The organism is Marinovum sp. PR37, assembly GCF_028807375.1.
Classification (GTDB): domain Bacteria; phylum Pseudomonadota; class Alphaproteobacteria; order Rhodobacterales; family Rhodobacteraceae; genus Marinovum; species Marinovum algicola.
On record NZ_JARAML010000005.1, the window covers coordinates 1 to 55,036 of the forward strand.

Below are 55,036 nucleotides of genomic sequence, written 5' to 3' on the forward strand. Positions count from 1 at the left end.
AATCTACACACAAAAATATACCGAAAAAACAGACCAGCGCACGCAGGACTGTACTTCCTGGTATGGCCGGAGAGGCCCCTGACCTTCCCCCCGACCAACGGACGAGTCCAGCCGCCAACAGCCGCAGGCTCGAACCCCGCTCCGAAACCAAAGCCCGTCCCGCCCGAAAAGCGCATTCCCAGCCCGCCTTGACAGGGGGGCTCGCCTGACGGTTCATCGCGACGCCATGTCCCGGGCGATCTGTTCGGAGAGGGTGGTCAGCGCTGTTGCCTGTGCCGCGGCGATGGCGGCGGCGGTCTTGACCGGCAGGGCCACAACGATGTCGAACACCCGTGCCTTGTCGGAAAGCGGGGCCGGGACGATCTTGGGCGGCGCGTCGGGGTCGTCGAAATTCTCGATCGGATCCGGCGTCTCGGAGCCCATGAAATACTGCCCCGACATCCGGAAGGTATCGGATTGGGTGGCGATGAAGGTTTCGATGCGGATATCGATCACGCCCTTGGGCGGTTCGGGCAGGGGCCAGGGCTCGGGCGCCACCCGGGCAGAGGTCATGGTGTTGAGATTGCGCGAGATGATCAGCGTTGTGGCGCGCTCGGGCTCATCCGCCCAGAGTCCGAAATCGCTGGCCAGAACCTCGCCGCCCTCTCCCTGAACCGCGATTTTCTGATCGGCGGCATAGGTCGGCAGAGACACCGTTCGCACCAGCACCGTTCGCACCACCGAGTTCACCCGCAGTTTCGACGGCGCGGGCTCGAGCAGGTATTGCGGTTCGGTGTCGGCACAGGCGGTCAGGGCGGCCAGCGCCAGGGCGGAAAGGAATTTCGCGGCTGTCATGTCATCGACCTATAATCAGGGAATTCGGGTTGCGCTGAATGGTGCGCGCCAGGCTGCGCAGGGCGTCGGCGGCTTCGCTCACGTCGCGCAGGGTGGAGAGCGCACCGTTGATCAGCCTTGAATTGTCGCCGTAGGATTCGATTACCTTCTCGGTGCGGGTGGCAAGCGTCGTCAGCCGTGCGGTCAGCTTGGGCAGTTCGCCGGCGGCGGCCTCGACCGCATCGGCCGCGTTGGCGGCGGAGGCAAAGACGTTGTTGACGTTCTCGGTCGCGCCGCTTTCGCGCAGGCCGGCAACGATCAGGCGGACCTCTTCCAGCGTCGCCGTGGCCTCGTCGAGCGTATCGGTCAGCTCCGGCGTGATGGTGCGGAATTCTTCCAGGGTCGATGTAACCTCGGGCTGAAGCGCGCGCAGGTCGGCAAGCGTGGCATTGATGCCCGGCGCCACGGCGCGGATGTCGTCAGAAGCGACCAGCGCCGAAGCATTGTCGATCAGCCCCTGCACCGAAGCCAGGACCTCTTCGATCGGCAGGTTGTTGATCCGCTGAAACACGCCTTCGGCGGTGGCGTTCAGATCGCTGACCTCGGCCTCGATGGTGGGCAGTTGCGGAATGCCCATCTCGGTCATCACGATCTCGGCTTCCCCCTCTTCGTCGATCGGCAGCTCGATCAGGTCGACCACCAGATCGCTGGACAGCAGGCTGGCGGTGGCCAGCCGCACGCGCAGCCCCTCTTCGACATAGACGCTCAGCAGGTCCAGCGCTTCCTCGACGCCGTCCTCGTTCGACAGGCCGAGGCGGGACGGGATGATCGCCAGCATTGCGCGCATCCGCACGACCTTGCGGCCGTCACGTTCGCCGGCGACCATTGCCACATTGTCGACTTCGCCGACCGGCACGCCGCGAAAGCGCACCGTCGCGCCTTCGGCCAGCCCGCCCACGGTGCCATCGAACACCGCCAGCGCCCGCAGCCGCTCGGCGGTGGGATCGTTGAGCAGGCTCGAGCGCGCGGCGCTTTCGTCGGCATAAAGCGGGAATTCGGTGCCATCGGCCACCGCGTCGCCACCGGGGACGAAAGTGTCGAAACTGATCCCGCCCTGCACCAGCGAGGCCAGCGACGAGAAATTCAGCGAGACGCCGGAGGTGTCGAGCGAGACCGAGACCCCGGAGATATTCCAGAACCGCGTGTCGCTGGTGATGATCTCGTCATAAGGGGCGCGGACAAAGCCGGTGATGATCACCTGCTCGCCGCCTTCGGCCAGGTCGGGCGCTTCGACGGTACCGACCGGGATGCCCTTGTAGAGGATCGGCGCGCCGGCGATGATCGAATTGCTGTCGCGGGCGCTCAGCCGCACGCGGGTGCCGTCTTCGTCGGGATTGTTGATCGGGGCGTTTTCCAGCCCGTCAAATCGGGTGCGGGCGGCGCCGGCGGTGCTGTCCCACTGACCGACGATGTAGACGCCGGACAGGACGGTGTTGAGGCCGGTGATCCCCTGGGCCGAGATCTCGGGGCGCACCACCCAGAACTCCGCGTTCTCGTCGAGATAGGGCGCGAGATTGCGGTCGATCCGCACCGCGGCGATGACTTCGCCCAGATCGTCGGAAAAGCGCACATCCTCGACCAGCCCGACGGTCACGTCGCGATAGCGCAGCTCGGTCTTTTCGGCGGCAATGCCGGAGGCGCTGTCAAAGGCGATCTCGATCAGCACACCACGTTCGGCATAGGTCTGATAGGCGATGCCAAGCGAGACCGCGAGCGCGAGAATCGGCACCAGCCAGACCACCGAAAAGCGCGGGCCACGGGCGCGGCGCACCACCGGGTCGGCTGCTTTTGGCTCGGTCATTGCGGCTCCTCATCGGCATCCCAGATCAGCTTCGGGTCAAAGCTCTGGGCCGCCAGCATTGTAAACGCGACCGACAGCAGAAAGCTCACGGCGGCAATTCCGGGGTTGATGGTAGCGACCGAGCCCAGCTGGACAAGAGCCGAGAGGATCGCCACCACGAAAACGTCGATCATCGACCAGCGGCCGATGAATTCGACCACCTCATATAGCAGGTGGCGCTGATGTACACGGTCCGGCCGCGCCCGGCGCAGGCTGAGCGCGAGATACCCGATGGCGATGAACTTGCCGATCGGAATCACGATGCTGGCGAAGAACACGATAAAGGCCACGCCGTAAGAGCCGTAATGCAACAGCTCGATAGCGCCGCCGATGATGGTGCTTTCGGATTTGTCGAGCAGGGTCGAGGTGCGCAGCATCGGATAGGTATTGGCCGGGATGTAGATGACGATCCCGGCAAAGAGCCAGGCCCAGACCGTCTGAAGCGAGCGGCGGCTTTGATGGGGCAGGGTGTCGCCGCAGCGGGCGCATTCCTCGGCGCCCCGGCGGTCGACCCGCCCGCAGGTGACGCAGGCCACCAGCCCGGCTTGTCGTGCGGTTGTCATTGATCGGTGGCCTCGAGCGAATTCCAGATCGTGTGGCGGCACATGCTGGTGTCTTGCAGAACGGTAACCACCACAAAGCCTGACATGGCCCAGAAGGCGGGGCCGAGGTTGAGCGTCGCAAGCCCGCCGACCTTGACCAGCGCCACCGCGACGCCGACGATGAAGATCTCGGCCATGGACCAGGGTCGCAGCCGTTCGGCCAGTCGAAAGGCCGCCTTGGCATGGGCGTAAGGCTTCCGGTCGCGCATCAGCGGCAGCAGCGTGTAGATGATCGCCAGCAGCCGGAGGAAGGGGATCAGCACGATCAAGAGCGCCACCACCACCGCCAGCGGCACCATCAGCCCCGAGGAAAACACCTGAATCGCATCCAGAATCGAGGTGCGGTTGTGGATGCCGCCGGCCTGAAGATCGATGAAGGGAAAGAAGATCGCGGCGGTCATCAGCACGGCCGAGGTCATCGCCAGCGCCAGCACCCGGGCAAAGGCGTCCGAGCGCGGTGCGGCGATCACATGGCCGCAGCGGTGACAGAGCGCGATGGAGTTTTCGGGCACCTCGGGCTCGTTGTAGAGCGTGTCGCAGACCGGACAGGCATAAAGCGCGTTGCCCGCCGCTTTCTCGGGCCGCTCTTCGGTCTGCACCATGTCGTTTCGTTCCAACTTCCCGCTGCCCCGCGATCTGGCTGTCCATAACCAGTCGCGAACAGCCGAACAGAGAGTAGTGCGCCACCCGCGTGCTGTCCACTCTGCGCCGCGGCGGGGCGATCACTTTTGGGCGGGGCGGCGGGTGACCTTGCGGAATTTTGGCGCGGTGATCGGAGAGGGTGCAAGACCCTTGCCAAGCGGCTCAGGAACCCGAAGTTCGCGACGGCAAGGGCTCAGTCCGGGCGACCGCGGTTCGTCCAGTACATGACGCAGCAGGCGGCGAGCCCGAGCACGGCAAAGCCGGCGATCAGCGGGGTCACCGTGCCATTGATGCGGGCGCTGATCGCCGCTGCCAGGGGCAGCGACAGAAAGGTGGCGAGCGAGCCGACAAAGGCCGCGCCGAGGCCCGCCATATGGCCCAGCGGTTCCAGCGCCAGCGCGTTGAGATTGCCGAAGGTAATGCCGACGCAGAAAAACACCGAAAGCTGCCAGAGGATAAACAGAAGCATCGGGGGCTGACCGCCATAAATCGGCAGAAGCGCCCAGAAGCCAAAGGAAAGGCCGGTCAGCGCCACAAGCGCCAGCCCGGTGAGCCGGCGCATCCCGAGCCGCATCACCAGCGAGGCATTGACGATCGCCGCCGCCCCGAGCGCGGTGGAAGCCAGGGCGAAATAGGCGGCGAAGAGCTCTCCGACGCCGAAGACACCCTGAAAGATCTGCTGCGCGGCGCCGAGGTAGCCGACGAACATGCCGTACATCAGCCCGGCGGTCAGCGTATAGCCCAGCGCCACCCGGGTCCGCAGGATCTCGCGCAGGCCGGTGGCGATATCGCCCAGCCGAAACGCCCGCTTGTCCTCGGGGGCCAGGGTCTCTCTCTGCCGCAGGGCAAACCAGCCCACGACCGCCAGCGCCAGCACCACCAGCCCGGCAAAGGTCGACCGCCAGCCGCCCAGCAGGATCAGGCCCTGGCCCAGCGCCGGGGCGACAACCGGCACGATGATGAAGGCGGCCATGACGATCGACATGATCCGCGCCATCGCCCGGCCTTCGTATTCGTCGCGTACCATGGCGACAGTGACGATGCGCGGCGCAGCGGCGCCGAAGCCCTGAAGCACCCGCCCCGCCAGCATGATCGCCCAGCTCTCGGTGAAGGCCGAGACCAGGCAGCCGAGCACAAAGACGCCGTAGCCGGCATAGATCACCGGCTTGCGCCCGAAACTGTCGGCCAGCGGCCCGACGATGAGCTGGCCACCGGCCATGCCGAGAAAGAAGGCGCTGACGATGTAATGCCCGTCGGTGAGCTTGGGCGCGCCGAGATCGGCGCTGATCGCCTCGAGCGCGGGCAGCATGATGTCGGTGCCGAGCGCGCCGATCGAGATCAGCAGCGCAACCAGCGCGATATATTCGGCAAAGGCCGGTCGGGGCGGTGTCGGTCGGGTCATCGGGGGCTGCGGCCTTTGTCATCTGACGTCCGCCCTCTCCTAGACCCTGCGGCAGGGAAAGGCCAAGGCCTGTTCTCCCGTTCCCCGGGGCCCGCTTGCCGCGCTGTTGCCGGACAGCGGCGGCAGAGGGCGCCGGGGTCAGATCACGGCCATGGCTCCGATGGCGGCAAAGGCGTCCTCGGTGGTTTCCTTGCCGGCGCTCTTGGCACCGACCGCCCCAATCGAGCCCCAGACGGCGCCGCTTACCGCGGTGTTCACCAGCCCCTTGTCGAGCGGGTCGCCGTTGACCGCGTTCCTGGTCACGCTGACCGAGATGCCGATGGCCTCTTTCTTGGCGGTGTTGATCAGCACGCGCTTGCCGAACTCCTTGAACCCCGCCTTGTAGGCCGGCCCCGCCGTGCCGGCGGTTATCGCGGTCGAGACCGCACCCCAGAGCGCGCCGCTGACCACGTCGAACCCCGGCGTGACATTATGCGCCACGTCGTTGAGCGAGGTAGAAACCGCGCCGCTCACGGCGCCGCCAACCGCGCCGAACCCCGCCTTGATGCCATATTCGACGACGGTTTGCGTCGCCTTGCTGGCGGCCTGAACCGTCGCCGTGGCCCCGGCGCTGGTCGCCGCGGCGGTGCCCAGCGCGCCAAAGCCGAAGGAGATTGCCCCGGCCACCGCGCCGACGCCCATCGAGATGCCGTATTCCTTCCAGTCAAAGCTCTGGACGTTGAGCACCGAATAGATGATCGAACTGGCGCCGGCGCCATAAAAGAACCCTGCGGCCGCGGCCAGCGCCACCGCCGCCGGCGTCGCCAGCCCGCCGGTCACCACCTCGAGAACCCCCGCCACCACATCGATTGCCACGCCGATCAGAATCTCGACCGCGCCGATGATCACCCCGGCAATCGCCGAGAACAGGCTGCCGATCGAGAACCGGCCGTCCGGGTCGACATAAAGCACCGGGTTGTTGGCGGCATAGGTGTAGGGCGAATTGAACTGGCTCATCGGATCGGTATCGAGGAACCGGCCGATCTGGGCGCCGTAAAAGCGCGCCGGCGTGTCATAAAGCCCGAGATCGGCATCGAAGCGATGGCCGGTAAAGCGCAGGTTGGTGGCGTTCAGCGCCGGGCCGGAACTGCGCGAGACGGTGCCATAGGGCAGATAGTCGAAATCGGCCACCACCGCGTTCTTGTCATCGAGCAACCGGCGGACCGAGCCGAGATGGTCGCGCAGGATGTAGTAGACCTTGCCGTTGTGGCGCAGCAGGGCAAGTCCCTGCGGTCCGAAACCATAAAGCATCTCGTCGCGCGGCGCCTGTTCATAAAGCGGCACGTTGTCGGCGCCATAGGCATAGACGGTCTGCTCCACCGCGCCATTGTCGCGCGGCACGGTCTTGAGCACCCGCCGCCCGGTCGCGCCATAGCGATAGGTCACGTCATCGCCGCCCGCGACCCGCGCCGCCACCGGCCGCGAAATGCCGGGATCGTGGTCAAAGGCGATCTCGCGGCCGTTCTCGAACGGGGTGCCGACGGTCTTTGACGTCTTGGCCGCGCCGTTCTTTGTGTAGGTATAGCGCGCCACCTCGACGTCGCCGCCCCCGGTCACGTCGCGCAGGGTCTTGAGCCGCTGGGTCTGGGCGACATAGGTGAACGCGATCTCGCGCGTGCCGAGATTGGCGGCGCGCATATTGCCGTTGGCGTCGTAGCGCACCGGGCCGTCGGTGCCGAGGCTCCATTCCGGCTCGGCGGCGCAATCCGCCGTCTCGATCTCGCCCAGGCCATTGTAGGCATAGGCAAAGTCATGCGCCGGGGCGCCGCCCGCCGCCGGATACCCGGCCTTGGCGATGACCCCGTCGTAGTAACCCGCCCCCTTGTAGCCGCCGGCGGTATAGCTCAGCTCTTCGGTGAACAGCGCCGCCGTGGCGGTGCTGTCATGCAGCCGCGTCGGCCAGAGCGGCGGGTTGTAGGCATACTCGCGGTCGCTGGGCGTGCTGCCGTCGCCGCGGCGCTGCTCCGCCTCGGGGCGGCCATCGGCGCGATAGGCATAGCGGATCAGTTCCTCGTTGCCGGTCTCGCCCTGCGAGATCGTGCTGACCCGGCCCAGCGCATCGTACCGATAGCTCAGCCGCCAGCGTGTGCCCTCGATGTCGCGCGGATATTGCACCGCCAGCGGAGATCCCTGGGCGTCAAAGGCATAATCGGTCTGCCGGTCGCCGCTGACCCCGGTCACCGCCTGACGGATCTGCACGGTGTTGCCGAAGAGATCGTAGCGATAGCTGTCGCGGCTCGCCGATGTGCCCTCGTCGCTCTGGCTGGTCTCGACCTGCGTAAGCCGGCCGATGGCATTGGCCGCCGGATCGGTGCCGTCCCAATGCTGGCGCTTGCGCCAGGTGTCGGGCGTGGCGGGCCAGCCAGGGGCCTCGGTGGCCTTGGCGGTCAGGGTCTTGCGATCGAAACTGCCGGTCAGATAACCGTTCTCCAGCGGTCGGCCCAGCCGGTCATAGGTCCAGTAAAGATAGGTGCCACCGGCGGCGCCCTCGGGGTCTTCCATGAAGCGCAGATCACCGGCATCGGAATAGACGAACTGGCTGCTGCCGGTGCGGCCGATGGTCTTGGTCAGCGGCCGGCCGGCGAAATCGAAGCTCTGGGCGATCACCCAATCCTCGGGCAGGCTGTCGGCGGGCGGATCGAAGTAGTTGGGCTGGCGCCGTTCGACCGGGTTGCCGGCATCGTCGTAGATCACGAAGCTGGTGATCAGCTGCCCCTTGGTCCGCTCGGCCGATTGCACCACCACCTGGCCCAAGGTGGTCGAGATCGTGGTGGTCACATTGCCGTTGGGGTCGGTCACCGTCTCGCGCAGGTAGCCGGCGACCGGAAGGCCATGGCTGCCATCGTTGGCGCCATAGGCAACGCGACTGTCATGCGCGCCGATGGCAAAATCGGCGCCGGGCAGGCCGGAGGCCACGGTGCGCCCCAGGGGCGAGGCCTCGAAGACCTCGCGGGCATAAGGAAAACCGCCGTCGTCGGGATAGGCCTCGGCGACACGGCCGGTCATCTGGCCGCTGGTCCAGTCGAGCCTGGCCATGTCCGGCGTATAGGCCAGCAGCGGGGTCTTGTCCGAGGCCGCGATCCAGGCCGGCTTGGCCTTGACGGCGAGCCGGCCGTGGCTGTCGGCGAGGAACTGGCTCACGGTCATCCGCTCGTGTTCGAGCCCCTGCTGTTGCAGCGGAATGCCGGTGGTGTCGGTGTAGTTCACGGCCGCTGCCGGCGCATGGCCCAGCGCGAGGTCGGAGATCTCGACCTGGCTGTCGAAATGCAGGGTCAGCGCGCCGGTGATGGCGCTGTCGAAGACCTCGCTGAAGATCACCTTGCCGTCGATGCGAAAGACGAGGCTGCGCTTGTGAACCAGCAGCTGCCAGACCCCGCCCACCCGATGCACCGCGACCTTTGCCTCCTCCGCGTCGTCCAGCGGGGTGAGCACATAGCGATAGTCGGCGCCGGGCGGATGGATCTCCTGCACGCCGGTTTCGGGATGCCGGGCCACCCGCGCATCGCGGGGCAGGTGCAGGCCGCGCCGGGCAAAGGCGGTGACGATCTGCGGCGGGACGGTGGCGGGGGCGCCGCTGCGCAGGCTGGCCCGGGCCTCTTCGGGCAGCGCAAGCGTCATCACCCGGTCATGGCCGGTCAGGGGTTCGCCGCTGCGCGCCTTGGCGGTGCCGGGGCCGGTCAGGCTCCAGAGCCCGGTGGCGGGGTTCCAGTCGAGCTTGACGCTAGTGCCGACGCTGATCCCCAGCGCCCCGACCGGCGTTGTCACCGGCCGGAGTTGCGCGCCAAAGGCAAAGCCGCGCGCCGGATCGGCGGCGGTGGCGGTCAGCGTCGCCGGGCCCGTGGCGCCGGCATTGGTCAGCATACCGCCGGTCGATTGCCAGTCGCCGGCGGCACCCGGGGCCCAGGTTGCCCGCCAGGCGCCGCCGCAAGTAAAGGTCTCCATCCGCCCGCCCGACGCCGGGCGCAGCACCGCCTGGCTGTTCGGGTCGGCGGGGTCAAAGCTGCCCTCATGGCCGTCGCGCGACTGGTAATGCGTGGCAATCTCCGACAGTTCGTCGCGCGCATTGGTGCGCAGGACCACCCGGCCGAAGGGATCGTAGCGGCTGCGCGAGGTCACGCCGTTGGCCTCAATCTTGGCGTCGGGCAGCCAGAGCCGGGTGTCGAAACCGGTGGCCGACCAGGTGCAATCGCCCGGCGCGATACAGAGGTTGTCGACCAGAACCGGGGTCTCGGTATTGGCATTGGTCAGGCTGACGGTGATGTCGGATTTATCCGCCGTCAGGTCGAAACCGGCGGCAAGATAGAGCCAGTCGCCGCAAGGATCGGGGAAGGGGCTGCGCGCCGTCAGCGTGCCGTTGACGACAACGGTCAGCTCGGCCGCGCCGGCGCTGGTGTCGAAACCCTCGGGCCGCTTGACCCAGGTCGAGACGATCATCCGCCCCTTGCCCTGCGCGATCCAGTTGCGGCGCAGCGCCTCGGTGCCGATGGCCGCGCCGGGGTTAAGCCGGATGGCGCGGGTGCCGGTGTGAGCGTCGATCTCGCCCTGGGCCGATGGCGGCACGATCTCGGCGCCGCGGCCCAGGCTCCAGCCATCGGGCGCCTCATAGGGTTCGGCCCCCCAATAGCTGGCCCAGCCCGCGCTGCGGGCGGCGCCGGGGAAGCTGGCCACCAGATAGCGGCTTTCGCTGTCATAGACAAAGGACGAGGCGGCGCCGCGCGCGTCGATCTGTTCTTCGATCAGCAGGCTCTTAGCGCTGCGCGACAGGATCTCGGCCTCGCGCACCCAGCCGGCATTGGCGCCGCCGGAATAGTCGAAATCCGGGGTGTTGCCCTCGGCCTTCCATTGCCAGGACCCGCTCTTGGCCAGCCGTGACGGGGCAGCCCCGGCGGACCAGTCCTTCCAGGTCGTGGCCTTGCTTTCGATCACCGTGACCTTGCCGCTGGCATTGTCGGTGACCGCCCGATCCATCCGCGCGATGGCCGAAAGGTAGTGCCGCGCTTCGAAGGCCACCTTGTACTCCGGCACCTCGTGGGCAAAGACCAGCGACTTGGAGAGCCATTTCCGGTTGCCCCGGCTGTCGTGGTAATCCTGCCGCCGCGACCTTTCGAGCCCGCTTTCGCTGTCGAATTCGGCAAAGCTGGTGACGGTCACCGCATCGCGCGTGGTCCGGGTTTCGACCGGCTTGGCATAAGAGCCGAAAAGCTGCCGGCCGCCGGGGCCCTTGGTGAAAACCTGCCAATAATTGAGCTGCTCGGCCACCAGATCGCCCCGGGCATCAAAATCGCGCCGTGCAAGTTCGATCCCGTTGAGCGTCTGGTCATAGTTCAGGATCCAGCCGGTGGGATATTTCAGGCTGTCCTGTGGCGAAACGCCATTGGAATAATAGTATTCCGAGCGCCCGTCGGGCTGGTTGCGCGGCAGATCGTTGCCGGTGGTCTTGACCCCGGTGACAACCGAGACCTCGGGATATTGCGCCAGCCCGGTGCGGGTGTCGTAAGACACGATGGCGGTCGACGAATTTGCATAGATGAAGCTTTCGACAAAACCCTGATCGGGGTCGAAGGGGTTGGCGATGGCGGTCCAGGCCACCGGCGTGTCACGGGCAAAATCCTCGAGTACGCCATTGTCGAGGTTGATCAGGGTGAGCGATCCGGCCTGGTCGAAATCCTCGGCCGAGGGGTAGGTCACGAGAAAGCGCAGGCCGGCCAGGTTGCTGCCCGGCCCGGCGGCATCGGCCGGCACCGATACCTTCTGCGGCCCGCCCGGAAGCACCTGCACCGGACCGATATCGCCATTGCGGGTGGCGACGATATAGCTGTGGGCGCTGGCGTCGTCGCTGTCCTGAAAGGCGATGTAATTCGGCGCGCGGTTGGCGACGCTGGCCTCCGGCCCCAGCCCGGTGAGTTGTTGCGACAGGGCCCGCCAACTGCCGTCGGTTCGGTTGAAATAGACCGTTTCGCCAATGGTGAGATAGCTGCCGAAAACCGTCGCCGCGCTGCCCGATTGCACCACGTTGGGCTGTGGCTGCCAGGCGGCCGAGGCTGGCTGATTCGGATCGAAGCGCAGGATTTCCGCCGTCGTGCGCTGGGCGCCGTCGACCGTGACAAAGGCGGTGGCATCGATCTCCGAGGCGAAATTCGGGCGCTCGCCCGCCGCCAGCGTCAATGTCTTTTCGACCCAGTTCACATTGGCGCTGGCGCGCTGGTCGCCGCCTTCGTTGCGCAGGTTGATCAGGTTGTTGTTGAGATAGTTCTGCGAGGCCACGGTCTGAAAGACATTGTAGGCCGCGGTGCCATTGTCGACCGCTGCCGTCTCTTGCATTGTTTTCGGGCTGGCGCCGTTGATTGCGGCGAAGCGCTCGTCAAGCTGATGCACCGCCACCGCATAGTTGATCGCGCTGACCGAGGTGCTGGTGACATAGGTGGTGGCAAGATAGCTTGATTGCGCCACTACCGCCAAGAGCCGCTGGCCGTTCTCTTCGGCAATATCGACATTGGCGGTGTGCCAGCTGCCGCCCGGCTGCCAGCTTCGGTCGGCGGCGCGGTAGAAGGTTTCATAGCCGATGCGTCGGGTCTTGGCGTCCCAGGTGGCGGCGACGTAATAGGTGTCAAAGGCGGCGAGGGCGAAATTGCCATTGGCGGTGGCCTGCGATCCCGAGGGCCGGATCGGCGGCGCCGACCAGGCCTGCCGCTGCCAGTCCCAGGAAAAGCCCTGATAGACCCCGGCCGAGAAATCCAGATTGCCCGCGATCACGTAATCGCGGCCGGCGGCATAGACCGATCTGCCGCTCTTGCCCGCGCGCAGGTCGAGATAGCGAACGCCCTGCACATCTAGCGTCCAGGCGCCGAAAACCGCCGGATCGGGCCGGAACAGGCAAAGGACATCACGGTTGCCCTGGGTATCGCGGCCAGAGACCGCCAGATAGCCTTCCTGCGGGCTGGCCCAGAGGCTTTGCGGATCGATCTGGGCATTGCACAGCGCGGCCGGGGTGATATCGACACTCTGCCACCTGCCATTCCAGGTCGAGACCAGAAGCCGGAAGCCGTTGGCGCCGGTGAAACTGGTCAGCACGTAATCCGGCCCATGCCAGACGCCGGGCGTCGCCTGGCCCAGCGGGTTCTTCAGCGTCGTGCGCCGTGGCGCATCCAGCACCAGTTCCTTGTAGCCGACGCTGGCCTCGGCGCCGCCGGGATAGGTGATCTTGATCAGCGCGCCGGGATTCACCGCCGAGGTATCATTGTCATAGGCAAAGCGCATCGAGGGCAGCACCCGGCCCTCCGGGCTCCACTGGAACACCGAGGTCAGCACCCGTTTCCACATCAGGTCGCGCGCCGGATCGGTGGTCGCGGCGAGATTGATGAAATCATAGGTATAGGTCAGCCCGTGGATCTGCCGGCCCTGGGCGTTGAACACCTCGACCCGTTCCAGATACAACGTTTCGTAGACATCCTGATAGGCGTTTGGCGCGGGTTTGCCAGAGTTGGCGGCGTGATATTCGACGATCTGCTGCGGGCTGGGATTGCCGGCGCCGTATTTCTCGCCATAGACGAATTTCACCACCCGGCCGAGGCTGTCGGTGATCTGACTGACATAAGAGGCCTGGGTATAGGTCTTGCCGCCGCGGTCGCCCACCGCCACCTCGGTGGCGCGATATTCATAGCTGACGGCATCGCCCGCTACGGTCTCGATCCGGGCCAGATTCCAGGCGCGGGCATAGCGTTCCTGACCGTCGAGGCGGCTGGAGGAGCCGGTGAAATTGCCCCAGCGCACGCCCCATTGCACCGCGTTGGCCGCGCCCCGGCCGCCATAACTGTGCACGGTGCCGTCTTCCTTGACGATGCGCCAGCTTTCGTCGGCCGGATCATAGGTGATCTGCCAGAACTGGAACTGCCTGAGCTGATAGCTCTGCCGCCCGGCGCTGTCGGTGCCGGTGCAGATCATCGGGTTGGCGCTGCCGCCGGCGATCAGGAAATGCCGGTCAGACGCCGGGCTGCCATTGCCCGAGGTCTCCACCACGATGCGCTCGACCGGCATCTGCCAGCCAAGACCGAGAATGCCGGTGGGCGCGTCGAGGTTCCAGGTCTCGACATCGCGGGCGATATTCGAGGAATAGAGCGCCGAGACCTTCACATCGAGGCCCTTGCGCCCCTCGAGTGTCAGGAAATCGATCGGCAGCGAGAGCGTGCCGCGGAACTGGTTGACGCTGGTCTTGATGTCGCCCACCGCCGCGTCGTTGAACTCGAAAGAGCGGATGGCCGGCACATTGGCCTTGTCGGGGCTGGTTTCGGCAGGGGATTGGCGGGTCATGGGCGGCTCCGTCTCACGATGGGATATGGCTCAGGCGTGGGCCGCGACCGGGCGCAGCGCGCGGCGCAGGCGGGCCTCGTCAAGCGGCTCGGGATCGCCGGCGAGGGTCGCCAGGTGGCGGCCCTCGGCCGGGCGCATGCCGATGGTGTGCTGGCGATAGAAATCCTCGGGCACCTGCCAGACCTCGACCTGATCGGGATTTCCGCCATGGTCGCGGTGCACATAGAACAACGGGCTTTCCGCCGGGATCGCCACGCCGGCGGCCACCACGCGCGGCCGATCGGAAAAGTTGGGCGGCGAGCCGTGAAAGGTGCGGCTGTCCATCAACAGCACCTCGCCCGCGCGCATGGGCAGCGCCTGCATGAATTCGCCCTCGATCACCGGGATCAACTCGCGGTAGGGCAGGCCGGAAGGCTCGCGCCAGTTGGAATTGAGCAGATGCGACCCGGGGGCGAGGCTCAGGCAGCCGTTTTCCGGGGTGACGTCCTGCAAGGGCGCCCAGATCGACAGGGCGAGATGGCCGGGGCGGTTTTCGTCGACAAAGCTCAGATCCTGGTGCAGCCCGACGCTGGAGCTGTCGCTGTTGGCCGCCTTGGCGGCGACCGAGCCGACGATGATGCGGAATTCCTCGAGCACCGGCAGCACGCGCGCCCGCCAGATCTCGGCCAGCGCCGAATGCACGCCGGCCCGCATCGCCAGATCGTCATGCAGTACCGAAGCCATGAAGCCATCGTCATGCGCCTGGGCCACGCGGTCATAGACCGCGCGCAGGGCGGCAAGGTCGCCTTCGGTCAGGAGCGGCAGCACGACATAGCCGTCGCGGCGCAGCAGGTCTTCGGAATGCGGGTCCCTGAGGGCGCAGCGCGGACGGGTCATGGCGGTCTCCTTGATTGTCGGTCGGGTCATGTCTGAGGGTGCCGGGCCTTGCCGCGGCTTCGGGTCACAAGCGCGCCGCAGACCGCGCCGGGCAGGGCGCGGATCACCGCCTCGGCGCCGATGCGGCTGCGGCCGTCAGGCAGGCAGAGCACGGGCTGGCCCCGCCACTCCGCCGGCAGCTCGGGCAGGTCTTCGGCGGCGCGCAGTTCGAGCTGGCCCAGCGACAGCGCCCGCGCCAGTCGCGCCAGCCGCAGGCAGGGCCGGCAGCTCCGGCTGTAGATCAGCATCGGCGGGCGGGGGGCGCTCATGCCGCCACCCCGGCACTGGCGGCCGCGCCGGCCCGATCCTGCCAGAGCCGCGCCAGCACGCGCAGCGCCGTGGCGGTGGTGAAACTGCCGGCGATGTCGGTGAAATACTGGCCGTCGGGCGCGTCCCAGGGGGCGGTGCAGGCCTGATCGGTCACCCGCAGATCGGCGCCGCCGGGAAAGCCGCCGTCGGGCAACTGCCGCCGAAGAAGCGCGGCCAGCGCCCCCGCCAGATCCTCGGCCTCGGTGCCGTGCAGATGGGCGACGCCCACCGCGCATGCGAGATCGAGCGTCGTTTCGGCGCCGAGGCTGAGCCGCCGGGGCAGCGCTTCGGGCAGGGGCTCGCCAAGCGCATCGAGCACCTCGCGGGTGAGCAGCGTGCCATAAAGCGGGCTGCGCCACCAATAGGCCCGCCAGGTGCCGTCGGGCTGAAGATTGTCGGCAAGACCCCGGCGAAAGCCGTCTGCGCGCGCGGCCCGGGCGGCGGCCGGCAAGGCGGCATAGGCGTAGGGCGTGACGTCCCAATGCGCCTGGGCCCAGGCGTCGCTGCCGTCATAGGTGCTGATCCCCGACGCGCCCTCGGGCCAGCGCGCCGCGAGAAACCCGGTATCGGCCTCGGCGCAGGGCCGGTCGAGCCGGTGCAGCAGGGTCAGGACCATGGCGGTGCTGTCGCTGTCGGGCCCGGTGCTGGCATTGTAGCCCCATCCGGCCGCATAGGGCCGGTCGCGGCACAGCCAGTCGGCGGCACGTTCGGCGGCGGCGCGCGCCGCGGGCAGATGCAGGCGGTCTGCGGCCTCGGCGAGGCTCATGCCGAGATAGCCGGTGATCCACTGATCGCTGGCGCCCACCGGCAGCTCGTAATCCTGCCAATGGCCATCCTCCCGTTGCTGCGCCAGCAGATAGGCCACCGCATCCTCCGCCGCGGCGCGCAGGCTCTCGGGCGCATTGGGGCGGGCGTCGGGGCTGGGCTGAAGATAGAGGTTGAGCCGCGCCGCGCCCTCGGCGGAGACGCCACAGCCCAGAAAGGCGATCCGCGTCTCGCCGCCATCGAGGAGCGGGGCGACATCCACCGGCGGGATCCCGAGCCGGGCGCAGCAGGATGTCACGATCCGCTGCCAGTCCTCCAGCGTGTGATCGAGGCAATGCCCACAGAGATCGGCCTTGCAATCGACCAGCGCGCCGGTGGCGAGATCGAAGCCCATGCTCATCACCAGCCCGTCGAGATCGACCCCCCGCCCGGCCATGGCGATGGCGAGGACATCCAGCATCGCCGGGCTGGCCAGCGGCGCGAGGCCGAGGGCGTGCACATCCTGCGGCGCGGTCAGGCGGAAATAGATCTTGGCGCGGCCTTTGCCGGCGTCGAGCCCTTCGAGCCCGTAAGAGGCGGGCGCGCAATGCGGCCTGAGCCCGGCGATCGCTTGATGCGCCGGCCCGGCGTCGGGCAGCAGGTCCGCCAGCCAGGCGCCCGCGATGTCCCAATCTGTTCTCGCGGCCTCGACATAAAGTGCCAGCCCCGGCCGTTCGGCGGCAAGGCCGAGCCAGAGCGCACCGTCGCGAAAGGTGTCCCGCACGGCGCGGTCTTGCGGCAAGACCCGCGCCAGCAGCGCTTCGGCCGAAGGTCGAAGGCCCTCGGCGCCGGCCGTCCGCATCGCGGTGCCCATCGCCTGGCGCGCGGCATCGATCCGCGCGGCGCCCGAAAGATGCGCGCAGGGATCGCCGAGATAGCGCAGCGCCTGGCCACCGGGTCTGGCCGTCAGGCAGAGTTGCAAGGGGGTTCCGTCCGAATTCAGCGCCGAGCGCCCGAAGGCGTCTTCGGCATCAAGCCGCTCCGTGCCGAGCACTGCCGCCAGGCATTCATCCGTGCGGGCGCGCTGCGCGGCAGGGGTCAGCCGCCGCGCCGTCTCGCACAGTCGGAGGGTGCGCCGCCGGACCCTGGCCAGCGGCGCCGCCATTGTGGCTGGCATCAGCTCGGGGGAGGACCGGCGTTGACGGTGATGACGCTGGGCGTGCCACCGCTGTCGCCGTCGGCGCCGTGATCGCCGGCCTTGCCGGTCGCGCCCGGCGTGCCGTTGCCGCCGCCGCGCGAGCCGCCCTTGCCGCCCTGACCGCCGGCACCGCCGACGCCGCCGCTGCCGCCATTGCCGGGGTTGCTCGGCTCGGTGATCGGCACGATGTTGGCGCCGCTGTCGAGCTTGCCGTAAGACAGGGTCACCCGGCTGCCGTTGCCGCCGTCGCCGCCCTTGCCGCCGCTGCCGCCGTTGCCGCCATTGCCACCGTTGCCGCCGTTATAGCCATCATGGCTGTAGGCGCCGTCCTTGTCGCCATTGCCGCCGGTGCCGCCATTGCCGCCGTTGCCACCGTTGCCGCCATTGCCGCCGTTGCCGCCATTGCCACCGCGTCCGGCGACAAAGATCGTGCCGGAAAGCTCGCCGATATAGATTTTGGCGTCGGTGGCATCGCCGCCTTCGCCGCCTTCGATGCCGCCCGATCCGTCGCCACCATCGGCGCCATTGGTGCCGGAAGAGCCGCTGCTGCATCCGGTCTTCCAGTTGCAATTGGCGTTGCGCCCGTCGACCCCGCCGTTGCCGGTCTGGCCGTTTTGCCCGGCGTTGCCGGTCTGGCCCTGGGCGCCGACGATGCTGACATCAGGTGTCGTCTGGCCGCCGGCCATGGCTTCCGCCATGAGATTCATGTCGTCTTTCATTCGTTCGTCCTCCCGCGGGGCGTTATTCCTTGACCAGTTTGTCGATGGTGACCTGGGCTGAAGTCTCGACGAACACCTGGCCGCCCGATTTGATCGTCACCGTGCCGAAATCCCTGTCGGAATTTGTGATACGGAGCGGGTCACCCGGCTCCACCGTTACATCGCGTTTCGCCATGATGGGTCCTCTTTGCTAATGTGATTTCCTGAAAACGCCCAAGGGAATCCCCCGGGGAACTTATCAACAGTACACTCGGACACGCACCGGAGGGCGCGCGTTAATTCAGACCGTCGGGCCGTTTTATTTGGCCCGACGGAAAACTTGTTTCAGGATCGGAGCACTCCATGCCGCCAGGTTGGCAGCAATGAAACCCACCCGGCGAAGCCGAAGGTGAAACCTCCAGCAGAAAGAAACCACTCTCTGCCGTATGCACTTAAGGGTTGAATGCACCTATCTACTTCACAACCTTGCTGCGATTCTTCACATCCGTCAACCGTTACGGGTGACGCAGCGTGACGTGCGTCACATCCAATATGAGATGGGCTTTTCGCGTTTTCCTGCGGGTTTCGTGCCGAATTTTTCGGCTTTTTGCGGATCTTTGAGTTCTGTCCTGGGTCGTGGCGCGGTGATGCTGGAAGAAACCTTCAGGTGAGGCGGGCGCGACGAGTATTTTTCGATGTTTCGAGAAATGCGTGACGTTTCAGTTCTCAAAGCGAGACGAAATTGGAGAAGGGTAACTTAATTATTTTAAGGGTTTGAGTGGTATTTCGTTTTGTGTGGGGAAGATTTTTTAGTATCCGAGTTGATCAAATTTCGCTCTTTCAGATTTATGGCGCATCAATCCATTTTCTGTCCTGCCCTGCCGCCGCCTTTTGACGGCAAGCTCCCGGGTACCGGCAGCCGCGCCTCGGCGACCTCTCGCACGGCGGTGTCGAGCAGCAGGGTGAAGGCGGCGTTCTGTTGCAAAAAGCGGCGGAAGATCGGGCCGGAGTTGAATTGCACGTCCGGCAACTCGGTGGTGACGACGTCGAGGCCCTTGCCGCCCGCCCGGGTCAGAAAGCTGCTGGGCAGGAAGGCCAGGTAATCGCCCTGCCGCAACAGCTCGAGCGTGGTCGACATGGAATCGCATTGCGCGGTCACATGCAGCGGCTGGCCGCAGGCCTCGCGCACCACCTCTCGGATGTTGTCGAGATAGGCGACGTCGCTCTGAAACGACAGCCAGCGATAGCGCGCCAGCGCCGCCGCGTCGGCGGTGGGTAGGTCAAAGATCGGATGGCCGGCCCGGGCGATCACCACCAGACGGGCGACAAAGAGCGGCCGGCGTATCAGGTAGGAGGGCAGGGGCTCCATGATCTGGAAACCGCCGAAAAAGGCATCCAGCGTGCCATCCTGCAACCCGGCGGCGCCTTCGGCATAGTTCATCGAGGACAGCGTGACCTGGAGCAGGGGATAGCTTTCGTGCATCCGGGCGATGACCTTGGGCAAGAGCTCCATCATCCAGATCGAGGCGGCGCCAACCCGAAGGTTGCCATGCTCCCCCTTGCGAAAGGCCAGCAGCTCGGCTTCGGCCAATTGCTGTTCGCGTAGCAGGTGGCGGGCCTGTTCGGCAAGCAGCACCCCCAAGGGCGTCAGGGTGAGCCCGCGTCCGCGCCGTTCGAACAGCGCCTCGCCGACACTCTCTTCGAGCAGCTTTAGGCTGCGGGTCAGGGCCGGCTGGGTGACGCCGATGGCTTCGGCCGCGGCATGCAGGGTGCCGCAATCGACCACGCCAAGGAACCGTTGCAGAAGGTGGGTGTTGCTGAGCACATTGATAACAAAATCTGATCGAGGTTAAAAAGATATCAGCTTTTTTACAGTTTGCTGTCAAGCTAGGCTCGCTGCACTGACGGGCCCGCCACGGGGCCCCCGTGACAGGGAGGAGACCTATCATGACCATTTCGCAGGGGCTGAGCCGCCGCAACTTCATTCTCGGATCAACCGCCGGTGCCGCGCTTCTGGCCAGTGGCGCGGGCGCCCAGACCGTGCCCGCCCCGATCAATGACGTCACGAGCGGCGCCACATTTCGCTGGATCGACAGCGGCGACCAGAAGGCGGTGTTCTTCAAGAAGCTGTTCGCCGAGTATGCCGCCGCCCGCGACGTGAATATCGTCTATGACCCGCTGCCCTGGAACGAGATCGCCCGGGTGATCCCGCTGGGCGTGCGCAACGAGACAGCGCCGGATGTCTTTGTTCTGCCCCGCAACACCTCGCTTGCCGATGCGGTGGCGCAGGGCTGGTTGCAGCCCTACGACGATTTCATTCCCGACATCGAAACCTGGAAGGCCAGCTTCCCCACAGGTGCCTTCCTGCCCGGCATCAACGTCTTTGACGGCAAGACCTATGGCCTTCCCTTCACCTCGAACAAGCGCTATTCGACCCATCTGCTCTACAACAAGGGCTACATGGAGGCCGCGGGCTTTGACCCGGCCGAAACGCCGCTGACCCAGAGCGAATTCCGCGAGGCGGCGCGCAAGATCACCGAGGCCGGCAAGGGCCGCTACTTCGGCTTCATCCTCGGCGGCTCGCAGCTCAACCGGTGGCAGGACGCGGTGCGCAACATGGGCCGGATGGCTGGCGCCAGCGCCGGCGGCGACAGCCCGCTCGACGCCGATATCGATCTGCGCACCGGCGACTATGTGTTTGACAGCGATGAATATATCGCCGCCGTCGAGCTGCTGATCGCGATGAACGACGATGGCAGCTTCTTTCCCGGCCTGATGAATCTCAACGCGCCGCAGGCGCGGGCCTATGTGCCGCAGGGCGCGGCCGGCATGATCCTGCAAGGCCCGTGGAACATCCCCGGATGGGAGGCCGGGCACCCGGAGTTCGATTTCGGTGTCGCCTCCGGCCCGGTGCCCGACCAGGGCCCTACCGGCAAGCTGACGATCAGCCAGGCCGGCGCGGTGCCCAATACCATCAGCCTCTGGGCCGGGTCCGACAACGGCGCCATTGCCGGCGAGATCTTCCACTACCTTGGCACACTTGAAGGGCAGGTGGCGTGGGGCACCGTCGTGGGGGCCGGCGATCCGCCGATCATGCCCGAAGCGATCGAACGGGCCGAGTTCTCGCCCCGGTCGCGTTTCATCCTCAACCACTTCAACGAGGCGATCCGCGTCGGCCCCAATCCGATCGTGCGCAATGCCGATCTGGCCAAGGTCATCAGCTCTTTCACCGCCCCCGACATCGGCTTTGCCCGCACCGTACAGGGGCTGGTCTCAGGCGAGATGACCGGTGTCGCCAAGGAGATGAAAGCGCTGAAGGATCGCTACAACGCCGCGCTCGATGCCGCCTTCGACAAGGCCCGTACCGAGGGCGCGCAGGTCGACCGCGCCGATCTGGTGTTCCCGAACTGGGATCCGGACGTCGATTTCGCCGCCGCCGATTACTGAGACCTTTCCGTTCTCTCCCCGGGGGCCGCTGCCGATCTGGCGGCCCCCTCCTTTATGCCTGGACCCAGCCCTGACATGCGCCTGCTTCACACCCTTCACCGACACCGGTTCGCCTATCTGATGCTCCTGCCCGGGATGATCCTGTCGGGGATGTTCGTCTTTTACCCGATCTTCGCCGCCGTCTTTTATGCGATGCAGGATTGGTCGGGGTTCAACGCCGATATCAAATTCGTCGGCTTTCAGAATTTCGTCGATCTGTTTCGCGATCCGATCTTCTGGAATGCCTTCGGCCGGTCGATCTACTTCCTGGCTGGCACCGTGCCGGCGCAGCTGGTGCTCTCGCTGATGCTGGCGATGGTGCTCAACAACCAGCTGCTCAAGCTGTCGAACCTGTTCCGCACCATGGTGTTCCTGCCGGTAGTCACGCCGGTGGCGGTGATCGGCATTGTCTGGACCTTTCTGCTCTCGCCCTTCAACGGGCCGATCAACGGGCTGCTGCTCGACATCGGGCTGATCGCGCGGCCGATCGATTTCCTCGGCTCGTCGGATACCGTCATGCCCTCGGTGATCGGGGTCTATGTCTGGAAATGGCTGGGCATCACGCTGATCTATTGGCTGGCCGCGCTCCAGACCGTGCCCGAGGATGTCTATGACGCCGCGCGGCTCGACAATTGCAAGGGGCTGCGGCTGGTGGTGCTGGTGGTGCTGCCGATCATCATGCCCTTTGCGGTGGCGATCACCCTGATCACCATGGTCTCGGCGCTCAATGTCTTTCCGTTGATCATGTCGATGACCAATGGCGGGCCGTTCTTCGGCTCGGAGGTGATGGAGATCTTCATCTACCGCACCGCCTTTGCCAGCGACGACGGCACCATTCCGCGGCTGGGCTATGCCGCTGCCGCCGGGGTGCTCTTTGGCCTGATGATCCTCGGGCTGACCATCTTGCAATCGCTGGCCACCCGGATGGCGCGGCGCCGGGCGGAGGGCGTGGCATGAAACGTCTGATCTTTGGTGACCACCAGCCCACAAGCCGCATCGCGGTGATCTCGCTGGCGATGACCGCGCTCTGCCTGATCTGGATCTATCCCTTTGTCTGGATGCTGGCGACCTCGCTGAAATCCAACACCGAGATCTTCGGCAATCCCGGGCTGATCCCCGAAAGCTGGGCCTGGGAGAACTATGCCCGCGCCTGGACCGAGGCCAACATGGGGCGGTATTTCTTCAACACCCTGTTTGTCACCGTGGGTTCGGTGGTGCTGGTGACCTTCGCCACCTCGCTGATGGGCTATATTCTCGGCCGGTTCGAGTTTCCCGGCCGCACCCTGTTGTTCGTCGCCACCGTCTCGACCGTCTTCGTGCCGCAGGGTTTCACCATCATCCCCGTGTTCGAGCTGCTCTCGGCCATGGGCCTTTCGACCAGCCTGCTCGGGCTGACGCTGGCAACCTCGGGCAATGCCATCGTGATCTTCGTGGTGCTCTTTGCCGGCTATTTCAGCCAGCTGCCGAAAGAGCTGGAAGAGGCCGCCCGGGTCGAAGGCGTCAGCCAGTGGCAGATCTTCTGGTATGTGATGCTGCCGCTGGCCAAACCGATGGTGGTGACCGTGGTGATCATGCAGGTGCTCAACGCCTGGAACGACTTTCTGCTGCCGCTGGTCATCACCCTGGCCAACCCCGCCATCCGCACGCTCTCGGTCGGCATCTATGCCTTCAAGGGCGAACAGACCATCGACTGGACCGGCATGGCGGCGGCGGCGACGATTTCCATCATTCCCGTTGTTCTCCTGTTCATCCTGTTGCAGCGCTATTTCATCAATGGCCTGGCAGGCGCGGTAAAAGGCTGACCCATGACCGAGCGCCCCAATATCCTTCTGATCACCACCGACCAGCAGCATTACAGCGCCCTGGGCTGTGTCACGCCGGGGCTGAAGACACCCAATATCGACCGGCTCTGCGCCGGGGGCACGCGGTTCGACCGGGCCTATTGCCCGGCGCCGACCTGCACCCCCTCGCGCGCCTCTATCCTGACCGGGCTCTACCCCTCGCAGCACGGCGCCTGGACCATTGGCTGCAAGCTCGACGAAGCGACGCCGACCCTGCCGGGTCTGCTGAGCCGCGCGGGCTACGCAACCGGGCTGATCGGCAAGGCGCATTTCCAGCCGCTGGCCGGCGACAGCCTGGAGAAACAGCCGATCCTGCGCGATCTGGAGTTCTGGCGCGGCTTCAACGGGCCATATTACGGCTTCGACCATATCGAGCTGGTGCGCAACCACGCCGACGAGGCGCATGTCGGCCAGCATTACGCCGCCTGGATGGAGGACCAGGGCCTCGCCAATTGGCGCGACTATTTTCAGCCGCTGCCGGGCGAAGAGGCGCCGCTTGCCCCGAAGATGGCCGAGGGCGCGCCCTATTGGGCACGCGAAACCCGAAGCTGGGCGCTGCCCGAGGACAAGCATTACACCCCCTGGATCAGCGAGCGGTCGCGGGCCTTCATCGACCGGGCGGCAGAGACGGGCGACCCGTTTTTCCTCTGGGCCAGCTTCCCCGATCCGCATCCGCCTTACGCCGTGCCCGAGCCCTGGGCCTCGATGTACGACCCCGAAGAGATGGAGCCCGGCGCCGTCACCCCCGGCGAACATGATCTGAACGCGCCGCATTTCGCCAAGACCCAGCAGGCCGCGCCCGATTTCGCCGACTGGCACCGGCCGCATGAGGCGCATGGCTGCGCCAGCCATCTCTATTCGCGCGCCGCGCTGAAGAAGGACATGGCGGTCTATTACGGCATGATGAGCTTCATGGACCGCGAGATCGGCAAGATCCTCGACCGGCTGGACGCGCTGGGGCTGACAGAGAATACGCTGATCGTCTTTACCACCGACCACGGCCATTTCCTCGGCCAGCACGGTCTGGTGGCCAAGGGGCCGTTCCACTACGAGGACATGCTGCGCATTCCCTTCGCGGTGCGTTGGCCCGGAAAGGTGCGGGCCGGCGCCGTGAACAGTTCGATCCAGACGCTGCTCGACCTGGCGCCGACGATGCTCGACGCGGCCGGCGTTGCGGCCCCGCCGATGCAGGGTCTGTCGCAGCTGGAACACTGGCAGGGCAAGGCGCCGCCGCCGCGCGATCACGCGCTCTGCGAGAACCGGCACAATCCGCTGGCGCCGCATGTCACCAGCTACATCGGCGCGCGGTTCAAGATCTCGGTCTATCGCACCGAAGAACACGGCGAGATCTTCGATCTCGAAACCGATCCCGGCGAGGTCAACAACCTCTGGACCGATCCCGGCAGCACCCGTCTGCGCGCCACGCTGTTGCAGAAGATGGTACAGGCGATCCAGGCGGCCGAACCGCTGAAATCCCCCCGCGTGGCTCAGGCCTGAGACAGGCGCCGGGTGATCCGGCCCCGCCTGGGCGGAAGGGGCCTCAGACCACGCTGCGCGGGGTCTTGGGGACCGGCTTCGGCCCGCCCTGACGGGCCAGTTGCACCGCGAGGATGCCGCCGCCGACAATGGCCACGCCGATCATGTCGAGCGGCCCAAGCTTTTCGCCCAGCAGCAGCGCCGCGACGGCGACGCCAAAGAACGGGTTGAGGAAGTGGAAGGTCGAGGCCTTGACAGCGCCGATCCGGTTGACCAGCGTGAACCACACAAAGGTGGCGGCCAGGCCGGGCACCAGCGTGGTATAGAGAAAGGCCAGCACCAGCGGCCGGGTCATCTGCACCTCGAACGGCCATTCCAGCGCCGCCGAGGCCACCGCCAGAAGCGCCGCACCCACAAGCATCTGCAAGCCAACGATCATCATCACATTGCCGCCGGACGAGGCGCCGCGCACCGAGAGCGTCGCCACGGTCAGCGCCACGGCGGCGATGATGCAGAGCGAGAGACCGTAGAGATCGACGCCGGCGCCCAGCCGCGCGCCCATGATCAGCGTCACCCCGCCAAAGCCCGCCACCAGCCCGGCCACCGCCAGCCGTGGCAGCCGCTCGCGGAACACCAGCCAGCCGGCCAGCGCCACCATCAGCGGCATGGTCGAGGCGATGATCGAGGCCAGCGAGGCTTCGATGGTCTGCATGGCGATGAAATTCAGCCCGAGGTAGATGGCGTTCTGGCAGACGCCAAAGACCAGCGTGGCGCGCCATTGCGCCCGGGTCAGGCGAAAGCTCTGACCCATGGCCAGCGCGAGGGCGATGCCGATCATGCCCGACAGCAGGAAGCGCAGCGCCAGCGAGCCCATCGGCGGGGCATATTCGACGATGATCCGCGCCGAGGTGAAGGCCGAAGACCACATGGCGGCAAAGGCCAGCCCCATCAAGATCGCGCGAATGTCCATGACCGGTATCCTGTGTTTGTCGGGAAGTTGCCCGCCGCCGCATGCCCGCGCCCCGGGCCCGATCCGGGGCCTCCTGCGGCGGAGGGAGAGGTCCCGGATCGGGTCCGGGACGGGGTTATTGCACCGACCGGCTGCCGCCGCCGACGGCGATCAGCCGGTCGATCTGCGCCCCGGTCTGTTGCCGCGCCTCGAGACCGTCGCGCACCCCGGAAATTCCGAGATCGAAGCCGAGATATGCCATGCCTGCGCCTTTCGCGTTGGTCCCGTCTCGCAGGCATTAGTACCAAGGCGCAGACGCGGGGCAAGGGGGAGATTTCCCAAGTGGTGGCGCGGCTTGACCGGGTGCGTTATGCACAGGCAAATCGCAGCGAAACGGGGCCGGGACAGGTGCGCATCGTCAGCTACAACATTCGCAAGGCCGTGGGCCTTGACTGGCGCCGCGATCCCGAACGGATCGTGGCGGTGCTGGCCGAGATCGATGCCGATGTGATCCTCTTGCAGGAGGCCGACAAGCGGGTGCGCCGGCGCGAGGGCGTGCTGCCGCGCGACATTCTCTGCTGCGAGATGGGCTATGCGCTGGCCGAAGTGGCGATCCGGCCGCACAGCCACGGCTGGCACGGCAACGTGATCCTGGTGCGCCGGAGCTTTCCGATTGCCGAAACCCGGCGCATCGATCTGCCCTCGGCCGAACCGCGGGGCGCAGTCTCGGTCACGCTGGCCGATCCGCGGATCGAGGTGATCGGCGTGCACCTCGGGCTCAACGCGGCGATGCGGCGCCGGCAACTCGCGGTGTTGCAGGCCTATCTGGCGCAGGCCGATCATCCGGTTGTCATCGGCGGCGATTTCAACGAATGGCGCCGCGGCAGCGACCATGTCGAGAACCTGGGCACCGTGATCGAACCCGGTCCCAGCTTTCACAGCCGGGTGCCGGTGGCGCATCTCGACCGGTTCATCCTCAGCGGTGCGCTGCGCCATGAGGGGTCGTTCGTGCATCGCTCGGATCTGGCGGCCCGCGCCTCGGACCACTTGCCGGTGGTGATCGACGTTGCGCCGGAGAAGCCGGAATGATCCTGAACACTCTGCTGGTCCTGCACGGGCTGATCGTCCTGTCCTTTACCATCCGCATCCTGGTGCGCGACGACCTGACGCCGCCGGCGCGGCTGGCCTGGTTCATCGCGCTGATCCTGCTGCCGCTGGCCGGCTCGGCGGCCTATTTTCTCTTTGGCGAGGTCGATCTCGGGCACCGCGCGCGCAAGCGCCACCGCGAAATCTTTGCCCTGATCCGCACCCGTGCCGCCCGCTTCATGGGCATGCCGGACGGCGTGGCGCAGTTGATCGAACGCGACTATCAGCCAGCCTTTGCCTATGCCGCCAGCATCAACGGATTTTACCCGGTGCCGGGCAACCGCGCCGCGCTCATGGCCGACAGCAGCGATTATCTCGACCGGTTGATCGCCGATATCGATGCCGCTACCGACACCGTGCATGTGATGTCCTACATCTGGCTCGAGGATTACACCGGCCGCGCCATCGGCCGGGCGCTGATGCGGGCGGCGCGGCGCGGGGTGACCTGCCGGGCGATTGCCGACGGGCTGGGCGCGCGGCTGATGATCAAGGGGCCGCTCTGGCAGGAGATGAAGGAAGCCGGCGTCGAGCTGGCCATCGCCTTTCCCTTCAGCAACGTGCTGCGCACCCTGGCCACCAGCCGCATCGACCTGCGCAATCACCGCAAGATCTCGGTGATCGACGGGCGCATCACCTATTGCGGCAGCCAGAACACCGCCGACCCCGAATTTCGCATCAAGGCGCGTTTTGCGCCCTGGGTCGACATCATGCTGCGGCTGACCGGGCCGGTGGTCGATCAGAACCAGCTGCTTTTTGCCTCGGACTGGATGCAGGCCACCGGCGAGGTGCTGGACGAGCTGCAACTGGTGGCTGAGCGTCACGACGACGGCTTTGCCGCGCAGGTGATCGGCGACGGCCCGACCGAGCGCCACGGTGCCACGCCGCAGCTGTTTTCCGGTCTGCTCGGCTGTGCCCGCGAACAGATCGTGCTGACGACACCCTATTTCGTGCCCGACACCACAGTGCTTGAGGCGCTGTTGGCTGCCGCGCTGCGCGGGGTGCGGGTGGTGCTGATCTTTCCGCGCCGCAACGACAGCTGGTTTGTCGCCGCTGCCAGCCGCAGCTACTACCACCGGCTGCTCGATGCCGGCTGCGAGATCTTCGAGTATTGCGACGGTCTGTTGCACGCCAAGACCCTGACGATCGACGGCTGCGTCAGCCTGATCGGCTCGTCCAACCTCGACCTGCGCAGCTTCGACCTGAATTATGAAAACAACATCCTGTTGCAGGACCGCGCGATCACCCGTCAAATCTATGCCCGCCAGCAGAGCTATCTGCCCCGTTCGCGGCCGGTGACGCTCGACGAGGTGCTGCAATGGCCGTACTTGCGGCGGATCTGGAACAATATGGCCGCCACCATCGGGCCGATCCTCTGACCACCGTCGCGGTTGCAAAACGCCGTCGCATCTGAAATGCACACGCAACGCGTTATCAGCCGGGATCGCAGAGTGATCGCCCAGGACATGACACAGATCGGCCGGACACCGGCGGCCCCGGTCCGGCAGGCAAGCCGGCTGCACCTCGAGGCCGCGCGCTTTGCCCATGGCGAAAAAGTTGTGCTCGACGCCCTGACGCTCGATCTCGCCGTCACCCGGCTGGCTGTGGTCGGCCGCAACGGCTCCGGCAAGTCGACGCTGGCGCGGCTTCTGGCCGGGCTGGTCGCGCCGCAGGAGGGCCGGGTGCGGATCAACGGCACCGATGTGGCGCGCGACCGCAAGGCGGCGCTGGGCGAGGTCGGCATCCTGTTTCAGAACCCCGACCACCAGATCATCTTTCCCACCGTGCTCGAGGAACTGGCCTTCGGACTGGCCCAGCAAGGACGCAAGAAAGCCGCCGCCGAGGCGGCGGCGCGCGCGGTGCTGGCGCGCTTTGGCAAGAGCCACTGGGAAGCGGCTTATATCAACACGCTGAGTCACGGGCAGAAACATCTTGTCTGTCTGATGGCGGTCACCGCGATGGCGCCCCGGTTGCTGATCCTCGACGAGCCCTTTGCCGGGCTCGACATTCCCACCCGGGCCCAGCTCTCGCGGTATCTGAGCCATTACACCGGCAACCTGATCCATATCAGCCACGATCCGGCCGACCTGGCGGGATATGACCAGGCGCTCTGGCTGGAGCGCGGGCAGGTCGCGGCGCTGGGCGCGCGCGACAGGGTGATCGCGGAGTATGTGGCGCGGATGAACGAACTGGGAGAGGCCGATGATATCGCTGACCTCGCCGGTTAGAACCCGCGCCCACGACTGGCCCGCCGGGGCCAAGCTGGCCGCGCTTTGCGGCGCGACGCTGGGGCTGTTCTTCATCGAAAACCTGACGGCGCATCTGGTGATCCTGGCCGGGGTGCTGGCGTTTTATGCGGCACCGGGGCGGGTGTTCCTGCGCAACGGGCTGCGCCAACTCTGGATGCTCTGGCCCTTCGTGCTGGTGGTGGCGCTCTATCACCTGATCGACGGCAGCACGGGGCAGGGGGCGGTGATCCTTCTGCGGCTGGTTTCGGCGGTGGCGCTGGCCAATCTGGTGACGATGACCACCCGGCTGTCCGACATGATCGCCGTGGTGCACTGGCTCTGCACACCGCTCCGGGCGCTGGGCCTCAGCACGCGGCCGCTCGAGATCGCCATCGCGCTTGTCATTCGCATGACGCCGGTGCTGCTGACCAAGGGCCGCGCGCTGTCCGACGCCTGGCGTGCGCGCTCGCCCCGCCGCGCCAACTGGCGAATCATTCTGCCGTTCACGCTTCTGGCGCTGGACGACGCCGATCACATCTCCGACGCGCTCAGGGCGCGCGGGGGGCTTGTTTCCAAGGAGGACTGAGAAATGGAACGAAACGTCGTCATGATTGCGCTCTTTGCGGCGCTGATCGCGGTGCTGGGGCTGATCCCCAAGATTCAGCTGGGCTTCGGCGTGCCGATCACCGCGCAGACCCTGGGCGTGATGCTGGCCGGAACCGTGCTGGGCGCGCGGCGCGGCGCGCTGTCAGTGCTACTTTTCCTGCTGCTGGTGGCAATCGGCCTGCCGCTCCTGTCGGGCGGCCGTGGCGGGCTTGGCGTCTTTGCCTCGCCTTCGGTGGGCTTCCTGATCGGCTGGCCGGTGGCGGCCTACGTGACCGGCTGGATCGTCGAGCACTGGCGCGGCGCGCCGCTGACGCTGGTCGCCGGCGTGGCCTCGGTGATCGGCGGCATCGTGGCGCTTTATGGCTTCGGCATCGTCGGCATGTCGATCATGCTGGAAAAGTCCCTGCTGGAAGCTACCGCACTGGTCACGGCCTTCATTCCCGGCGACATGCTGAAAGCGGCGATTGCGGGCATGCTGACCGCAGCGCTGGCCAAGGCGCGGCCGGCCAGCGTGCTGTCGCGCGCGGTCTGAGACCCCGACGCTCCAAACCACGAAGCGCCCGGCCGGTCCGGGCGTTTCGCATGTCCGCACGGGCTATCTGTGAAAGGCGTAGCCGGCCTTGACCAGAATGTCGCCGACATCCCACTGACCGATCTTGCACGTGCCGTTAAGCCGACCCTTGCCGTCGATATGGGTGATCCGGCACACCGCCGGCTTGCCGCCGATGCTGTTGTCGATGGCCCGCAGGGCACGCCTGGCGTCGCGGTCCGACATCTGGACGTTGTCGATATTGGCCAGCCGCACCCGCTGATCCGCCACCCGCACGCTGTCGAGCGCCTCGGCATAGCCGTCATCGGGATGGACATAGGCCCAGATCTCGCCGCGCAGCGTCTCGGCGGCGGCAACAGGAAGCCCGGCGCAGAGCGTCAGGGCGGTCATCAGGATCGTCTTTCTTGCGTTCAACTTCGTACTCCTTGGTCTTGGGCCGAATCACAGCGGCGCCACCCAGACTAGACCGAATGCGATTTTTCGAATAATGCCGCGTTTCCGCCGCCTTGCCCCGAACGTTTGGCAAAAGCCGGGCCCAGCATGTGCCGCATCCCGCCGCGGCCTTGCCGGCATGGGCCGAAAAGGGTTGCCAACCCGGCGAAGCTGACCTATACGGCGCGCTCATCCATGCACTCCAGCGGACCTAGGGTGACCCTTCTTGGGGGCCCTCCGTTGATGTTGAGAAAGGAAAAAGGCGATGAACGCCAAGGAACTGCGTGACAAGACGCCGGATCAGCTTCGCGAAGATCTGGCCAACCTGAAAAAAGAATCGTTCAACCTGCGCTTCCAGCAGGCCACCGGCTCGATGGAAAACACCGCCCGCATGCGCGCTGTGAAGCGTGACGTGGCGCGTGTGAAAACCGTGCTGAACGAAAAAGCCGCTGCGGCCGCTGAATAAGGAGCCTGAGACATGCCCAAACGTATCCTTTCCGGCACCGTGACCAGCGACGCCAACGAACAGACTGTAACCGTGTCGGTTGAACGCCGCTTCAAGCACCCGGTTCTCAAGAAAACCATCCGTAAGTCCAAGAAGTATCGGGCTCACGATGAAAAGAACGCCTTCAAGGTCGGTGACACTGTCCGCATCATCGAATGCGCGCCGAAATCGAAGACGAAACGCTGGGAGGTTCTGGAGGCGTAAGCCTCTCGAACCTTTTGGTTTGATCGAAACCCTGGGGAACAGGCCAGCATAGCCCCCCAAAGGTCAGGAGAAACCCCATGATCCAGATGCAGACCAATCTGGATGTCGCTGACAACTCCGGCGCGCGCCGGGTGCAGTGCATCAAGGTTCTGGGTGGTTCCAAGCGTAAATACGCCTCCGTCGGCGACATCATTGTCGTCTCGGTGAAGGAAGCCATCCCGCGCGGTCGCGTGAAGAAAGGTGACGTCCGCAAGGCCGTCGTCGTGCGCACCGCCAAGGAAGTTCGCCGTGAAGACGGCACCGCGATCCGCTTCGATCGCAACGCAGCCGTGATCCTCAACAACGCCGGCGAGCCCGTCGGCACCCGTATCTTCGGGCCGGTTGTGCGTGAGCTGCGTGCCAAGAACTTCATGAAAATCATCTCGCTCGCTCCGGAGGTGCTGTAATGGCTGCCAAACTCCGCAAAGGCGACAAGGTCGTCGTGCTTGCCGGCAAGGACAAGGGCAAAGAGGGCACCATCTCCTCGGTTGACCCCAAGTCCGGCAAGGCCATCGTGGACGGTGTCAACATCTCGATCCGCGCCACCCGTCAGACCCAGTCCAGCCAAGGTGGCCGCATCCCGAAAGCGATGCCGATCCAGCTGTCGAACCTGGCGCTGCTTGATGCCAACGGCAAGGCCACCCGCGTCGGCTTCCGCATGGAAGGTGACAAGAAGGTCCGTTTTGCCAAGACCACGGGGGACGTGATCGATGCTTGATGCTGCAACCTATACCCCGCGCCTGCGCACGCTTTATCAGGACACCATCCGTGGCGCTCTGAAAGAAGAATTCGGCTACAAGAACGAGATGCAGATCCCGCGTGTGGACAAGATCGTTCTGAACATCGGCTGTGGCCGTGCCGCCGTGAAAGACAGCAAGAAAGCCAAGTCGGCCCAGGCCGATCTGACGGCGATTGCCGGTCAACACGCGGTCATCACCACCGCCAAGAACTCGATCGCGGGTTTCCGCGTCCGTGAAGGCATGCCGATGGGGGCGAAAGTCACCCTGCGCGGCGCCCGCATGTACGATTTCCTCGATCGTCTGATCAACGTGGCAATGCCCCGTATCCGCGACTTCCGCGGCATTTCGGGCAAGTCGTTCGATGGCCGTGGCAACTATGCCCTGGGCATCAAGGAGCACATCGTGTTCCCCGAGATCGACTTCGACAAGGTGGACGAGCCCTGGGGCCTGGACATCGTGATCGCCACCACCGCGACAAACGACGACGAAGCCAAGGCGCTGTTGAAAGCATTCAACATGCCCTTCAACTCGTAATCGCGGGAAGAGGATTAAGACATGGCTAAAAAAGCAATGATCGAACGCGAGAAGAAGCGCGAGAAGCTGGTGGCGAAATACGCCGCCAAGCGCGCCGAACTCAAGGAAATCGCAACCGACGAGTCGAAGCCGATGGAAGAGCGCTTCAAGGCGCGCCTGAAGCTGGCAAAACTGCCGCGCAACAGCTCGCCCACCCGTCTGCACAACCGCTGCCAGCTGACCGGTCGTCCCCATGCGTACTACCGCAAGCTGAAAATCAGCCGTATCGCGCTGCGGGATCTGGGCTCCAAGGGCCTGCTTCCCGGCATGGTCAAGTCGAGCTGGTAAGGGAGGGTATATAGATGAACGATCCTATCGGCGATATGCTCACCCGTATCCGCAACGCATCGCTGCGTGGCAAGTCGACCGTGTCGACCCCGGCCTCGAAGCTGCGGGCCTGGGTGCTCGATGTTCTCGCGGACGAAGGCTATATCCGCGGCTACGAGAAAACCACCGACGAGCGCGGCCACCCCGCTCTCGAAATCAGCCTGAAATACTACGACGGCACCTCCGTCATCCGCGAACTCAAGCGGGTGTCGACTCCGGGCCGTCGCGTGTATCTGGGTGTGGACGAGATTCCCACGGTCCGTCAGGGCCTTGGCGTTTCCATCGTGTCCACCTCGAAAGGCGTCATGTCGGATGCAAACGCTCGCTCTGCCAACGTTGGCGGCGAAGTGCTTTGCACCGTATTCTAAGGAGGGCTGTGTAATGTCTCGTATCGGCAAACAGCCTGTCGCTCTGCCCGATGGCGTCTCTGCGACGATTTCCGGCCAGACCATCGAAGTCAAAGGCCCGAAAGGCGCTCAGAGCTTCACCGCGACCGACGATGTGACGCTGACCGTCGAAGACGGCGCCGTCTCCGTCGCGCCGCGCGGCAAGTCCAAGCGGGCGCGTCAGCAGTGGGGCATGAGCCGCACTGTGGTGGCCAACATGGTCACCGGCGTCAGCGGCAGCTTCAAGAAAGAGCTTGAAATCCAGGGCGTCGGTTACCGGGCGCAGCTTCAGGGCAAGGTCCTGAAACTGAACCTCGGCCTGTCGCACGACGTGGATTTCGAAGTTCCGGAAGGTATCACGATCACCGTCCCGAAACCGACCGAGATCATTGTCGAAGGCAATGACATCCAGCAGGTCGGCCAAGTGGCGGCGAACATCCGTGACTGGCGCAAGCCCGAGCCCTACAAGGGCAAAGGCATCCGCTACAAGGGTGAGTATATCTTCCAGAAGGAAGGCAAGAAGAAGTAAGGACGCGGACAATGGCAAACAGCAAAAGACAACTGTTCCTCAAGCGCCGTCTGCGCGTCCGGAACAAACTTCGCAAGATGAACCGCGGGCGCGTGCGCCTTTCGGTGCATCGTTCGAACAAGAACATCTCGGTCCAGCTGATCGACGACGTGCAGGGCCGTACCCTGGCCGCGGCGTCCTCGCTCGAAAAGGATCTGGGCATCGTTGGCAAGAACAACGTGGAAGCCGCAACCAAGGTGGGCGCTGCAATCGCAGAACGCGCCAAGGCGGCCGGTGTCGAGGAATGTTACTTCGATCGCGGTGGTTTCCTCTTCCACGGTGGCATCAAGGCTCTGGCCGATGCCGCCCGCGAAGGTGGCCTGAAGTTCTAAGTGCAGGGGCGCGGCGCACGCGCCCCTCGATGATCGGGGGCCCCGGGCAGCACCGGGGCCACTTCGATCGTGCAAGACCCGGCGCAATCGCGCCAGAAACAAAGGAAATGCCACATGGCAGAACGTGAAAACAGAGGCCGGGGCGGCCGTCGTGACCGCGACGAAGCACCGGAATTCGCCGACCGTCTGGTCGCGATCAACCGGGTCTCCAAGACCGTGAAGGGTGGTAAGCGCTTCGGCTTTGCCGCGCTTGTCGTCGTCGGTGACCAGAAAGGTCGTGTCGGCTTTGGCAAGGGCAAGGCGAAAGAGGTCCCCGAGGCCATCCGCAAGGCCACCGAACAGGCCAAGCGCCAGATGATCCGCGTGCCGCTGCGCGAAGGCCGCACGCTGCACCACGACATCGAAGGCCGTCACGGCGCCGGCAAGGTCGTCATGCGCACCGCACCGCAGGGTACTGGTATCATCGCCGGTGGTCCGATGCGGGCCGTCTTCGAGATGCTGGGCGTGCAGGACGTGGTTGCCAAGTCGACCGGTTCGCAGAACCCCTACAACATGATCCGCGCAACGCTGAACGCGCTGACCCTCGAGGCCAGCCCCCGCATGGTGGCTCAGCGTCGCGGCAAGAAAGTGGCCGACATCCTGCCCAAGCGTGAAGACGCGCCGGCGGAATCGACCCAAGTCGCCGAGGAGGCCTGAGACCCATGGCAAAAACCATCGTCGTCAAGCAGATCGGCTCGCCGATCCGCCGCCCGGAAGTTCAGCGCAAGACGCTGATCGGTCTCGGCCTCAACAAGATGCACAAGACCCGCGAGCTGGAAGACACCCCTTCCGTCCGCGGCATGATCAACAAGATCTCGCATCTGGTGGAAATCGTCGAAGAGCGCGGCTAAGCCCGCCTCCCACGACTGGACACGCGCGCCGTCGCCCCGAAAGGGCGGCGGCGTTTCCGTTTGCAGGCCGCCACCTACTGACCGGTATTCGACGTGGAGAAATTTGACTGCGGTTGCTAAAATTGGCGCTCCCGCCGGCCTGTCGCCCGGACAATGACAAGAAACTGCGGCTCGGATCCGAACATGTGGTTTTTCCTCGATCCGTCGAACAAGATTATCGATGTCTCGCCCGATTGGGACAGCCAGGCAGGCACGCTCGGCGGGGCTCTGGTGGCGCGGAGGGGAATCGTCGGCCGCTCGCTGTGGGATTTCGTCAATGGCGCCGAAACCCGGTCGTATCTCAATGCGGTGTTCTTCTGGTGTCGGCAGTCCGGGCGCGGGCTGTCCTTGCCGTATCGCTGCGACGCGCCCAACCTGAGGCGCGAGTGCCGGATGGACATCGCCCCGGATTCCGAAGGCGGTCTCGAGGTGCGCCACCATCTGCTGGCCGAAACCCCTGTCGCGGGGCAGAAGCTCTCCGGGACCGACGCGCCGGGGCAGCAATGTTCGCAATGTCTGCGCTGGGAAGGCCCGGACGGCTGGCGTGATCTGATGATCGCGACGCCGCCGCAGGCGACCTTTGTCACCTATGTGATCTGCCCCGACTGCCGGCGCGCCGCCAACCGTGCCCTGGGGCGCGACAGCAACGGGGCAGGGGGGCTCGGCGACTGAGCCCGCCCGCTCCGGTCTATGCCCTCCGGCGCGGGCTGTCTGTGGCATGCCCGGACAGTTTCAACCGATGCTGCATTGCAGAAAATGCATATCCGGTCGACCAAACTGTCGATTGTTAGCGCCACCGCAGAAGCCTAATTAAAGCCCACGGAGGAAATGAAACAGCATCTTCTGGGGAACGTCCCCACCCACGAAAGGACTATGAAAATGGCTTATGCTTCGTCCAATACCGTCTCCGGCTTCAGCTTCTCTGCCCTGGTGCACACTGCTGCCGAGGCGTTCAAGACCGCCCGCGCTCGCCGCGCCGTTTACAACCGGACCTACGATGAGCTTTCGGTGCTCTCGGACCGTGACCTGAACGATATCGGCATCGCGCGCTCGCAGATCCGCGACATCGCCCTGCAAGAGGCAGCGCAGGTTCGCTGACCCCCACGGAATTCCGCTGGCGCGCCAAGGGCGCAGCCGCATCACGCGGGCCAATGAATTGGCCCGCGTTTTATTTTGCGACGGCCGTTATGCCCGAAGGAAGTGACCCGTCGCCAGCCTTGCGCCGCGGACATTTCAAACTGCATGCATTTTGTGCAACGCGGGCATTCCGAATTGGCGTTAGCGGTCGCGCGCGGGCGGGTTTATGCCAAGCGCGAACACTCTACCGCTTTCTGGAGCACCGATATGACCTTTCTCACCACTCTCGCGAAACGCATCGCAACCGCCATCCGGCAGGAGCCCGTGCCCTGCTGGACCGAATACCTGCGCAACACCCGGCCCAATTCCTGAGGCTTCCGGCGTCTGCCGATGACCTGCGATCGCGCCCGGCCCTTGCGCCGGGGCGCGACCATCGGTATACGCCCCCGGTGGCCTCTCGGGCCGCGACTCACATCAATCAAGAAACGCCGTGGTCTGCCAACTCGCTTCGGGGCAGCATCCGGCAAGGAGAAGCGACATGAAACTCAATGAGCTGCGCGACAACGAAGGCGCAAACAAACGCAAGAAACGCGTTGGCCGTGGCCCGGGTTCGGGCATGGGCAAAACCGCAGGCCGCGGTATCAAGGGTCAGAAATCCCGTTCGGGTGTGGCCATCAAAGGCTACGAAGGCGGCCAGATGCCGCTCTATCAACGTCTGCCCAAGCGTGGCTTCAACAAGCCGAACCGCAAGGCATTCGCTGTCGTCAACCTTGGCCTGATCCAAAAATTCATCGAAGCCGGCAAGCTCGACGCTGGCAAGATCGACGAAGAGACCCTGATCGCCTCGGGCGTCGTCCGCCGCAAACTCGACGGTATCCGCGTGCTGGCCAAGGGCGAATTGACCTCGAAAGCCACCATCACCGTGACCGGCGCCTCCAAGGCGGCCGTGGATGCGGTGGAAAAGGCCGGCGGCTCTCTTACGGTCACGGGTGCGCAAGCTTCCGAATAAGCGGGTTGTGAGCGGTGCTCTCGCCGCTTACATAGCTTACAGTTTTCCAAACGCCGCCCGCCGGAAAACGGCTCTGGGCGGCGTTTTCATAGAGCGAGATTAACGAGCCATGGTATCAGCAGTAGAGCAGATGGCGGCCAACACCAGCTGGGCAGCGCTCGGCAAGGCCACCGACCTGCGCAACCGCATCCTCTTCACCCTCGGTCTTCTGATCGTCTACCGTCTGGGCACTTTCATTCCGGTTCCCGGGATCGACGGCGCCGCGCTGCGTGATTTCATGGAGCAGGCCGGGCAGGGCATCGGCGGCATGGTCTCGATGTTCACTGGTGGCGCGCTGGGGCGGATGGGCATCTTTGCCCTTGGTATCATGCCCTATATCTCGGCCTCGATCATCGTGCAGCTGCTGTCTTCGATGGTTCCGGCGCTCGAACAGCTCAAGAAAGAGGGCGAGCAGGGCCGCAAGAAGATCAACCAGTGGACCCGCTACGGCACAGTGGTGCTCGCCACCTTCCAGGCGTATGGCCTCTCGGTCGGGCTATATGCCAACGATTTTGTTTCGGCTGACATCGACCAGAGCTTCTTTATCGCCTCCTGCGTCATCACGCTGGTTGGCGGCACGATGTTCCTGATGTGGCTGGGCGAACAGATCACTGCGCGCGGCATCGGCAACGGTATCTCGCTGATCATCTTTGTCGGCATCATTGCCGAGGTTCCGGCCGCCCTGGCTCAGTTCTTTGCCTCGGGCCGCTCCGGCGCGATCAGCCCGGCGGTGATCGTCGGCGTGATGGTCATGGTGGTCGCGGTGATCATGTTCGTGGTCTTCATGGAACGCTCGCTGCGCAAGATCACCATTCAGTATCCCCGCCGCCAGCAGGGCATGAAGATCTCGGAGGCGCAGCAAAGCCATCTGCCGGTCAAGGTCAACCCGGCCGGCGTGATCCCGGCGATCTTTGCCTCCTCGCTGCTGCTGCTGCCGACCACGATCGCTACCTTCAGCGGCAACCAGACCAGCCCGCTGATGTCGACGATCCTGGCCTATTTCGGCCCCGGACAGCCGCTCTACCTGCTGTTCTTTACGCTGATGATCGTGTTCTTCGCGTATTTCTACACCTTCAACGTCTCGTTCAAACCCGATGACGTGGCCGACAACCTGAAAAACCAGAACGGTTTTGTGCCCGGCATCCGGCCCGGCAAGAAAACGGCGGAATACCTCGAATACGTGGTGAACCGGGTGTTGGTTCTCGGCTCGGCCTATCTTGTGGCGGTGATGCTGCTGCCGGAAATCCTGCGCGGCCAGCTGGCCATTCCGTTCTATTTCGGCGGCACCTCGGTTCTGATTGTCGTGTCGGTGACCATGGACACCATCCAGCAGGCCCAGAGCCATCTTCTGGCCCATCAGTACGAAGGCCTGATCCAGAAATCGCAACTGCGCGGTAAGGGCAAGGCCCGCAAGAAACGCAGCCCCGTTCGGAGATAATCCCGCATGAACATCATTCTTCTTGGGCCCCCGGGGGCAGGAAAAGGCACGCAGGCACGCAAGTTGGTAGACGAGCGCCGGATGATCCAACTGTCGACCGGCGACATGCTGCGCGAGGCCAAGGACAGCGGCACCGAGATGGGCAACCGCGTGGCCGAGGTGATGGCGCGCGGCGAGCTGGTCACCGACGAGATCGTGATCGGGCTGATCGAGGAAAAGCTGGAGAAGGATGCCAATTGCGGGTTCATCTTCGATGGCTTCCCCCGGACTTTGGCGCAAGCCGACGCACTGGATGCGCTGCTGGCCAAACACGGCAAATCGCTGCATGCGGTGATCGAGATGCGGGTGAATGACGATGCGCTGGTGGCGCGGATCACCGCACGTTCGACCTGTGGCGTCTGTGGCGAGGTCTACAACGACCAGACCAAGCCCTGGCCCGAAGGCGGCAAATGCGCCAACTGCGGCTCGACCGATCAGAAGCGGCGCGCCGATGACAACGAGGACAGCCTGCGCACCCGGCTGATGGGGTATTACAAGCAGACCTCGCCGCTGATCGGCTATTACTACGCCAAGGGCAAGCTGCGCCCGATCGATGGCATGGGCACACCCGACGAGGTCCGCCACGAACTGGAAATTCAGCTCGGTTAGAAGGCTAGGCGGCCGGGCCGACGCCCGGCCTTTCGCCCCGGCGCCCGATGACAATGGGCCTAGCCTGCGATAGCCGGTGTGCGAGGCCCAAGGACGAGGGTTGATTTGCTCCTATCTCATCGTAATCGATTCATATTCTTGAAGACCCGCAAAACCGCTGGGACCTCCGTGGAAATGGCGCTTCAGCCATATTGCGCTCCGGAGCTCGAAGGGGCGGTGGAAGAGGCCGTCTCGGCCACGGTAAGCGAGCAAGGTATCATTGGAACCCGGAAGATTCCGCGAAAGAAACTGACCGGCCTTAATGCCGAGTGGTTCAATCACATGAGTGCTTCTGAAGTGGCGGAAAAGGTAGGTCGAGAAACGTTCTTCGCCTATCCACGGATTACCACAGTGCGCAATCCTTTCGATCAACTGGTGTCCCGATGCCACTGGCAGATGCACCAGGGCCGAGGGTCATACTCGAACTTCGACGAGTTGAAGGCCTATTTCCGCGACCTGATCCTGAATCGGAACTGGCCGGATGACCGAGAGATCGTTTTTCTAGATGGTGAATTTATTATCGACCACGTGGTCCGGTTCGAGCATTTGCGGGATGATTTGGGCAGCCTGTCGGACATACTGAACCTAGACACACGTTACATGCATCTGCCACACACCAAAGATACCGGAGCAGCTCGGCGCGGTCAGGCTGTCGCGGACTATTTTGACCAGGACACGATCGAGGAGGTGAGACGCCGCATGGCTTGGGTGTTCGAGCGTTTCAACTATCCGGACACACCGGACACGCGGCCGCGGCAATAGCTGATCGACGCGCACAGATTTCAGGAGGTCGCGATTTGGCGGGACATGGCAGGGTTTTTTACGAGATGCCGCGCAATGCCCGCGATCGTCTGACCGCGGCACAGACGGTTTTTGCGTCATACAAGAAGCAATTCCATACAGTGGCCGAGCTACAAAATTTCCTTATGGCTACCTACGTGCCGTGGGACCGCAGTTGGGTCTACAAGACCAACGCCAAGGCCGGCTCGTCTTCGGTGCTGTCGTTCCTGTTCGCGTTGGAATTCGGAGTCCCGTTTTCAGTAAAGCTGCTGACGACGGCCGACCACAATCCTGATACCGCTTTGCACCAAATGCGCGCCGCGCATGTATTCGAACCAGTGCTGAACCTCCCCGGGATCGAGAATTTTCCCGATTTCCTGGCAAACACCTTTTCCTTCACTGTTGTGCGGGAGCCGGCCCGGCGGGTTCTGTCGTCCTTTCGCTACATCTGCCAGTCCAACGAAAAGCAGAGCGAAAAGCTGTTGCGCGATCGTATCCGCCTGTCCGCAGTAACCGGATTTGACTGGGACCGGCACCCTGGCACGGTTGACGGCTTCCAGAGGTTCCTCGAATTCATTCTGGTCGAGAGCCGGCAAGAGAAGCTCGTTCCGGTCAACAATCACTGGCGGCCGCAATGGCGGAATGTCCAGGTCGATCTGCTGAAGCCTGATCTCATCGGCCGTCTGGAAGACATGCCGGCCTTCTACCGGGATCTCTGTGAGGCGTTGAACAGGCCGCTCCCTAAAGAACTCGTGGCCGACATTCGCAACCGCCAGCCGAGCGGAGACAGCAGTGCATTTTTGGCTGACGAAACTTGTAGGCGGTTGGTCCGCGATATCTACGCCCGCGATTATGAGCTCTTCGGTTATGACCCAGAGGATGTCGCCAAAGCTTGAACGAAACGGGCCAATCACCGCGTTGTACTCTGCAGTGATCGTGCAGGGGAGGGGCCGAAATCCGCCGTGCAAGATATCTCTTGACATGAGGGCTTGACGATGCCCTCTCAGGCTCATAGTTAGCCCTATCTCGCGTCACGCGAGCGATTCCCGCGAGGGAATCCACCACCTCGAAATCAGCTGCGGCCCGGGTGCTCCATGCCTCGGGCTTACGTTGTGAAAAAAGGTTCTGGCACTACGGAACCGCAACAAAAGGAAAGTGACACTTGGCACGTATCGCCGGCGTTAACATCCCGACCCACAAACGGGTCCCGATCGCCCTGACTTACATCACCGGAATTGGCCACACCTCGGCCAAGCAAATCTGCGAAGCCGTGAACATCGACCCCTCGCGTCGTGTGAACGAGCTGTCCGACGCGGAAGTCCTGGCCGTGCGCGAGCACATCGACGCCAACTTCACTGTCGAAGGCGACCTGCGCCGTGAAGTGCAGATGAACATCAAGCGTCTGATGGATCTGGGCTGCTACCGTGGCCTGCGTCACCGCCGCAACCTCCCCGTCCGCGGTCAGCGGACCCACACCAATGCGCGCACGCGCAAGGGCCCGGCGAAAGCAATCGCTGGCAAGAAGAAGTAAGGGAGGTCTGGAAACATGGCACGTGATACCCGTCGCGGAGGCAAGAAGAAGGTCTCCAAGAACATCGCCACCGGCGTGGCGCATGTGAACTCGTCGTTCAACAACACCAAGATCCTGATCTCGGACGTGCAGGGCAATGCGATCGCATGGTCGTCGGCCGGCACCATGGGCTTCAAGGGCTCGCGGAAATCGACCCCCTATGCCGCCCAGATGGCTGCGGAAGACGCAGGCAAGAAGGCACAGGACCACGGCATGAAGACGCTGGAAGTCGAAGTTCAGGGCCCCGGTTCGGGCCGTGAATCGGCGCTCCGCGCGCTGGCCGCCATCGGCTTCAACATCACCTCGATCCGTGATGTGACCCCGATCGCACACAACGGCTGCCGCCCGCCGAAGCGCCGCCGCGTCTGATCTACAACAATCCAGTTTGGGGCCGGGCATCCGCACGGCCCCATTCCGTCATTTTAACCTCGGGCGCTTTTGCCTTTCGGACATGGGGCAAGAGCAGGAATGGAGGGACGCATGATCCACAAGAATTGGGCCGAGCTGATCAAGCCGACACAGCTGGAGGTCCGCCCCGGCAACGATCCGGCGCGTCAGGCCACCGCCGTGGCCGAGCCTCTGGAACGCGGCTTCGGTCTCACCCTCGGCAACGCGCTGCGCCGCGTGCTGATGTCGTCGCTGCAAGGCGCCGCCATCACCTCCGTCCAGATCGACAACGTGCTGCACGAATTCTCGTCGGTGGCCGGTGTGCGTGAAGACGTGACAGATATCGTTCTGAACCTCAAGGGCGTCGCGCTGCGCATGGAAGTCGAAGGGCCCAAGCGCCTCTCGATCAATGCCAAGGGCCCGGGCGTCGTCACCGCCGGCGACATCTCGGACAGTGCCGGCATCGAGGTGCTGAACAAGGACCACGTGATCTGCCACCTCGACGAGGGCGCGGATGTCTACATGGAACTGACCGTCAACACCGGCAAGGGCTATGTCTCGGCTGACAAGAACAAGCCCGAGGATGCGCCCATCGGCCTGATCCCGATCGATGCGATCTATTCGCCGGTCAAGCGGGTGTCCTATGACGTGCAACCGACCCGTGAGGGCCAGGTTCTCGATTATGACAAGCTGACGCTGAAAATCGACACCGACGGCTCGGTCACCCCCGAGGATGCCGTGGCCTATGCCGCTCGCATCCTGCAAGACCAGCTGTCGATCTTCGTCAACTTCGACGAGCCGGAATCGGCGACCCGTCAGGACGACGACGACGGTCTCGAGTTCAACCCGCTGCTGCTCAAGAAGGTCGACGAGCTCGAGCTTTCGGTGCGCTCGGCCAACTGCCTGAAGAACGACAATATCGTGTATATTGGCGATCTCATCCAGAAGACCGAAGCCGAGATGCTGCGCACGCCGAACTTTGGCCGCAAGTCGCTGAACGAGATCAAGGAAGTGCTGTCGGGCATGGGCCTGCACCTTGGCATGGATGTCGAGGACTGGCCGCCGGACAACATCGAGGATCTGGCGAAAAAGTTCGAAGACGCCTTCTGAGGCTTCCGAACCAGAGATCGAACGAGGGCAGGGCGCAAGCACCTGCCCTTTTTCTTTTGCGGCCATGCGCTCGATATTTCGAGAAATCATGAAATAGACTTGCGGCCGGGCGGCCGGACGGCTAGATGCGCTCTGCATTCGCCGCCGGAAAGGGAGCCGCACCATGTCAGACAATACGCATCTCGACGAAACCAAGCTGCATCAGCCCGATCTGGCGGCGCTTGGCGCGCCGCTGCGCGCGACCCACAAGCCGCGCATCCTGCTGTTGCATGGTTCGCTGCGCAAGACGTCCTATTCCCGGCTGGCCAATGAGGAAGCCGCGCGCATCTTGCAGAAACTGGGCTGCGAAACGCGGGTCTTCGATCCCTCCGGCCTGCCATTGCCCGACGATGCCGAGGCCGACCATCCCAAGGTGCAGGAGCTGCGCGATCTGGTGACCTGGTCGGAGGGCATGGTCTGGTGTTCGCCCGAGCGCCACGGCAGCATGACCGGCATCATGAAGGCCCAGATCGACTGGATCCCGCTCTCGCTCGGCGCGGTGCGGCCGACCCAGGGCAAGACGCTGGCGGTGATGCAGGTCTCGGGCGGGTCGCAGAGCTTCAACGCGGTCAACCAGATGCGCGTTCTGGGCCGTTGGATGCGCTGCCTGACGATCCCGAATCAGAGCTCGGTCGCCAAGGCCTTTCTGGAGTTCGACGGCGACGGGCGGATGAAGCCCTCCGCCTATTACAACCGGATCGTCGACGTGATGGAGGAGCTGGTGAAATTCACCCTGCTGACCCGCGATCTCAAGGCGCATCTGACCGATCGCTACAGCGAACGGGTGGAAAGCGCCGAGCGCCTGTCGCAACGGGTGAACCAGAAGGCGATCTAGCACGCCAGGAGGCCCCGGAGCGGGGTCCGGGGCGCGGCGAGGCAGGGCAGGACCGCAGCGCCAAAACCGGGGCTTGCCCGCCTTCGCCTTTTCGGCTAAAGACCCGCATCCCTCCGGGCCTGTCCCGGGGTGGCTGCGACGGGGCCTTCGGGCCCTTTGCAATTTCCGGGCATCCCGCCCCAATGAGAGCGGCCCGCCACGCATGGGCCGCCGGACAAAGCAAAACCGCCCGTAGAGGGCACATGAAGGACCAAACACATGCGTCACGCAAAAGGTTACCGCCGCCTGAACCGCACCCACGAGCACCGCAAGGCGCTCCTGTCGAACATGGCCGGCTCGCTCATCGAACATGAGCAGATCAAGACCACCCTGCCCAAGGCAAAAGAACTCAAGCGCGTTGTCGAAAAGCTGATCACCCTCGGCAAGCGCGGCGATATCCACGCCCGCCGTCAGGCCGCAGCCGCGCTGAAAGAAGACAAGGACGTCGCCAAGCTCTTCGAAGTGCTCGGCCCGCGCTATGCCGACCGTCAGGGCGGCTACACCCGCGTTCTGAAAGCCGGCTTCCGCTATGGTGACATGGCACCGATGGCGATCATCGAACTGGTCGACCGCGACGTCGATGCAAAAGGCGCCGCCGACAAGGCCCGCCTGGCCGAGATGGAAGCGGCGGACGAATAAACCGTCCAGGTTTCGCCCATTTCAAACCCCCGTTCTTTCGAGCGGGGGTTTTTCTTTGCCACGAGGGCTGGCAACTGATTGTCTTGCGGCGACGCACCGCTTTCGGAGATCGCAATGAAACTGCCAGTGTCCGTGTTTGATCTCCAGGGGCTGACCTTCGGCATCGTTCTGATCAGCATCGGCGTGGTGTTTCTGAAATCCGCCGGCCTGGTGACCGGGCAGACCGCGGGAATCGCGCTTTTGCTGTCTTACGTGCTGCCGCTGGGTTTCGGCCCGCTGTTCTTTCTGATCGGCATTCCCTTCCTGATCCTCGCCTGGGTCAAGCGCGGCCCGGACTTTGCCCTGCGCACGGTGGTTGTGGTGGCCGGGGTGTCGCTCATGTCCGAGGCCTTCGGCCGCACCATGGGCTTTGACCGCCTCGATCCGCCGATTGCGGCGCTGCTGGGCGGTGCCTGTAGCGGCGTCGGGCTGGTCGCGGCCTTTCGCCACAATGCCTCGGCCGGGGGGATGACCATCGTCGGCATCCTTCTGGAGCAGAAGACCGGGTTCAAGGCCGGCTGGTTCCAGCTGGCGGTGGATGCGCTGGTCTTCCTGGCCTCGGCGCTGGTGCTGACGCCCTCGCAACTGCTGTTTTCGGTGCTGGGCGCGCTGATCACCAATTTTGCCGTGATCTGGAATTTCGATGTCGCCCAAAGCGCAACCGGCCGCCCGGGCTATGGCCGCGCGGCGGCCAGCGCGCCGCGGTCAGACCAGCTTCGGGACGACAGGCCCCGACGTTCAAGATCGTGAGCCAAGGTTACGCGATCTTGCCGGCGGCCTTGCGCCGCCTGTGCCGCGCGTAAATCCAACGGGCGATGATATCGGCGTAGACCCGGTCGCAAATCTGGTAAATCCCCGGCAGCCGCCCGATCCGCGCCAGCCAGCGATAGCGCGGCATTTGCGCCCAGAGCACCAACATGGCGTCAAACCCCAGATGCAATTCGCCGCGGTGCCGCACATGCAACAGCCGTGTCGCCGCATCCTCGGTGACACCCCAGCGGGCGAGATCGCCGCTGTTGAGGTCGTCAAAGGCAATCGGCAGGCCGCGCGCTTGGGAATAGGCGGCATAGCTGCCCATTTTGCCATCGCAGATCGGACAATCGCCGTTGTAGAGTGCGCGTGTTTCGGGCTGAGAGGACATGAAAACCTCCTGAGGTGCCTGACGTATCTAATCATGAATTCGTTGGTGCCCAGTGACCTGCGGTCGCAGGGAGGCACAATGAAAAGGACCAGCCCCTTCGGACTGGCCCATACTCACTACGTACCCGGTCAACGCGCTCAGCCGGCGTCGAGTTCCTTCTTGACCAGATCTTCGATCTTGCCGACGGGATGGTTGGTCAGCGTCTTGGGGATCTCGGCAACCACCCGGTCGCTCACCTCCTGATGCAGTTCGGCGCGCAAATCGCCCAGCACCTGCGGCGAGGCGACAAGGATCAGCCGCTCGAAATTGCCCTCATGCGCCTCGTGATAGAGCTTTTCGGCCAGATCTGCGGCAAACCGCTCCTTGGCCAGCTCGTGCCAGTCGGTGTCGTCCAGCGCCGAACGCTGCTGTACGCCGGTGTCCTGCATCCGCCCGGGACGGTTGGCGGATTGCTCGATGTCCGAGGGATTTTCCTGTTCGTCCTTGCCGGTCACTTCGAGGTGCGGATCCTCGTGATCGGTCAGATTGCGCAGGAAGAGCGCCTTCTCGCTGTCGGTCACCACGATCCAGGTGCCATTTCTGATCCGCGCCATGTCAGTCCTCTCCCTTTTCCAACTTGTCGCTTTTCCGCACGCGGGTGACGCCAGGCCGGTCCTTTTCGGCTTGTTTGAGCAGATCGCGGGTGCCGACCTTGCGCTCGAGATTGCCGTCAGCGCGGCCCTGCTGGCTGGGCGTTGCGGCGTCGTCGACATATTTCTCTGTCTCCCGTTCGCCGTCCTGTGACCTCTTGCGGTCTGCCATGGTAGCCTCCTTTTTCCAGCGGTTCAGGCGATCAACGCATCAGCGGCGCCGCGGTTCCGGCTGCGGCTTGAAACAGCCGGGGCAGACGGGCATATCAGCTCCGAACCCCGAGAAGGAGGGAAGATGCGACTGTTCCTGGCCCTTGCCCTAGCCTTGCTGTCCGGCCCGGCCCTGTCCGAGACCCGCGTGCCCGAGAGCCGCGCCGAGATCTCGCTCAGCTTTGCGCCACTGGTCCGCGAGGCCGCTCCCGCTGTGGTCAATATCTATGCCCGCCGGGTGGTCGAGACCCGGCGCAGCCCCTTTGCCGAGGATCCGTTCTTTGGCGAATTTTTCCGCGAGTTCGGCCAGCGCCAGCCACGGGTGCAGAACTCGCTGGGCTCCGGGGTGATCCTGTCGGACGATGGCATCGTGGTGTCGAATTACCACGTCATCGGCCAGGCGACCGACATCAGCGTCGTGCTCAACGACCGTCGCGAATATTCCGCCTCGGTGCTGCTGGCCGACGAACAGAGCGATCTGGCGATCCTGCAACTCGACGGCGCCAGCGACATGCCGCATCTGCCCCTGCGCGACAGTGATACCGTTGAGGTGGGTGAATTGACCCTGGCGATCGGCAACCCCTTCGGCGTGGGGCAGACGGTGTCGTCGGGCATCGTGTCGGGGCTGGCGCGATCCGGCGTGGCGACCGGCAATATGCGGGGCTATTTCATCCAGACCGACGCGCCGATCAATCCCGGAAATTCCGGCGGTGCGCTGATCGACACCCGCGGCCGGCTGATCGGCATCAACACCTCGATCCTGACCCGGTCGGGCGGATCGAACGGCATCGGCTTTGCCATTCCCGCCTCGCTGGTGGCGCAATTCGTGGCCCAGGCCCGCGACGGCCAGGATCGCTTCCTGCGGCCCTGGGCGGGGATGAACGGCCAGGCGGTGGATGCCGATCTCTCGGATGGCCTCGGCCTGGCGCTGCCGGGCGGCGTGGTGATCTCGGAACTGCATGCGGCCAGCCCCTTTGCCGTGGCGGGGATCGAGGTTGGGGATGTGATCCTCGCGGTCGATGACCTGCCGGTGAACACGCCGGCCGAGATGATCTATCGAATGTCGGTGCGCGGCATCGGCGCATCGGTGACGGTGGATTACATGCGCGGCGGCCGCCCGGCCGAGGCCCGCGTGACCCTGATCGCACCGCCCGATGACCCGCCGCGCGAAGAGCTGGTGCTGGGCCGCGAGGATCGGTTCGAGGGGCTGCGGCTGGCGCGGCTCAACCCGGCGCTGCGCGACGAGCTCGGGCTGGCGGCGAATGCCAGCGGCGTGATCGTGCTTGAGCCGGGGGCCGTGGGCGCGCGCATCGGGCTGCGCGCCGGCGATATCCTGCTGGCTGTCGGACGGTATGCCATCGAGCGACCGTCCGAGGCGGCGCGACTTCTGGGGCAGGCCTCGGGCCGGGTCGCGGTGCAGGTCCAGCGCGGCAATCGCCGCCTGGCGCTGCGGTTCCGGGTCTGATCGGGTGGCGGATCTCTTCGACAGTTCGCCCGATGCGGTCCCCGACAGCGCCCCGCGTCCGCTGGCCGACCGGCTGCGGCCGGCCAGGCTGGAAGAGGTGATCGGCCAGGAGCAGGTTCTCGGCCCCGAGGCGCCGCTCGGCGTGATGCTGAAATCCGGTGCGCTGTCTTCACTGGTGTTCTGGGGGCCGCCCGGGGTGGGCAAGACCACCATCGCGCGGCTGCTGGCCGATGTCACCGACCTGCATTTCGTCCAGATCAGCGCGATCTTCACCGGCGTGCAGGAGCTGCGCAAGGTCTTCGAGGCCGCCAAGCACCGCCGCGCCAACGGCCAGGGCACGCTGCTCTTTGTCGACGAGATCCACCGTTTCAACAAGGCGCAGCAGGACGGATTCCTGCCGCATATGGAAGACGGCACCATCCTGCTGGTGGGCGCGACCACCGAGAACCCCTCTTTCGAGCTCAACGCCGCGCTTCTGAGCCGGGCGCAGGTGCTGGTGCTGACCCGGCTGGAGCTTGCCGATCTCGAGCGGCTGGCGCAGCGTGCCGAAACCGAACTCGACCGGCCGCTGCCGCTGGACGGGCCGGCGCGCGAGGCGCTGCTCGAGATGGCCGACGGCGATGGCCGGGCACTCCTGAACCTGATCGAGCAGGTGATGGCCTGGGAGGTGTCGGGCAAGCTCGATCCGCAGGCGCTGGCGCAGCGGCTGATGCGGCGGGCGGCGCAATACGACAAATCGGGGGACGCGCATTACAACCTGATCTCGGCGCTGCACAAATCGGTGCGCGGTTCGGACCCGGATGCGGCGCTCTACTGGTTCGCGCGGATGCTGGAGGGCGGCGAAGACCCGCGCTACCTGGCGCGGCGTATCACCCGCATGGCGGTCGAGGATATCGGCCTGGCCGATCCGCAGGCCCAGGCGGTCTGTTTGCAGAGCTGGGAGACCTTCGAACGCCTCGGCAGCCCCGAGGGCGAGCTGGCGATTGCGCAGGCGCTGGTCTATCTGGCGCTGGCACCGAAATCCAACGCGGCGTATGTCGCCTACAAGGCGGCCCGCAAGGAGGCCAAACGCACCGGATCGGAGCCGCCGCCGAAACACATCCTGAACGCGCCGACCCGGTTGATGAAAGAGCAGGGCTACGGCGACGGCTATGCCTACGACCATGATGCCGAAGACGGGTTTTCCGGCCAGAACTACTTTCCCGAGACGATGAAACGCCCGGTGATGTACCTGCCGGTGGAACGCGGCTTCGAGCGCGAGCTGAAGAAGCGGGTGGATTATTTCGCCAAGCTGAGATCGAAGCGGGACGAGGGCTAGCGGCCCCGCCGGCGTCCCGGCCCGCGCGCCGGAGGCCGCTTGACAAGTGGCACCACCCGCGCGACAGACGCGCCATGACATCAACCCTTCTCCAGGTCGCCGCCGGCGGCGCAATCGGCGCGAGCGCGCGCTATCTCACCGGGATTGCCGCGGTGCGCGTAATCGGGCACGGCTTTCCCTGGGGCACGCTCCTGGTAAACGTTCTGGGCTCGTTCCTGATGGGCGCGCTGGTGGTGGTGCTGGCGCATTACCATGCGACCCGCTTCGCGCCGTTTCTGATGACCGGCGTGCTGGGCGGGTTCACCACGTTCTCGGCCTTTTCGCTGGATGCGGTGGCGCTGTTCGAGCGCGGCCAGGTGACGACGGCGGCGCTATATGTTGCGGGCTCGGTCGGGGTGGCGATTGCGGCGCTTTTTGCCGGAATGATGGCGGCGCGGGGGTATTTCGCATGAGTGGCGTACAGAAACAGATCGTGGGCGAGGCCGATGGCGGGCAGCGGATCGACCGCTGGCTGCGGCGGATGTTTCCGCATCTCAGCCAGGGCCGCATCGAGAAGATGTGCCGCAAGGGCGAGCTTCGGGTCGATGGCGGAAGGGTCAAGAGCGCGACCCGGATCGAGGCGGGGCAGGAGGTGCGCATTCCGCCGATCCCCGATGCCGAGCTGGCCAAGCCGGCGCCGAAGCGCGACATCGTGTCCGAGGCCGATGCCGAAATGATCCGCGCCTGCGTGATCTGGAGGGACGACCATATCATCGCCTTGAACAAGCCGCCGGGCCTGCCGACCCAGGGCGGCAGCAAGCAGACCCGCCATGTCGACGGGCTCGCCGAGGCGTTGCGCTTCGGCTATGACGAAAAGCCCCGTCTGGTGCATCGGCTCGACAAGGACACCTCGGGCGTGTTGCTGCTGGCGCGCACTCAGGAAATGGCGCGCCTGCTGACCGCCGCGATCCGCCACCGCGAGACCCGCAAGATCTACTGGGCCGTGGTCGCCGGCGTGCCGGTGCCCTATCTCGGCGAAATCAAGTTCGGGCTGGTCAAGGCCGGCGGCCACGGTGCCCATGGCGAAGGCGAAAAGATGCGCGCCGTCCACCCGCGCGAGATCGACAGCACGCCGGGCGCAAAACGCGCGATCACCCAATATGCCACGCTCTATCGCGTTGCCAGTCGCGCCGCCTGGGTGGCGATGGAGCCGATCACCGGCCGCACCCACCAGCTGCGCGCGCATATGGCCGAGATCGGCCATCCGATCGTCGGCGACGGCAAATACGGGGGCTCGGGGCAGGAGAACCTGGGCGACGGCTGGGGCGCCAAGCTTGGCGGGATCATCTCGAACAAGCTGCATCTGCACGCCCGCACCATGCGGCTGGAACACCCCAAGACGCGCAAGCCGATTACCATAACGGCACCGCTGCCCGAGCATTTCGCCCATACCTTCGAAACCTTCGGCTGGACCGAGGATCTCGCCGACGACGACCCTTTCGAGGCGCTGCAATGAGCCGTTTGCGGCTGGTGATCTTTGATGTCGACGGTACGCTGGTGGACAGCCAGGGCGATATCGTCGGCGCCATGCACGCGGCTTTTGGCGCGCTGGAGATGGCGCCGCCGGCCCGGGCCGACATTCTCTCGATTGTCGGTCTCTCGCTCGAGGTGGCGATGGCGCGGCTGGCGCCCGGGTTGCCCGGCGAAACCCATCAGGCGCTGGTCGCCCACTACAAGGACGCCTATGTGGGCGCACGCCAGGCCGGCCACAGCGGGCCGTTGTATCCCGGCGTGGCCGAGGTGCTCGATCGGCTGGCCCGGCAGGAGGACTGGCTTCTGGGCATCGCCACCGGCAAATCGCGGCGCGGCCTGACCGCGCTGCTCGAGGCGCAGGGGCTGACCGGGCGTTTTGTCACCCAGCAGGTCTCGGATTTTCACCCCTCCAAGCCGCATCCGGCGATGCTCGAGGCGGCGCTGGCCGAGACCGGGGTGGACAAGGCTGATGCTGTGATGGTGGGCGACACGAGTTTCGACATGGATATGGCGCGCGCGGCGGGGATCTTTGCCATCGGCATGAGCTATGGCTATCACCCGGTCAGCGCGCTGACCTCGGCGGATATCATCCTGAACGAGATGGCGGCGCTGCCGGAGGTGCTCGGGGAAAGATGGGGGCAGGGCGCATGAGCGCGTGGAAAGCGAAACGGTTCTGGAAGACGGCCGAGATCCGGCCAGAGGCCGGCGGCTACGGCGTCTATCTCGACACCCGGCCGGTCAAGACCCCGGCCAAGGCGCCGCTGGTGCTGCCGAGCGAAGGTTTTGCCGAGGCGGTGCGGGCCGAGTGGGAGGCGGTGGACGAGCAAATCGATCCGACCCGAATGCCGTTTACCCGGACCGCCAATGCCGCCATCGACAAGGTCTCGGTCCAGCAGGCGGAAGTGGCGGACATGATCGCCGATTATGGCGGCACCGACCTGTTGTGCTACCGCGCCGAAGCGCCGGAGGCGCTGCGCCAGCGGCAGAACGCCGGGTGGGATCCGCTGCTGGACTGGGCGGACGAGACCTTTGGCGCGCGGCTGGCCGTCACCTCGGGCGTGATGCACCTGTCGCAGGACGCGGCGGCGCTGGTGCCGCTGCGCCGCGCCGTCCATGCCTGCACGCGGTTTCAGCTCGCGGCGCTGCATGATCTGGTGTCGCTCTCGGGCTCGCTGGTGATCGGCCTGGCGGTGGCTCGGGGGCAAAACGAACCACAGGCGCTCTGGGAGCTGTCGCGGATCGATGAGACCTGGCAGGAAGAGCAATGGGGCGAGGACGAAGAGGCACAGAATCAAACCGCTTTGAAGCGGGCCGCTTTTTTGCACGCGGCAGAGGTCTGGCGCTTGTCGGAGGATCAGTGACCCGGCGTCAGTGCCGGAAATGTGCCAGTTCTGCGGGCAATTTGTCACATGCTAGGCTTGACGTTTCTGCGGAAATCCGCCCACACTTGGGCCGTTGGGGAGCGAGGCTTCCTTACAAGAGTGTGGCGTCCCGCGAGGGAGGCCGAGACCGCTCGAGTGACATGGCGGCTCAAAAAACAGGAAGAGGTAATCATGAAAAAATCCGTATTCTTTGGCGCGCTGACGGTCGCCGGTCTTGCTGCTGGCGCATCCGCCGCAGCTACGCTGGATGACGTCAAGGCACGCGGCACGCTCAACTGTGGCGTGACGACGGGCCTGGTGGGCTTTGCCGCCCCCGACGCCAACGGCAACTGGGACGGTTTTGACGTCGGCATCTGCCGCGCCGTCGCCGCCGCCGTGCTGAACGATCCGACGGCCGTCGAATTCGTCCCCACCACCGGCAAGACGCGGTTTACCGCGCTGGCCTCGGGCGAGATCGATCTGCTGGCCCGCAACACCACCTGGACCTTCTCGCGCGATGTCGACCTGAAGTTCGAATTCGTCGGCGTGAACTACTATGACGGTCAGGGCTTCATGATTCCCAAGGACATGGGTGTCAGCTCGGCCAAGGAACTCGATGGCGCGACCGTCTGCATCCAGACCGGCACCACGACCGAGCTGAACCTGGCGGACTTCTTCCGCAAGAACAACATCAGCTACGAGCCGGTTCCGATCGAAACCAACGCCGAAGCCCAGCCGCTCTATCTCGAAGGTGGCTGTGACGTCTACACCACCGACGCCTCGGGCCTCGCCGCCACGCGCGCCGCGTTCGAAAACCCGGGCGATCACGTCGTCCTGCCGGAAATCATCTCCAAAGAGCCGCTCGGCCCGCTTGTCCGCCACGGCGACAACGAATGGGGTGATGTCAATCGCTGGGTGCTGAACGCGCTGATCGCGGCAGAAGAGCTGGGCGTGACCTCGGCCAATATCGACGAAATGATGTCGGGCACCGAGAACCCCGAAATCAACCGTCTGCTGGGCACCGAAGGCAACCTTGGCGAGATGCTGGGCCTCGACGCCGATTGGGCCGCACGTGCGATCAAGGCCGGCGGCAACTACGGTGAGCTGTTCGAGAAGCACATCGGCGAGAACACCCCGGTCGGCCTGTCGCGTGGTCTGAACGCACAATGGACCGATGGCGGCCTGCTCTACGCACCGCCGTTCCGCTAAGTCTGACACGGCAAGGGCGCGGTCACACCGCGCCCTTGTTGCATTGTGCACAATAACCTCCGCACCGGGCCTCAGAGCGGGAAAACCGCCGGCCCCCAAGATCGCGGACACTCAGGGATCATATCATGTCGACCGTCACCGACCCTCCGGTGGAGTCGTTCCGGCTATCGCAGCTGATCAACGACACCCGTTACCGGTCCATCACCTTCCAGTTCATCGCATTGATCCTGTTGATCTTTGCCATGGCCTACCTGGGGTGGAACCTCGTCCAGAACCTCGCCGCCGCCGGGCTCAACATCTCTTACGATTTTCTCGGTGAGCCGGCCGGCTACGACATCAACCAGACCCTGATCGACTACAACAGCCAGTCAACCCATTGGCGCGCCTCGATGGTGGGGGTGCTCAATACCCTTCTGGTGGCGGTCATGGGCTGTATCATGGCGACCATCGTCGGGGTCTTTGTCGGGGTGCTGCGGCTGTCGCCGAACTGGCTGATCCGCAAGCTGATGTCGGTCTACGTCGAGATTTTCCGCAATGTGCCGGTGCTGATCTGGATCCTGATCATCATGGCGGTCTTTGTTGCCGTTCTGCCGCAACCGCGCGACTTCCGCGGCGACGATGCCGAGGCGTCGATGCTGTGGGAGGCCTTCGCCTTTACCGGCCGTGGCTTCTATCTTCCGGCGCCGATCTACGAGCCCGGTTCCTGGCTGGTCGTCACCACCTTCATCGCCTCGCTGGTGGCGATCGTGGTCTATCGCCGCTACACCACCAGGAAGCTCTACAATGAAGGCGTGCTGTTGCCGCGCGCCTGGCCCACGGCGGCGCTGTTCTTTGTGCCGACGCTGCTGATGTTCTTTGTCCTCGGCATGCCGATCTCGCTGGAATATCCTGAGCTTGCCGGTTTCAACTTCCAGGGCGGCATCTACATGCGCAACTCGCTGCTGTCGCTGTGGTTCGCGCTGTCGATCTATACCGCCGCCTTCATCGCCGAGAACGTCCGCGCCGGTATCCTGGCGGTCAGCAAGGGCCAGACCGAGGCCGCGGCCTCGCTCGGGATGCGGCCGAACCGGATCATGAACCTGGTGGTGCTGCCGCAGGCGCTGCGGGTGATCATCCCGCCGCTGATCTCGCAATATCTCAACCTCACCAAGAACTCTTCGCTCGCCATCGCCGTGGGCTACATGGATCTGACCGGCACCCTGGGCGGCATCACGCTGAACCAGACAGGCCGTGCCATTGAATGCGTGCTTTTGCTGATGCTTTTCTACCTGACGATCTCGCTCGCGATCTCGGCGATCATGAACGTCTACAACAACGCCGTTAAGCTGAAGGAGCGCTGAGCCATGAGTGACATGCACGCACATTCCGTCGCTTTCGTGCGCGAGACCATGCTGCCGGAACAGGAGCCGCCGGCCTCCGAGGTGGGCGTCGTCCACTGGATGCGCGAAAACCTGTTCCGCGGCTGGGCCAACACGCTGATGACCGTGATCGCGATCTTCGTGATCTACAAGATCGTCGCCGGCGCCTTTCCGTGGTTTGTCAACGGCATCTGGTCGACCAATTCGCTCGCCGAATGCCGCGAGATCCTGCAAGGCACCACCGGCGGCTGTTTCTCGGTGC

General features: G+C 64.9%; 60 protein-coding genes (1 of these 60 cut by a window edge). 42 read left to right on the plus strand and 18 right to left on the minus strand.

Annotated features, from left to right (window positions below; all coding sequences use genetic code 11):
• Nucleotides 1-213: 213 nt before the first annotated feature.
• The 12 genes from PVW49_RS05655 to PVW49_RS05710 all read right to left on the minus strand — a co-directional run bounded on the left by PVW49_RS05655 (nt 214) and on the right by PVW49_RS05710 (nt 19,394).
• On the minus strand, nt 214-834 hold the full coding sequence (locus PVW49_RS05655; protein WP_274590099.1) for an ABC-type transport auxiliary lipoprotein family protein: 621 nt from the start codon (nt 832-834) through the stop codon (nt 214-216).
• A gap of 1 nt (nt 835) precedes the next feature.
• Nucleotides 836-2,674 carry a PqiB family protein gene (locus tag PVW49_RS05660; protein ID WP_048529547.1) on the minus strand — a complete coding sequence of 613 codons (1,839 nt, stop codon included), beginning with the start codon at nt 2,672-2,674 and terminating at the stop codon, nt 836-838.
• Nucleotides 2,671-3,276 (minus strand): paraquat-inducible protein A, encoded by a 606-nt coding sequence (locus PVW49_RS05665; protein ID WP_074834189.1) that lies wholly within the window; start codon nt 3,274-3,276, stop codon nt 2,671-2,673. The genes PVW49_RS05660 and PVW49_RS05665 overlap by 4 nt, the downstream gene beginning before the upstream one ends.
• Nucleotides 3,273-3,932 carry a paraquat-inducible protein A gene (locus PVW49_RS05670; protein ID WP_274590100.1) on the minus strand — a complete coding sequence of 220 codons (660 nt, stop codon included), beginning with the start codon at nt 3,930-3,932 and terminating at the stop codon, nt 3,273-3,275. Before PVW49_RS05670 ends, PVW49_RS05665 begins: the two co-directional genes overlap by 4 nt.
• Before the next feature lie 218 nt (nt 3,933-4,150).
• On the minus strand, nt 4,151-5,359 hold the full coding sequence (locus PVW49_RS05675) for a multidrug effflux MFS transporter (RefSeq protein WP_274590101.1): 1,209 nt from the start codon (nt 5,357-5,359) through the stop codon (nt 4,151-4,153).
• A gap of 138 nt (nt 5,360-5,497) precedes the next feature.
• A complete protein-coding gene (locus tag PVW49_RS05680) occupies nt 5,498-13,705 on the minus strand; it encodes an RHS repeat-associated core domain-containing protein (protein WP_274590102.1) in 8,208 nt (2,735 codons plus the stop codon).
• A 30-nt stretch (nt 13,706-13,735) separates the two neighbouring features.
• Nucleotides 13,736-14,581: a phytanoyl-CoA dioxygenase family protein gene (locus tag PVW49_RS05685; RefSeq protein ID WP_074834193.1), complete on the minus strand. Its 846-nt coding sequence runs from the start codon at nt 14,579-14,581 to the stop codon at nt 13,736-13,738.
• Nucleotides 14,582-14,607: 26 nt separating this feature from the next.
• The gene (locus tag PVW49_RS05690; RefSeq protein WP_139211140.1) at nt 14,608-14,889 is read right to left on the minus strand and encodes a hypothetical protein; all 282 of its coding nucleotides are present in this window, start codon (nt 14,887-14,889) and stop codon (nt 14,608-14,610) included.
• Entirely contained in the window at nt 14,886-16,838 is a 1,953-nt protein-coding gene (locus tag PVW49_RS05695; protein ID WP_274590103.1) for a prenyltransferase/squalene oxidase repeat-containing protein, read from the minus strand. The genes PVW49_RS05690 and PVW49_RS05695 overlap by 4 nt, the downstream gene beginning before the upstream one ends.
• An 11-nt stretch (nt 16,839-16,849) precedes the next feature.
• Nucleotides 16,850-17,590, minus strand: a complete 741-nt coding sequence (locus PVW49_RS05700) for a hypothetical protein (RefSeq protein ID WP_274566207.1) — start codon at nt 17,588-17,590, stop codon at nt 16,850-16,852.
• Nucleotides 17,591-17,612: 22 nt separating this feature from the next.
• The gene (locus PVW49_RS05705) at nt 17,613-17,765 is read right to left on the minus strand and encodes a hypothetical protein (RefSeq protein ID WP_158499003.1); all 153 of its coding nucleotides are present in this window, start codon (nt 17,763-17,765) and stop codon (nt 17,613-17,615) included.
• Between the two features lie 660 nt (nt 17,766-18,425).
• Complete coding sequence (locus PVW49_RS05710) at nt 18,426-19,394, minus strand: LysR family transcriptional regulator (protein ID WP_274566206.1); 969 nt, start codon at nt 19,392-19,394, stop codon at nt 18,426-18,428.
• Between the two features lie 122 nt (nt 19,395-19,516).
• On the opposite strand from PVW49_RS05710, the gene PVW49_RS05715 reads away from it, so the two are divergent.
• The 4 genes from PVW49_RS05715 (at nt 19,517) to PVW49_RS05730 (ending at nt 24,393) form a co-directional block, all read left to right on the plus strand.
• Nucleotides 19,517-21,016: an ABC transporter substrate-binding protein gene (locus PVW49_RS05715; RefSeq protein WP_274566205.1), complete on the plus strand. Its 1,500-nt coding sequence runs from the start codon at nt 19,517-19,519 to the stop codon at nt 21,014-21,016.
• A gap of 75 nt (nt 21,017-21,091) precedes the next feature.
• A complete protein-coding gene (locus PVW49_RS05720; protein ID WP_274590104.1) occupies nt 21,092-22,012 on the plus strand; it encodes a carbohydrate ABC transporter permease in 921 nt (306 codons plus the stop codon).
• Entirely contained in the window at nt 22,009-22,857 is an 849-nt protein-coding gene (locus PVW49_RS05725) for a carbohydrate ABC transporter permease (RefSeq protein ID WP_274590105.1), read from the plus strand. Before PVW49_RS05720 ends, PVW49_RS05725 begins: the two co-directional genes overlap by 4 nt.
• Before the next feature lie 3 nt (nt 22,858-22,860).
• Nucleotides 22,861-24,393: a sulfatase family protein gene (locus PVW49_RS05730; protein ID WP_274590106.1), complete on the plus strand. Its 1,533-nt coding sequence runs from the start codon at nt 22,861-22,863 to the stop codon at nt 24,391-24,393.
• A 43-nt stretch (nt 24,394-24,436) separates the two neighbouring features.
• On the opposite strand, the gene PVW49_RS05735 is transcribed toward PVW49_RS05730, so the two are convergent.
• Both PVW49_RS05735 and PVW49_RS05740 read right to left on the minus strand, forming a co-directional pair.
• Entirely contained in the window at nt 24,437-25,342 is a 906-nt protein-coding gene (locus PVW49_RS05735; RefSeq protein WP_274590107.1) for a DMT family transporter, read from the minus strand.
• Nucleotides 25,343-25,457: 115 nt separating this feature from the next.
• Entirely contained in the window at nt 25,458-25,583 is a 126-nt protein-coding gene (locus PVW49_RS05740) for a hypothetical protein (RefSeq protein WP_274590108.1), read from the minus strand.
• 83 nt (nt 25,584-25,666) lie between these two features.
• Here PVW49_RS05740 and PVW49_RS05745 point away from each other — a divergent pair, with 83 nt between their 5' ends.
• From PVW49_RS05745 to PVW49_RS05765, 5 genes are all read left to right on the plus strand, one after another.
• On the plus strand, nt 25,667-26,410 hold the full coding sequence (locus PVW49_RS05745; RefSeq protein WP_274590109.1) for an endonuclease/exonuclease/phosphatase family protein: 744 nt from the start codon (nt 25,667-25,669) through the stop codon (nt 26,408-26,410).
• Nucleotides 26,407-27,843, plus strand: coding sequence for a cardiolipin synthase (cls, locus tag PVW49_RS05750; RefSeq protein WP_274590110.1), 1,437 nt, complete (start codon nt 26,407-26,409; stop codon nt 27,841-27,843). Before PVW49_RS05745 ends, cls begins: the two co-directional genes overlap by 4 nt.
• A gap of 87 nt (nt 27,844-27,930) precedes the next feature.
• The gene (locus PVW49_RS05755; protein ID WP_371398932.1) at nt 27,931-28,692 is read left to right on the plus strand and encodes an energy-coupling factor ABC transporter ATP-binding protein; all 762 of its coding nucleotides are present in this window, start codon (nt 27,931-27,933) and stop codon (nt 28,690-28,692) included.
• Nucleotides 28,667-29,278 carry an energy-coupling factor transporter transmembrane component T family protein gene (locus tag PVW49_RS05760; protein WP_274590112.1) on the plus strand — a complete coding sequence of 204 codons (612 nt, stop codon included), beginning with the start codon at nt 28,667-28,669 and terminating at the stop codon, nt 29,276-29,278. The genes PVW49_RS05755 and PVW49_RS05760 overlap by 26 nt, the downstream gene beginning before the upstream one ends.
• A gap of 3 nt (nt 29,279-29,281) precedes the next feature.
• Complete coding sequence (locus PVW49_RS05765; protein ID WP_048529574.1) at nt 29,282-29,830, plus strand: biotin transporter BioY; 549 nt, start codon at nt 29,282-29,284, stop codon at nt 29,828-29,830.
• Between the two features lie 63 nt (nt 29,831-29,893).
• On the opposite strand, the gene PVW49_RS05770 is transcribed toward PVW49_RS05765, so the two are convergent.
• The gene (locus tag PVW49_RS05770) at nt 29,894-30,262 is read right to left on the minus strand and encodes a thermonuclease family protein (protein ID WP_139211143.1); all 369 of its coding nucleotides are present in this window, start codon (nt 30,260-30,262) and stop codon (nt 29,894-29,896) included.
• Nucleotides 30,263-30,545: 283 nt separating this feature from the next.
• Here PVW49_RS05770 and rpmC point away from each other — a divergent pair, with 283 nt between their 5' ends.
• From rpmC to PVW49_RS05890, 24 genes are all read left to right on the plus strand, one after another.
• Complete coding sequence (gene rpmC / locus PVW49_RS05775; protein WP_048529577.1) at nt 30,546-30,746, plus strand: 50S ribosomal protein L29; 201 nt, start codon at nt 30,546-30,548, stop codon at nt 30,744-30,746.
• A gap of 12 nt (nt 30,747-30,758) precedes the next feature.
• Nucleotides 30,759-30,989: a 30S ribosomal protein S17 gene (rpsQ, locus tag PVW49_RS05780; protein ID WP_048529579.1), complete on the plus strand. Its 231-nt coding sequence runs from the start codon at nt 30,759-30,761 to the stop codon at nt 30,987-30,989.
• 77 nt (nt 30,990-31,066) lie between these two features.
• Nucleotides 31,067-31,435: a 50S ribosomal protein L14 gene (gene rplN / locus PVW49_RS05785; RefSeq protein WP_007427594.1), complete on the plus strand. Its 369-nt coding sequence runs from the start codon at nt 31,067-31,069 to the stop codon at nt 31,433-31,435.
• On the plus strand, nt 31,435-31,746 hold the full coding sequence (gene rplX, locus PVW49_RS05790) for a 50S ribosomal protein L24 (protein ID WP_048529582.1): 312 nt from the start codon (nt 31,435-31,437) through the stop codon (nt 31,744-31,746). Before rplN ends, rplX begins: the two co-directional genes overlap by 1 nt.
• Nucleotides 31,739-32,302: a 50S ribosomal protein L5 gene (gene rplE, locus PVW49_RS05795; protein ID WP_048529584.1), complete on the plus strand. Its 564-nt coding sequence runs from the start codon at nt 31,739-31,741 to the stop codon at nt 32,300-32,302. The genes rplX and rplE overlap by 8 nt, the downstream gene beginning before the upstream one ends.
• A 21-nt stretch (nt 32,303-32,323) precedes the next feature.
• On the plus strand, nt 32,324-32,629 hold the full coding sequence (rpsN, locus tag PVW49_RS05800) for a 30S ribosomal protein S14 (RefSeq protein WP_048529586.1): 306 nt from the start codon (nt 32,324-32,326) through the stop codon (nt 32,627-32,629).
• 14 nt (nt 32,630-32,643) lie between these two features.
• The gene (rpsH, locus tag PVW49_RS05805) at nt 32,644-33,036 is read left to right on the plus strand and encodes a 30S ribosomal protein S8 (RefSeq protein ID WP_048529588.1); all 393 of its coding nucleotides are present in this window, start codon (nt 32,644-32,646) and stop codon (nt 33,034-33,036) included.
• A 13-nt stretch (nt 33,037-33,049) separates the two neighbouring features.
• On the plus strand, nt 33,050-33,583 hold the full coding sequence (gene rplF, locus PVW49_RS05810) for a 50S ribosomal protein L6 (protein ID WP_048529590.1): 534 nt from the start codon (nt 33,050-33,052) through the stop codon (nt 33,581-33,583).
• 11 nt (nt 33,584-33,594) lie between these two features.
• Complete coding sequence (gene rplR, locus PVW49_RS05815) at nt 33,595-33,954, plus strand: 50S ribosomal protein L18 (protein WP_048529592.1); 360 nt, start codon at nt 33,595-33,597, stop codon at nt 33,952-33,954.
• 114 nt (nt 33,955-34,068) lie between these two features.
• Nucleotides 34,069-34,650 (plus strand): 30S ribosomal protein S5, encoded by a 582-nt coding sequence (gene rpsE, locus PVW49_RS05820; RefSeq protein WP_048529594.1) that lies wholly within the window; start codon nt 34,069-34,071, stop codon nt 34,648-34,650.
• A gap of 5 nt (nt 34,651-34,655) precedes the next feature.
• Nucleotides 34,656-34,844, plus strand: a complete 189-nt coding sequence (rpmD, locus tag PVW49_RS05825; protein ID WP_048529596.1) for a 50S ribosomal protein L30 — start codon at nt 34,656-34,658, stop codon at nt 34,842-34,844.
• Nucleotides 34,845-35,027: 183 nt separating this feature from the next.
• Entirely contained in the window at nt 35,028-35,555 is a 528-nt protein-coding gene (locus tag PVW49_RS05830; RefSeq protein ID WP_274590113.1) for a hypothetical protein, read from the plus strand.
• Between the two features lie 207 nt (nt 35,556-35,762).
• Nucleotides 35,763-35,981, plus strand: coding sequence for a DUF1127 domain-containing protein (locus tag PVW49_RS05835; RefSeq protein WP_074834223.1), 219 nt, complete (start codon nt 35,763-35,765; stop codon nt 35,979-35,981).
• A 517-nt stretch (nt 35,982-36,498) separates the two neighbouring features.
• A complete protein-coding gene (gene rplO / locus PVW49_RS05840) occupies nt 36,499-36,969 on the plus strand; it encodes a 50S ribosomal protein L15 (protein WP_048529603.1) in 471 nt (156 codons plus the stop codon).
• Nucleotides 36,970-37,078: 109 nt separating this feature from the next.
• Nucleotides 37,079-38,446 (plus strand): preprotein translocase subunit SecY, encoded by a 1,368-nt coding sequence (gene secY, locus PVW49_RS05845; RefSeq protein ID WP_074834228.1) that lies wholly within the window; start codon nt 37,079-37,081, stop codon nt 38,444-38,446.
• Nucleotides 38,447-38,452: 6 nt separating this feature from the next.
• Complete coding sequence (locus PVW49_RS05850; protein WP_074834230.1) at nt 38,453-39,094, plus strand: adenylate kinase; 642 nt, start codon at nt 38,453-38,455, stop codon at nt 39,092-39,094.
• Between the two features lie 78 nt (nt 39,095-39,172).
• Entirely contained in the window at nt 39,173-39,895 is a 723-nt protein-coding gene (locus PVW49_RS05855) for a sulfotransferase family 2 domain-containing protein (protein WP_274590114.1), read from the plus strand.
• 35 nt (nt 39,896-39,930) lie between these two features.
• Nucleotides 39,931-40,809 carry a sulfotransferase family 2 domain-containing protein gene (locus PVW49_RS05860; RefSeq protein WP_048529611.1) on the plus strand — a complete coding sequence of 293 codons (879 nt, stop codon included), beginning with the start codon at nt 39,931-39,933 and terminating at the stop codon, nt 40,807-40,809.
• Between the two features lie 266 nt (nt 40,810-41,075).
• Complete coding sequence (gene rpsM, locus PVW49_RS05865) at nt 41,076-41,444, plus strand: 30S ribosomal protein S13 (protein ID WP_048529614.1); 369 nt, start codon at nt 41,076-41,078, stop codon at nt 41,442-41,444.
• A 15-nt stretch (nt 41,445-41,459) separates the two neighbouring features.
• On the plus strand, nt 41,460-41,852 hold the full coding sequence (gene rpsK, locus PVW49_RS05870; protein ID WP_048529615.1) for a 30S ribosomal protein S11: 393 nt from the start codon (nt 41,460-41,462) through the stop codon (nt 41,850-41,852).
• A gap of 111 nt (nt 41,853-41,963) precedes the next feature.
• The gene (locus PVW49_RS05875) at nt 41,964-42,980 is read left to right on the plus strand and encodes a DNA-directed RNA polymerase subunit alpha (RefSeq protein WP_048529616.1); all 1,017 of its coding nucleotides are present in this window, start codon (nt 41,964-41,966) and stop codon (nt 42,978-42,980) included.
• Between the two features lie 163 nt (nt 42,981-43,143).
• Nucleotides 43,144-43,854, plus strand: coding sequence for an arsenical resistance protein ArsH (arsH, locus tag PVW49_RS05880; RefSeq protein WP_274566197.1), 711 nt, complete (start codon nt 43,144-43,146; stop codon nt 43,852-43,854).
• Nucleotides 43,855-44,112: 258 nt separating this feature from the next.
• On the plus strand, nt 44,113-44,532 hold the full coding sequence (gene rplQ / locus PVW49_RS05885) for a 50S ribosomal protein L17 (protein ID WP_048529621.1): 420 nt from the start codon (nt 44,113-44,115) through the stop codon (nt 44,530-44,532).
• 114 nt (nt 44,533-44,646) lie between these two features.
• Nucleotides 44,647-45,321, plus strand: a complete 675-nt coding sequence (locus PVW49_RS05890; RefSeq protein WP_274590115.1) for a YitT family protein — start codon at nt 44,647-44,649, stop codon at nt 45,319-45,321.
• A gap of 7 nt (nt 45,322-45,328) precedes the next feature.
• On the opposite strand, the gene PVW49_RS05895 is transcribed toward PVW49_RS05890, so the two are convergent.
• From PVW49_RS05895 to PVW49_RS05905, 3 genes are all read right to left on the minus strand, one after another.
• On the minus strand, nt 45,329-45,712 hold the full coding sequence (locus PVW49_RS05895) for a thiol-disulfide oxidoreductase DCC family protein (protein WP_048529625.1): 384 nt from the start codon (nt 45,710-45,712) through the stop codon (nt 45,329-45,331).
• A 137-nt stretch (nt 45,713-45,849) separates the two neighbouring features.
• On the minus strand, nt 45,850-46,305 hold the full coding sequence (locus PVW49_RS05900; protein WP_048529629.1) for a host attachment family protein: 456 nt from the start codon (nt 46,303-46,305) through the stop codon (nt 45,850-45,852).
• Nucleotide 46,306: 1 nt separating this feature from the next.
• On the minus strand, nt 46,307-46,513 hold the full coding sequence (locus tag PVW49_RS05905; protein ID WP_048529630.1) for a hypothetical protein: 207 nt from the start codon (nt 46,511-46,513) through the stop codon (nt 46,307-46,309).
• A gap of 123 nt (nt 46,514-46,636) precedes the next feature.
• Here PVW49_RS05905 and PVW49_RS05910 point away from each other — a divergent pair, with 123 nt between their 5' ends.
• The 9 genes from PVW49_RS05910 to PVW49_RS05950 all read left to right on the plus strand — a co-directional run.
• Nucleotides 46,637-48,016 carry a trypsin-like peptidase domain-containing protein gene (locus tag PVW49_RS05910; RefSeq protein WP_074834236.1) on the plus strand — a complete coding sequence of 460 codons (1,380 nt, stop codon included), beginning with the start codon at nt 46,637-46,639 and terminating at the stop codon, nt 48,014-48,016.
• Between the two features lie 4 nt (nt 48,017-48,020).
• Nucleotides 48,021-49,334, plus strand: a complete 1,314-nt coding sequence (locus PVW49_RS05915) for a replication-associated recombination protein A (protein ID WP_074834237.1) — start codon at nt 48,021-48,023, stop codon at nt 49,332-49,334.
• A 74-nt stretch (nt 49,335-49,408) separates the two neighbouring features.
• Nucleotides 49,409-49,786 (plus strand): fluoride efflux transporter CrcB, encoded by a 378-nt coding sequence (gene crcB / locus PVW49_RS05920; RefSeq protein WP_048529637.1) that lies wholly within the window; start codon nt 49,409-49,411, stop codon nt 49,784-49,786.
• Nucleotides 49,783-50,829 (plus strand): RluA family pseudouridine synthase, encoded by a 1,047-nt coding sequence (locus tag PVW49_RS05925; protein WP_274590116.1) that lies wholly within the window; start codon nt 49,783-49,785, stop codon nt 50,827-50,829. The genes crcB and PVW49_RS05925 overlap by 4 nt, the downstream gene beginning before the upstream one ends.
• Nucleotides 50,826-51,497: an HAD-IA family hydrolase gene (locus PVW49_RS05930; RefSeq protein ID WP_048529641.1), complete on the plus strand. Its 672-nt coding sequence runs from the start codon at nt 50,826-50,828 to the stop codon at nt 51,495-51,497. Before PVW49_RS05925 ends, PVW49_RS05930 begins: the two co-directional genes overlap by 4 nt.
• A complete protein-coding gene (locus tag PVW49_RS05935; RefSeq protein WP_074834243.1) occupies nt 51,494-52,207 on the plus strand; it encodes an ATP12 family chaperone protein in 714 nt (237 codons plus the stop codon). The genes PVW49_RS05930 and PVW49_RS05935 overlap by 4 nt, the downstream gene beginning before the upstream one ends.
• Nucleotides 52,208-52,399: 192 nt before the next feature.
• A complete protein-coding gene (locus tag PVW49_RS05940) occupies nt 52,400-53,416 on the plus strand; it encodes an amino acid ABC transporter substrate-binding protein (RefSeq protein WP_048529646.1) in 1,017 nt (338 codons plus the stop codon).
• A 125-nt stretch (nt 53,417-53,541) separates the two neighbouring features.
• Nucleotides 53,542-54,756: an amino acid ABC transporter permease gene (locus PVW49_RS05945; protein WP_048529648.1), complete on the plus strand. Its 1,215-nt coding sequence runs from the start codon at nt 53,542-53,544 to the stop codon at nt 54,754-54,756.
• A gap of 3 nt (nt 54,757-54,759) precedes the next feature.
• Nucleotides 54,760-55,036, plus strand: partial view of an amino acid ABC transporter permease gene (locus PVW49_RS05950; protein ID WP_048529650.1) — the 5' end (the start) only. 1,019 nt of this gene lie beyond the right edge of the window; the window shows 277 of its 1,296 coding nt (coding positions 1-277); it begins with the start codon at nt 54,760-54,762; its stop codon lies off the right edge, out of view.

Excerpts from the sequence above, each read along its gene's own strand:
- PVW49_RS05665 (WP_074834189.1), bottom strand. The coding sequence starts at position 3,276 with ATGACAACCGCACGACAAGCCGGGCTGGTGGCCTGCGTCACCTGCGGG.
- PVW49_RS05730 (WP_274590106.1), top strand. The coding sequence starts at position 22,861 with ATGACCGAGCGCCCCAATATCCTTCTGATCACCACCGACCAGCAGCAT.
- rplF (WP_048529590.1), top strand. The coding sequence starts at position 33,050 with ATGTCTCGTATCGGCAAACAGCCTGTCGCTCTGCCCGATGGCGTCTCT.
- PVW49_RS05725 (WP_274590105.1), top strand. The coding sequence starts at position 22,009 with ATGAAACGTCTGATCTTTGGTGACCACCAGCCCACAAGCCGCATCGCG.
- rplO (WP_048529603.1), top strand. The coding sequence starts at position 36,499 with ATGAAACTCAATGAGCTGCGCGACAACGAAGGCGCAAACAAACGCAAG.
- rplQ (WP_048529621.1), top strand. The coding sequence starts at position 44,113 with ATGCGTCACGCAAAAGGTTACCGCCGCCTGAACCGCACCCACGAGCAC.
- PVW49_RS05675 (WP_274590101.1), bottom strand. The coding sequence starts at position 5,359 with ATGACCCGACCGACACCGCCCCGACCGGCCTTTGCCGAATATATCGCG.
- PVW49_RS05715 (WP_274566205.1), top strand. The coding sequence starts at position 19,517 with ATGACCATTTCGCAGGGGCTGAGCCGCCGCAACTTCATTCTCGGATCA.
- PVW49_RS05935 (WP_074834243.1), top strand. The coding sequence starts at position 51,494 with ATGAGCGCGTGGAAAGCGAAACGGTTCTGGAAGACGGCCGAGATCCGG.
- rplX (WP_048529582.1), top strand. The coding sequence starts at position 31,435 with ATGGCTGCCAAACTCCGCAAAGGCGACAAGGTCGTCGTGCTTGCCGGC.
- PVW49_RS05655 (WP_274590099.1), bottom strand. The coding sequence starts at position 834 with ATGACAGCCGCGAAATTCCTTTCCGCCCTGGCGCTGGCCGCCCTGACC.
- rpmD (WP_048529596.1), top strand. The coding sequence starts at position 34,656 with ATGGCAAAAACCATCGTCGTCAAGCAGATCGGCTCGCCGATCCGCCGC.
- rpsE (WP_048529594.1), top strand. The coding sequence starts at position 34,069 with ATGGCAGAACGTGAAAACAGAGGCCGGGGCGGCCGTCGTGACCGCGAC.
- PVW49_RS05890 (WP_274590115.1), top strand. The coding sequence starts at position 44,647 with ATGAAACTGCCAGTGTCCGTGTTTGATCTCCAGGGGCTGACCTTCGGC.
- PVW49_RS05705 (WP_158499003.1), bottom strand. The coding sequence starts at position 17,765 with ATGGCGAAACGCGATGTAACGGTGGAGCCGGGTGACCCGCTCCGTATC.
- crcB (WP_048529637.1), top strand. The coding sequence starts at position 49,409 with ATGACATCAACCCTTCTCCAGGTCGCCGCCGGCGGCGCAATCGGCGCG.
- rplR (WP_048529592.1), top strand. The coding sequence starts at position 33,595 with ATGGCAAACAGCAAAAGACAACTGTTCCTCAAGCGCCGTCTGCGCGTC.
- PVW49_RS05925 (WP_274590116.1), top strand. The coding sequence starts at position 49,783 with ATGAGTGGCGTACAGAAACAGATCGTGGGCGAGGCCGATGGCGGGCAG.
- PVW49_RS05850 (WP_074834230.1), top strand. The coding sequence starts at position 38,453 with ATGAACATCATTCTTCTTGGGCCCCCGGGGGCAGGAAAAGGCACGCAG.
- PVW49_RS05755 (WP_371398932.1), top strand. The coding sequence starts at position 27,931 with ATGACACAGATCGGCCGGACACCGGCGGCCCCGGTCCGGCAGGCAAGC.
- rpsH (WP_048529588.1), top strand. The coding sequence starts at position 32,644 with ATGAACGATCCTATCGGCGATATGCTCACCCGTATCCGCAACGCATCG.
- PVW49_RS05695 (WP_274590103.1), bottom strand. The coding sequence starts at position 16,838 with ATGGCGGCGCCGCTGGCCAGGGTCCGGCGGCGCACCCTCCGACTGTGC.
- PVW49_RS05690 (WP_139211140.1), bottom strand. The coding sequence starts at position 14,889 with ATGAGCGCCCCCCGCCCGCCGATGCTGATCTACAGCCGGAGCTGCCGG.
- cls (WP_274590110.1), top strand. The coding sequence starts at position 26,407 with ATGATCCTGAACACTCTGCTGGTCCTGCACGGGCTGATCGTCCTGTCC.
- PVW49_RS05875 (WP_048529616.1), top strand. The coding sequence starts at position 41,964 with ATGATCCACAAGAATTGGGCCGAGCTGATCAAGCCGACACAGCTGGAG.
- rpmC (WP_048529577.1), top strand. The coding sequence starts at position 30,546 with ATGAACGCCAAGGAACTGCGTGACAAGACGCCGGATCAGCTTCGCGAA.
- rpsN (WP_048529586.1), top strand. The coding sequence starts at position 32,324 with ATGGCTAAAAAAGCAATGATCGAACGCGAGAAGAAGCGCGAGAAGCTG.
- secY (WP_074834228.1), top strand. The coding sequence starts at position 37,079 with ATGGTATCAGCAGTAGAGCAGATGGCGGCCAACACCAGCTGGGCAGCG.
- PVW49_RS05835 (WP_074834223.1), top strand. The coding sequence starts at position 35,763 with ATGGCTTATGCTTCGTCCAATACCGTCTCCGGCTTCAGCTTCTCTGCC.
- PVW49_RS05740 (WP_274590108.1), bottom strand. The coding sequence starts at position 25,583 with ATGGCATATCTCGGCTTCGATCTCGGAATTTCCGGGGTGCGCGACGGT.
- PVW49_RS05735 (WP_274590107.1), bottom strand. The coding sequence starts at position 25,342 with ATGGACATTCGCGCGATCTTGATGGGGCTGGCCTTTGCCGCCATGTGG.
- PVW49_RS05685 (WP_074834193.1), bottom strand. The coding sequence starts at position 14,581 with ATGACCCGTCCGCGCTGCGCCCTCAGGGACCCGCATTCCGAAGACCTG.
- PVW49_RS05830 (WP_274590113.1), top strand. The coding sequence starts at position 35,028 with ATGTGGTTTTTCCTCGATCCGTCGAACAAGATTATCGATGTCTCGCCC.
- PVW49_RS05910 (WP_074834236.1), top strand. The coding sequence starts at position 46,637 with ATGCGACTGTTCCTGGCCCTTGCCCTAGCCTTGCTGTCCGGCCCGGCC.
- PVW49_RS05660 (WP_048529547.1), bottom strand. The coding sequence starts at position 2,674 with ATGACCGAGCCAAAAGCAGCCGACCCGGTGGTGCGCCGCGCCCGTGGC.
- PVW49_RS05930 (WP_048529641.1), top strand. The coding sequence starts at position 50,826 with ATGAGCCGTTTGCGGCTGGTGATCTTTGATGTCGACGGTACGCTGGTG.
- arsH (WP_274566197.1), top strand. The coding sequence starts at position 43,144 with ATGTCAGACAATACGCATCTCGACGAAACCAAGCTGCATCAGCCCGAT.
- PVW49_RS05895 (WP_048529625.1), bottom strand. The coding sequence starts at position 45,712 with ATGTCCTCTCAGCCCGAAACACGCGCACTCTACAACGGCGATTGTCCG.
- PVW49_RS05765 (WP_048529574.1), top strand. The coding sequence starts at position 29,282 with ATGGAACGAAACGTCGTCATGATTGCGCTCTTTGCGGCGCTGATCGCG.
- PVW49_RS05905 (WP_048529630.1), bottom strand. The coding sequence starts at position 46,513 with ATGGCAGACCGCAAGAGGTCACAGGACGGCGAACGGGAGACAGAGAAA.
- PVW49_RS05900 (WP_048529629.1), bottom strand. The coding sequence starts at position 46,305 with ATGGCGCGGATCAGAAATGGCACCTGGATCGTGGTGACCGACAGCGAG.
- rplE (WP_048529584.1), top strand. The coding sequence starts at position 31,739 with ATGCTTGATGCTGCAACCTATACCCCGCGCCTGCGCACGCTTTATCAG.
- rpsQ (WP_048529579.1), top strand. The coding sequence starts at position 30,759 with ATGCCCAAACGTATCCTTTCCGGCACCGTGACCAGCGACGCCAACGAA.
- rpsK (WP_048529615.1), top strand. The coding sequence starts at position 41,460 with ATGGCACGTGATACCCGTCGCGGAGGCAAGAAGAAGGTCTCCAAGAAC.
- PVW49_RS05700 (WP_274566207.1), bottom strand. The coding sequence starts at position 17,590 with ATGAAAGACGACATGAATCTCATGGCGGAAGCCATGGCCGGCGGCCAG.
- PVW49_RS05760 (WP_274590112.1), top strand. The coding sequence starts at position 28,667 with ATGATATCGCTGACCTCGCCGGTTAGAACCCGCGCCCACGACTGGCCC.
- PVW49_RS05680 (WP_274590102.1), bottom strand. The coding sequence starts at position 13,705 with ATGACCCGCCAATCCCCTGCCGAAACCAGCCCCGACAAGGCCAATGTG.
- PVW49_RS05945 (WP_048529648.1), top strand. The coding sequence starts at position 53,542 with ATGTCGACCGTCACCGACCCTCCGGTGGAGTCGTTCCGGCTATCGCAG.
- rplN (WP_007427594.1), top strand. The coding sequence starts at position 31,067 with ATGATCCAGATGCAGACCAATCTGGATGTCGCTGACAACTCCGGCGCG.
- PVW49_RS05720 (WP_274590104.1), top strand. The coding sequence starts at position 21,092 with ATGCGCCTGCTTCACACCCTTCACCGACACCGGTTCGCCTATCTGATG.
- PVW49_RS05940 (WP_048529646.1), top strand. The coding sequence starts at position 52,400 with ATGAAAAAATCCGTATTCTTTGGCGCGCTGACGGTCGCCGGTCTTGCT.